The sequence below is a fragment of the Nitrosomonas sp. Nm84 genome, assembly GCF_003201565.1.
Taxonomy (GTDB): Bacteria; Pseudomonadota; Gammaproteobacteria; order Burkholderiales; family Nitrosomonadaceae; genus Nitrosomonas.
The window spans coordinates 1-57,671 of record NZ_QJJP01000007.1 but is presented as its reverse complement, the minus strand read 5'-3'; the positions used below and the strand labels follow the sequence as shown (position 1 = coordinate 57,671).

The window sequence follows — 57,671 nt, the reverse complement described above, 5'->3', positions numbered from 1 at the left end:
TTCTCCCAGTGTATTCTGCCGATCCGATCATTCTCGTCCACAACATCGATTTCCCATAGGGGTGCAAACGTATCGAAAAGCTGATCCAACTCGACATTGGTTGGCAATGGCATTCCGAGCGGATCAAGCGAACGTTGCAAAATCTCACTAATCGCTTGCCTATCCAGCAGTTTACCTGCTAGTGCGGCATTTGCGCTGGTACCGGACATCGGCACCCAGCGCACCAACTCACCTGTAACCGGCAGCGCTGCCAGCGGTGTGGCGAAGGTATCATGCGTTCTGCTATGCCATGCAGATATTTCGGTAGCAACAAAAGGAGCAGTGATTGGATAAAGACCCAATATCTGCCACCAGGTAACATAATCATCCGGGATATGGATAACATTGCGCAACTGGGTGCGGAGCGCCGTGCCTGGTTTCATAAGATCAACCATGATCAATAGATCGCGGCAACTGTTAAGTTGATCAAGCACAGCATCTTTTTGTCGCCCTATGATTATGAAAGGTAAATTGCGCAATTCGTCTGCGCGTGCCTGAGCATCCAGATCAGCCATGTGGCCAACCCATGCTTTCCAGTGTGGCAAATCATCGTTTAATTCATGACGGAATGAAGCCAGCAAGCGTGTCGTGCGAAGGTAGGGAAAGCCTTGCACCTGTGACGCACCATAATCGCGCACGCCCGCATTGTCGATCGCAATATCAACTTCTTCATATAGGGCACGACAGGTTTTCGAGGTGATATCTGTCGGTGCCGCTATTCTTGTTTCTATGGTAATGCAGGCTGTCAGGAGTAGCATGCTGGTAATGAGGATGATTTTTATCATAACCGTCATCATGCATTTTAAATGATCGGAATTATCCATATGGTTTTCCTATTGAGGTTACTGCCCGTTGTTTCTATAACCCATGGATGTTGAAGAAAAACATGCACAGCACCCAATTAAAACGTAATCTTGGCACTGGAATCAAAAAGCTTTCATTACCGGAAAGAATACGTTAAGCTTTTTTAAGTATGTCATGTAAATTTAATAATTAACAACCAAGTGAAGTCGATCTCAGCGCAAATTAATAGTGGCCAATCGGATTTGCGTGCCGGATGCGTGCTTTTCACAACACGGAGAAAAAGAAAATGTCATTCCACATCTTCCATATCAATGAAGTATATTCCAATGCTGATGGCAGTATTCAGTTCATAGAGTTTGTTGGTGATAGCGATCATGAAAGTTCTTGGGCCGGGCACTCGATAGTTTCCACTAATGGCGTTGATAAGAATACCTATCTTATTCCAACTGATCTTCCCAATCAGGCGACTGACGGCAAGTCGGTGCTGGTCGCGACGCAGGGGTTCGCTGACTTGGGAATTGTCGCGCCCGATTACATCATTCCCAATGGATTTCTGTTTATCACCAACGGCTCCGTAACTTTCCCCGATATGAATGGAGGCCAAATCAGTTATTCGGCATTACCAACTGATGGAACGCTATCGCTCAATCGTGATGGCTCAACCGGAACCAATACCCCCACAGACTTTGCTGGCAACACCGGAACTGTACAGTTACCGAGCAATATAATCTCGGGAACAAATGGTCCGGATGCCCTCACAGGTACGGTCAATGATGACGTTATCCAAGCCGCTGGCGGCCAGGATACATTGAATGGTGAAGCGGGCGATGACACATTAGACGGCGGCTTAGGTGTTGATACTGCTTTCTACAACAATGATTATACAAGCTACTCAACGCTTGCAATAGGCGCCGATTTTATCGTTTCCGGATCGCCGGATGATACCGATACCCTTTCCAACATCGAGCGTCTGCAGTTTACAGACAAACGTGTCGCGATCGATCTTGATATCGGGCAAGCGGCCGGCAACAGCATCCGGATCATCGGCGCAGCGTTCGGCGCACCGACTATCCAGGAGCACCCGGACTATGTCGGCGTCGGGTTAAGTTTGTTTGATGCGGGTCAAAGTATGACCGACGTATCGCAACTTGCGGTTGACGCGATGGGCAATCTTTCTAATGATGCTTTTGTCGATACAGTGTACCAAAATGTGATCGGTACCCCTCCCCCAACTACCGACCATGATTATTATGTCGGATTGCTGGAGAGTGGGTCATTTACCCAGGCACAGTTGTTGGAAATTGCGGCCAACACTGAAATCAATGCGACGAGTATAGATCTGATAGGGTTTCAGCAGAGTGGTGTGGAGTTTGTGCAATGATTCCGTCAATTTACATTACATATCACAGAACTTAGTTATTTTAATTTAATTTCTTTGAGTTCAATACCTCGTTTTGGAGATACCCTGCTTGGGCAGACAGTTTTTAGGTGATGAAGATACTCCGCATGTTCTCTCAATCTGCTGATTTTCAATCAGCGCTTCTCTACCGGAATTAACCCCGCGCACCATACTGATCATACCATCAGTCTGTATTGGTTTCTGTCGGCTTGCACGGGGTCTGCGCGTGCTCCTGCGAGTCATGACTCCAAGCCAGCTTGCGGTAGTCGAAGCCGTTTTTAATGGCTGGCTTGATGATATCGAAGTAGGGCGATATATCGAAATCGCGTGGTGTATACAAGCTAACATTACGGATATGGTAGAGTTCCGCATAACAATCCGCATGCATCGGATTATCTGACCAGGTGCGCTGAATCTCGGGCAATATCGGATAAGATATCGACTGGAATGCCTGTGCGATCAGTGTAGAGCAGATTGCCCGAGTCGGGTCTCCGCTACCGAGCGCCAGCAAACGTCGGCGGAATCTCGTTGGAATAGGTGCAGTGGGCAGGAGATACCGTACCAGATCGAAAATGTGTTTGAGATCATACTGATGACCTATGCGTGCAATGGCATAATCCACCACCCGCTTACGATCTTCATCGCTCAAACCCACCGGACGGCAAATGCGAGTGTGCATTTGCGCATAGTGTGCCAGTGTCACCGCACGCACGCCTTCCTTCAGATCTGCTTCAACCAGCACTTGAGGTAACTGCCACGGTGTACTGGAAGGTAATGCATCGCCAACATACAACGCTGCATGCGACCAGGTTGATTGTGTGAGATATTTGATGGCGACACTGACACGCGTATTTCCTTCAACCAGAAGAACATCTGCAGGTTGCAAATTCGTCAAGAGTTGTTCTTGGCTGATCGTTGCAACCTGCGTACTTTGCCGCACCTGTTTGGTGAGAAACTTTGCCAGTCCACGACCTACCAGCTCAGTTACCGATCCCATAAATTCTTCCTTACATCTGGACAAATTGGCATGAATATAAAAATAGCGATGAGTACATGGTCGGCGTCTTTCAAATTTCTGGCGATACAGCGGTTATGAACGCATCCGCTATCGAAATCCAACTCCAACCAAAAAAGAATAAACAAGGTAATGATTGGATAACGCTGTTGATCAGCTGCAAAAACATTTCGCTTCAGCACTGCATTTATTCTTCAGTATTTTTTCGTTCCAGGTTTTTGATTTTCTCAAAGATCGCTTCTCTTTCGCTTTCCAATTCCCGGTAGCGCGTATAAAGACGATCCAGATCTGTAGTGTACTGCTCCATTCGATCATTCTTTTCCTGTTTGCGTTTCATGAGATCTTCATAGCTTGGAATAGGTACACTTTCCCCTGTCAGGTTCGGCGGTGGCGTAGCGGGCTCCAGCATTTCATTCCGGCGCAATTCCTGAGTCATCAGAAACTGTTGATACGTAGCTTGTGATTCTTGCGAAATACGCGCCATGTTTTTTTCCAGTTGACTGATTTCTGCATCTTTAGTTACAGCCGGTTCGGATAAAGACTCAGCCAAAACAGCCATTGAAACAATGAATAGTAGCAATATAATTAAATAGCGCATGATGTTGGTTGGGTTTATTGGGAAATAGTAACCATACGCACCTGTATACGCTTGTCAAGTGCATAGGCAATGACAAACAACTGTCAGATGCGGATTAACAGCCTGTTAAAGTCGTTCAAATACCGCTGCAATACCCTGGCCGCCGCCGATACACATGGTTACCAGCGCATAACGCCCGCCGCAGCGGTGCAGTTCGTAAATGGCCTTGATCGTTAGAATGCTACCGGTTGCACCAATCGGATGGCCTAATGCAACAGCACCGCCGTTAGGATTAGTTTTTTCCGGATCAAAATGCAATTCTTTAGCAACCGCACAGGCTTGCACGGCAAAAGCTTCATTGGATTCGATAACATCCAAATCCGTCACCTTAAGGTTTGCACGTTGTAACGCATGATGTACAGCGGGTATGGGCCCGATACCCATCAGTTTTGGATCAACACCGGCATGGCCATAGGAAACCAATCGTGCCAGCGGCTTCAGGCTACGCCTCTCCGCCACCTGACTTTCCATCAACACCAATGCAGCAGCACTATCATTGATGCCAGAAGCGTTGCCTGCGGTAACAGTCCCATTTTTCTGAAAAACCGGTCGTAATTTGGCCAGACTTTCCGCACTGGTGCTTGCACGAGGATGTTCATCGGTATCAAAAATAATTGTCTCTTTACCGGTAGTTATCTCGATAGGCAATATTTGCGTTTTAAAGTAGCCATTTTTGATCGCATTCAACGCACGACGGTGACTTTCTGCCGCAAACCCATCCTGTTCTTCGCGACTGATCTGCCATTTGGCGGCAATATTTTCAGCGGTGATTCCCATGTGGACATGATCAAACGGATCGGTTAATGCACCAACCATCATATCCACGGCACCGCCGTCATTCATGCGTTGTCCCCAGCGCAGTGCCGGTAACAAATAGCCACCACGGCTCATGGATTCCGCACCGCCCGCTACCGCCACATCGGTATCGTTAAGTAAGATATTCTGACTGGCCGAAATAATGGCCTGCAAACCGCTGCCACACAAACGGTTAACGGTCAATGCTGAAGCATGTTGCGGCAACCCGCCATTGATACAGGCAACACGTGCAAAGTACATATCGCGTGCTTCGCCATGTATGACATTGCCAAAAACCACATGCCCCACATCATGAGAGTCAATGTTGGCACGCAATACCGCTTCACGAACGACTTTTGCCGCCAAATCCGCTGGCGCATACTGTTTAAGCGCGCCGCCGTAATCGCCAATCGCTGTGCGTACACCACTTAAAATGACAACATCCCTCATGTTTGCTCCTTTATTGATAGGTATGGAGGTCTCCATGCAAGACAAATCAATCATTTCTGCACATCATATTCCACCAATATTTCTTCCAGCGCGATGGTCACCTGCAGGGATTCGTGCTGGAATTTAGCCAGTAGCTTAGCAGCCTCATCGACTTGATTGTTGTCTCCAAAATCTTCCAATTTCTGGCAAATATCAGTAAGAGTTTCTGCGCCAATGTTAGCGTTACTGGATTTAAAAGTATGCGCGGCTCTTCTCAGCAGATGGCTATCTTTGGTGTGTATGGCGTTTTCAATTTGGGATAAAAACGCTGGAGCAGATTTCAGATAAATTGCGATAAGCTTTTTTAAAACACTAACCCCATTGATGGGGTTCAGTTGGCGCAATACATTCAGTTGATTCAAATTGAGAACTGGATTGCTCATTGCGGTACTTTCATTTCAGAATAGTGAAGGTTAGGGACGTGTGTCTGAGGTATCCCCAAGCCGATGCGTCATTACGCTCAGTGTGCTTGTAAAACAAATTATATTACATCCAAAATGAGTCATACCAGTTTCCATTGAGTCGTCGAATCGATCAATCGCAACAAAATCGTTCATGAATTACTTAGCCGTCACAACACCCAATCGTTCTTTGAGTGTTGGAGAATTTTGCCCGTGATTCAAAACCTTGGCATAGTACATGGAATTTTTTAAAACCTTTTTGACATAGTCCCGGGTTTCATTAAAGGGAATCGTTTCAGCATAAATAGCCCCTTCCAATGGTACCGTGTTGTCACGCCAGCGTTTGGCTCGCCCCGGTCCGGCATTATAGGCGGCTGAAGCCAGCAATGGTTGATTATCCAATGTACTGAGCACATGCTTGAGATAATAAGTGCCTAGGCGTAAATTGGTATTCACATCAATCACAAGATGCTGGCGGAAATTCTGCATGCCCAGTTGCTTGGCAACCCATTCCGCCGTCGTCGGCATCAGTTGCATCAAACCGGTCGCACCCGCGTGTGATTTGATGTCTGCGATAAAACGGCTCTCTTGCCGGATCAGGCCGTACACCCAAGCTTCATCCAAGGCATGTTGTTGCGATACCTTTTTCAGAGTCTCGCGGTGCGGCGACAAAAAACGCAGATTAAAATCATGCTGCGACACCGTTCTGTTTGCCGTGTTTATCGCACGGTCATACAGCCCATGACGGCGGGCAACTTCTGCTGCGGCCAGCAACTCTGCATCGCTGAAATTCCGGATTGTCCAACTCCATTCACGTAACGCTTCTGTGCGCAAATTCATGCGAGAAAAAGCCAATGCGCGCTGTACCCCGAGGTTTTTCTCCATCGCAGATACTTCACTATTGCTCGCACGATAAGCCTTATCCACGATGCTGAGTATTGTTCCGAGTTCCTCTTTGGCTAACTGCCCATAAAAACTGTGCTCATTACTCAACGGAATAAAAATGTTATTCGCATCCAGTACATAACCGTTTGCTTTTAATGCACGCGCTTTCCAATAACGCCAGGTATCTACTTGTTGCTCGGTTAGTGACATCCGATCGATAGTCTGCAGCACCTCGCCCCAATTGGCAGCACGCAATGCCGCACGTACCTGCCAGGCAAGTATGGTGTCCGACGAAGGGTATGGCTGCGTGGTATTTTGCGCTTCCCTGAACCAGCCCAATGCACGCGAATCATGCCGCATGGCTGCACGGTGACCTAATCGTGCTAGAAAATACGAACGATCCAATGCAGTCAGCTGCCCTTTTATTTTGAGCCACTGTGCATAGGCTTGATCGGTATCGTTACGCAACAAACGCAACAGTGCAAACAAGGCAATTTCGCGGTCACTGCGCGTCTTGAAGGTATTTTTCTGTGCTTCCAGGTAACGCAGCGGATTCTTGGCGGCGTTATTCAAATCGCCGGTGTTCAGTGCTTCGTTTCCGGAAATATAGCGGTTGACATGGATCGCCACGCCGGTTTGATTTTCTTCCAATGCCAACCGGATGCGCATCCAGATATCTTCCCGCGAAATTTGTCCACTATAAATTAACGTTTGAAAAACGGGCGTGCAACTATCCGGCAAGCTGCTGGGAGTCAACCACAATGACCGCGTATCCGCCCACACTGTGTTATCGTTGGTCTCAAGACGACGCTGATGGTAATAGCACATCAATTCGGTATCTTTATTAACCAGTAATGGATATTCGGCTTCAAACAGTTGCCATTGCTGATTTTTACCCAACATCTTGAGCCAATCGCCGCGTAATCGATCCGCAACCAATCGGCCTTCATGACGCGTAAGAAAACTTCTGATCACTGCGATGTCAGTCGTTCGCAACTCCATGCGCAACTGAAAGTATTCCGCATACGGCCATAGCACATGGCGATTCAGTCGTTTGGCATACTCATCCAAACGTTTGACGTTACCAGTCTGAAATGCCTCCCGGGCGGCAATAAAGTCACTATCCTGACTGGCTGGTAGCGTTCCAACGTAGGCTAGAAGGATTAATCCCAGAAGGTAATTTCTCATAGCTATCGACAGTGCAAACTCAAAGGGTAAATAAGAACGTACTACAAAAGAAAAAAAACAGCATCTTACAATCGATCTGAGCTCTTACAGCATTGCTGCGAACAGCCTATGTCTACCACATACAAATTCAAATGCCGGTAAAATACGCCCAATCAAACCGGCCATAACAATCAAATAACACCCTGCCCCAGCATCGCATCGGCCACTTTGACAAAACCGGCGATATTCGCGCCGTTCACATAGTTTACGCTGCCATCAGGATTTGTACCGTATTTCAGACAGGATTTGTGAATGGCTTGCATAATTTCCTGCAGGCGCGCATCAACCTCTTCTCGCGTCCAGGACATACGCATCGCATTCTGACTCATTTCCAGACCTGAAGTGGCAACACCACCGGCATTACTGGCTTTACCCGGCGCATACAACACCTTGTTATGTATGAAGCATTCAATCGCTTCGGCCGTCGACGGCATATTTGCGCCTTCGGCAACACAAATAACGCCATTCTTAACCAAGGTTTGCGCATCAGCGCCGGTGATTTCATTTTGTGTCGCGCACGGCAATGCCACTTGTACCGGTACATGCCAGGGTTTTTCGCCTGGCAGGAAAGTGACATCGACACGTTTGGCATATTCATCCAAGCGCGCATACAAGTGATTTTTCACTTCGGCCAAGATCGCCAGTTTCTCGAGAGTAAAGCCATTCTCGTCCACGATTGTACCGCTGGAATCGGATACGGTAATCACTTTGGCACCCTGTGCCATGGCTTTTTCCACGGCAAATTGCGCCACATTACCCGAACCGGAAACAGAAACTCGCATGCCTTCCAAATAGCGTCCTGCATGCCGCAATACTTCCTGAGCAAAATAGACCGTACCGTACCCGGTTGCTTCCGGGCGTATCAGTGACCCGCCAAAACTCAGTCCTTTTCCGGTAAACACACAGTCAGCGCGATTGGACAATTTTTTCATCATCCCCGCCATGAATCCGACTTCACGGCCACCGACACCAATGTCGCCGGCAGGCACGTCGGTATTCGAACCGATGTGACGGAATAATTCGCTCATAAAGGCCTGACAGAAGCGCATGATCTCGCCCGGACTTTTGCCTTTCGGATCAAAATCGGAACCACCCTTACCGCCACCCATCGGCAACGTCGTCAAAGCATTCTTGAAAGTCTGCTCGAACGCCAGAAATTTAAGAATAGACAGATTCACCGAAGGATGAAAGCGGACACCGCCTTTATAAGGGCCGATGGAAGAGCTGTGCTGTATGCGATAGCCACGATTGACTTTGACTTCGCCATGATCATCGACCCAGGACACGCGAAATATAATCACTCGCTCCGGTTCGACCAATCGATCTAACAGGCCATGTTCCGCATAACGAGGATGCTCCATAATGAAAGGCCACAAGCTCTCCACGACTTCAGTAACCGCTTGCATGTATTCTGGTTGATTAGGATTACGCTCAGTCACATACGCGCTGAACTCCTGAAGACTCTTATATTTCATTTTCAATTTCCCCGGTTGATGAAAGGTTATTCTCAAATATCCCAATTCTGCCAAATTAATTCATAGGCTGCACTGTATTTTTGTTAAAAGATAGGATTACTACAAAAAAGTTTCCAAACTTCGTCCGTAGCTCATTGTAATGCTTAACGATGTCAGTCGGCATGAAAAACTTTTTCCAATGGCCTGCCAGGCAAACCACACTTTAAAGACACAATTTTTTAATTAATTATCTTCAGCTTGATTTATTGCCAGATCGCCTACTTTTACGATGGACGGCACCCTATTCTTTGGTAACCATGCCCGTTGTAAACCACAACCAGAACCTAAAGAAATGGCTTATGCTAGGTGAAAGATCAAGCGCACGATGCGCTTGATGGCAATGAAGAAAAATCGTAACGGAAGCGGTACTGATATAAGTAAGTATCAGAACGACTATCCCATATCCCCGCCACGGTAAATCAGCAATGCCTAAAAATTAGTTCTTACTAGATGATTCGTAGAAGGAAAAATTATGGCTATTACACTTAATCACACCATTGTGCCTTGCTTTGATAATGTTGAATCTGCAAAATTTTATTGCAGATTATTTGGGTTTCAATATATCGGCGAGTTTTCACGTTTTATCGTAGTACGTGTAAATGACACGTTATGTCTGGACTTTGACAATAGAGACAGGCTTGAATCGAATCACTATGCATTCAAGGTTTCCGAGCAGGAATTTGATGAAATATTCGAACGCTTACGAACCGAGACTATTAAATATGGCAGCGGTCCCGGTGAAGCTGACAATATGACTATCAATCATAACTATGGCGGACGTGGTGTTTATTTTCGTGACCCGAATGGGCACTTGCTGGAGTTACTGACAGTCGATTATGTGATCCCCGCCCATTAACCATAATCAGCATTTAACAAGCTGTCTCAGAAACGTTTTTCAACGGCCTGCCACGACGGTCGCCTCAAACGAGGCGATGACGAAATTTCATAGTGGTGCAACGCTCCCATGCCCCTATTGGCGATTACGTACCTTGATGAGATTTAACCCAGCGCATTGTTGATATTTTCTAGAACACAGTTATATGTACGGTTACGTACAGATCGACGTAAAGATTAGGAGGATTATTAAAGTCCTAAGTTTATTCCTAGGAAATCCCAGGAGCTTGAAATTCCATGGGATGAAAATGACCTTTGTCATGATTCAAGCTAAAAAACCTCAATGTAGCAACAAACATGAAAGAAAATTATTAACTAGCGTTGACAGGATCGTCCAATAACGGAATAAGTTTTGGAAACCGCTTCACTGTACTAAACAACCGAATATTTTTTATTCGATCGTCATTGATTCTTAAAAAAATAAGGAGAAAACACATGATTAGCTGGGCAGTTACATTTCTGATCATCGCTATTATTGCGGGTGTTCTAGGTTTTTCAGGTATTGCGGGTACGGCAACCCAAATAGCCTGGATAGCGTTTGTGATCGGTATTATTATGGCCATATTTTTCTTTCTAACGGGAAGGCGGCCTCCTCCATCTTGAGATAGAAATTTATGCACCCTCACAAGAATTTTATTTTTTTATTAGACCCCACATTAACCTTACTGATTGCTTAAATTTCTATTACCCAATGTCTGCATGTAACACTTTGAGTGGCGTGGGGAAGGATGCTCAGAAGGGCGGCAAAGCAATTAAGCAATCAGCAAACTAGTTATGGAGGAAAACGGTGATCAGCGGCGCGCTGCCAACATGAGCGCCGCTAACGCCGTTGCCATTGAGCGTGCTCCGGGGGTTGGGTTGACTAAGGAGAATTAATCATGGGCATTGAAGTTGGCGGTATTTCTGGTCTTATTTTGTTAGTCCTGAATGTATGGGCGATTATAAAGGTTTCCCAAAGTTCAGCAGCCACAGGACACAAGGTATTGTGGATAGTACTCATTTTGATTCTGCCTTTAGTCGGTCTGATCCTATGGTTTTTTTTGGGACCTAAAGGGAATAGTTGAGGATTACTGATAAGCCTCGTCAGAGGCTGTTGAAAAATTATCTGCGTTGCCGCTGACTAGAAATCACGCAGAATTGATTCTACCCTTTGCTCTATTAGATAATTTGATATTAATTAATTAATTATTTATATCCAAGTACGCGACAGAAACTTACTGTTATGGGTAGTTAGTTGTTTCATAACAAATCAAAAGATGAAATTCACATGAACAGAGCTCAACTTGACGAAACGAAAGATAAATTAAGCCGACTTGCTTGGCTAATGGATAGCTCTTTTCGTATTCCAGGCACACAAATACGTTTTGGTTTTGATGGCCTGATCGGATTGATCCCGGGAATAGGCGATGCTTTAGGCGCAATAATCTCAAGCCACATTCTGACACAAGCAGCTCATATGGGAGCACCAAACTCGATTCTTCTGAAAATGGCTTTTAATATTGGATTTGATGCAATCCTGGGCATACTTCCGGTTTTAGGAGACGTCTCCGATTTCGTCTGGAAAGCCAATCAACGCAATGTAAAATTGCTAAATGACTATCTCGAACAGCCAGAAAGAACTGTAACGCATAGTCGTGTTTTTGTTGGGATTTTAGGCTTCTCAGCATTTGGCGTAGTGGTCTTGATTGGTATGCTGGGCTTTCTGCTGATGCGTTGGCTTTGGCTGTCAGTCCAAGGAAGCTGAATTTACAAAATCATGGCGCCACCTCTTGGCTTATCTCAGTCAATCACCTAAATATCATCTTGCCAGCTAGATGTTGCGTAATCAATGAGCATCTTGAGTGTGTTTGACTATACATGAGGGTTTACGTATATTGAATCCAGCAGAAAAGTGTTTATTTTTTCAGGCGACAGCAAGGAGTATTTATGAACACTTGGGATAATGGGTTTAGGGGCAAACCGGGGCAGGGCATGTCGCACACCCTGAGTTTCGGGGGTGCAGCCAGTTTTTTTCGCGTGCCTTATCAGACAGATATGACAGGGGTTGATGTGGCTGTAACCGGTGTGCCGTTGGATATTGCCACCACTAACCGACCCGGCGCACGATTGGGACCTCGCGCCATTCGTAATGCGTCGCTATCGCTGGCATGGGAACGTCCATGGCCTTGGCATACGGATCCGATGGCTGCGTTACGCGTGATTGATTACGGTGATTGCGAACCTGCTGACGGAGATTTGTTGAGCGTGTCGCATATCGAGAAGCATATCGCCAGTATTGTGGATGCTGGTGCAGCAGCTCTGGTGCTCGGCGGAGATCATTTTATCGCTTACCCCAGTTTACGAGCACACGCCGCCGCGTATGGCCCACTTAGTTTGATTCACTTTGATGCCCATACCGATACCTGGCCTTCCTCTGGCAATGGTATCAATCACGGCACCATGTTTTACCAGGCAGCGCTGGAAAAGATTGTCAACCCTGCAACCTCCACCCAAATCGGCATTCGCACCACCAATGACGACACGCTGGGCTTTCATATTGTTTCCGCCGCAGATGCGCATCAGATACCTGGTCGCGACATCGCCAAACAAATACGCGAGCGGGTGGGAAATTCTCCGGTTTACATCACCTTTGACATCGATTGTCTGGATCCGGCTTTTGCACCAGGCACCGGCACGCCGGTTCCAGGGGGATTATCAACCTTTCAGGCGTTGAACATTATTCGTGAACTCAAGGGCATCAATCTGGTGGGTATGGATGTTGTCGAAGTGGCCCCCGCTTATGATCATGCGGAAATTACTGCACTGGCGGCCGCGCAGATCGCTATTGAGTTGTTATGCCTGTACGCTGAAAATCACCAACAGCGACGTTGAGAAAATAACCGATGACAAGTAATGTAGTAGCACAGCACGACTGGTCCTGCGCCGATTCACAGGCACTATATGCCATGGAAAAGTGGGGAGACGGCTTTTATTCGGTAAACGAACGCGGTCATGTCTCGGTTTGCCCGATCGACGGCCAGGAACTGCACATAGATGTCATGGACGTGATTCGCGCGGCTCACGCTGAGGGTGCTGCTCTGCCAATGCTGATTCGTTTTCAGGACGTGATCAGTTCGCGCGTACGACGCCTGAATCAGAGATTTCAGATGGCGATTCAGGACAGCGGCTATGAAGGAACCTACCGCAGCATTTATCCCATTAAAGTCAATCAGTTGCAAGAAGTGGTGGCGGAAATCCTGGAGGCCGGTCGGGAATTCAATATCGGACTGGAATGCGGTTCCAAAGCGGAGTTGTTGGCCGTGCTGCCGCTGATTGCCGATGAGACACTGCTGCTTTGCAACGGCGTCAAGGATCGTACGATGCTATCCCTCATGCTGAATGCACAACAGATTGGACAGCAAGTGGTACCGATCATTGAGAAATACTCGGAGTTTGAGCAACTGATGAATTTGGCCGAAGCGCGCCAGATGAAACCCCGATTGGGTGTGCGGTTGAAACTCAACACCAAGGGGGCGGGGCGATGGTTTGAGTCCGGCGGCGCCAGTTCCAAGTTTGGATTGACCATTCCGGAGCTGCTAAAACTGATACAGACACTGGAAAGCCGGGAGATGGCCGGGCAGTTGGAGCTGTTGCATTTTCATTTGGGAAGTCAAATTACGGATATTCAGGTGCTGCGCAGCGCGGTCAAAGAGATCATGCAGATTTATGCGGATCTGATGTTACGGGGCCTGCAGATCAAGTATCTGGATGTCGGCGGCGGGCTCGGAGTAAATTACGGTGGTGATTACGACAACCCGGAATCATCCATTAATTACGGACTGCGTGAATATGCCAATGTGGTCGTGTATACGATCAAAGAAATTTGTGATGAGCGACAGGTTCCCATGCCGAATCTTCTGTCAGAAAGCGGTCGCGCCCTCACTGCGCATCATTCCGTACTGGTGGTTCCTGTGCTGGGCGTACACAGGCCGGACAGCCCGCCCATGTCTGATTTGCCGGCTCACATGCCTGCCGTGGTGTTACGCATGGCATCGGTATACAACGATGCACAATCCGCACAGAAAAGTGGCGTGTTGCTGGAATGTTATCACGACGCGCAGGAAATCCGTCAGGAGACCGAGCAGATGGCGCGTTTGGGTTATTTGTCTGTTGAACATATGGCGCACTCGGACAGCTTGTACTGGAGTATTTGTCGTGAAGTGTTGCGCAAGCTAGCGGCCGCTGAGTTGAGTCCGGTCTCGGCCGAGCAAGTGGAGCTGGAAAAGCAGCTCACGGACATGTATCTGGGAGATTTCTCAGTTTTTCATTCGATCATCGATCACTGGGCCATCGGCCAGATATTCCCGGTGATGCCGCTGCATCGATTGCAGGAAAAACCCGAGCGACGTGGACAGTTGGTTGATCTGACTTGTGATTCGGATGGTAAGGTGAGCCAGTATGTATCATCGTCCGGTACCAGTGATTGCCTGCTTCTACATGATTTTCGTCAGGATGAATCGTATTATCTGGGTATTTTTCTTGTCGGGGCTTATCAGGAGATACTGGGAGACGCCCACAATCTGTTCGGCCGTGTCGATGAGGTGCATGTTTATGCGAAAGCGGAGGAAGAAAACGGTTTTTGGATAGAAGAATTGCTGAAGGGAATCAGTGTCAGGGAAATGCTGAGCCAGGTGCAATATTTTCCCAATGACCTAGGGCGACGCATGTCGGAATTCATCCGTCGACAGATCAACGCGGGGCGTATCAAGCCTGCGGAGGGGACACGGATTCTTAATAATTATACCCAGCGCCTGGGAGACACCACTTATTGTGATGTCAGCGCCAATGAACGGTCATAGCATGAACGATGACCAGGGTCACTACAGCTAATTAACATAAATCTCCGAAATATTTTCCATTCTTCCATTCATTACTTCCCCGACCATCTGACTCACGCTCGCATTGGGCAAGCGTTTGATGAGCACTTTGTCTCCCATACTACCGGACTCCTTTAATTGCAAGCGATGAGCATATTGTTCTTGCATTGGAATCGCTACTGACGACTGTAGCAGGACCGCCTCACGCTGCCCAGGCAATACAATATTCCCTATATTTTCGAATGGGATTTTATTATCCAAATCCGCTATGTAGACATTGCGTTTCGAGAGGTCACCGAGAATATAGTATTTCCAGAAAGCTTGATTGGTTGTGAATCGAATATAAAACTTCCGTGCGGCTGCATCCGGTTTTTCTGAACACAATCCTTGTTCATCGGCGGTAACCAACATTTGCAAAATAAAAGCAGGCTTCACAAAATAATCTTTTTGATCCAGCATCTCCCGCAGGAGACCTTCAGTCATATCCATCCATGCACGTTCAGTCACATTTGGATCAGAATGCAACATTTGTTTGCCCTCTGCATCTTGTGTTATACGCTGATTATTGAAAAAAAGAATCGCGCTATCAGGCGGTGCACCAGGGTTTGTATAGCAAAAAAAACTGCTGTCTCTGGAAAAGACCTTAAAATCTAAAGTTAATTCATCTTCTGCGTGAAGGCGCAGGATATCGATCTTTTCTTCATCATAATAAACTGCAATGCCACTTTCCGACGATTTAAGCAGCAAACCTACTTTCCTTAGTAACTTAGCGCAAGATCCTGTGGGAATAAATTCGAGCGCCTCGCAGTTCTTCCCTGAGAAATAAGCATGTTCAACAGTAACACTCAATAGCAAACGATAAGCACCCATGTTCTGATCAATCCTTGATTTTTCTCTGAATCAACACCTCGAAAATACAATCATCATGTCATCACTTTATCAAGCACCCTGGCGCAGCCTATCGTACCGTGGATTTAGGTTCACTCACAACAGGGATACGCCCCACGATATCTTCGGTATCGAAAGCAACCACACGTACGCGATACAGTATTGAAGGCAGATATTCCCCATCCAAAGAACCCCATAAATCACTCAGATCCTGAATCGAAAGATTTCCGATATCCAGAAAACTGCGTTCAGCGTTAACTTGGATATCGGTCGGCGGCGTGCCATGATGCACGCGTCGCGAACAGGTCGCGATGCCGAGCCAGCAACGCCTTGCGCTCCTGCTCGAGCGTAAGGCTCTCACGTCCGCGTTGTACCTGCGCGGCCGATATCCTCTCGGCCTCGCGCCGCGTCGCGGCATCGCCGTGGCGGGCGACCACGGCGAGAAAGTATTGCAGGCGCAGGCCGATTTCGATCGAACCCGCACCGTCACGGCCGATAGGGGCGAAGGCGTCGGTGATCCATTTGGCCTCGTCGATCGGCACCACACTCAGGTGCGTGTGCTTCGGAGCAAGCAAGCCCTTTTGCGCGCGCAGACGCTGCGTCTGCACCAGCAAACGTGTCAGCACCGCCATCACCTGGATCGCGGTGCCAGGATCATTGACGGCCGGAGAAAGCGCGCGTTGCGCCACCTCGCTCAGCACCAGCAGACCAAAGCGCGAGTCCTGGTCGAAGGTGCGTTCGGGGCCGATCACGAACGCATTGAGGATCCGCGCAGCTTGCCCGTCGTCGCAGGCACCTTCACCTTCCATCACGGCAAGGCACGTCTCGGGGTCCACGTAGTGGCCGGGGCGCACGCGCACGTGCACGCGATGGCCCAGCTCGGCGGCCGTGGTCTCGAGCGATCCCAGGTCAATGTGCGTGAGGTAACCGATCTTGTGCGCGAGCACCGGGGTACCGAATGGCGGCGTCGGCGGGCCCTCGACCGCGCCCATGAAAGGCTGCAACGCCTGCAGCTCGAGCGCGCGCCCGGCGGCGGCCTCCAAGCGAGCCAGGGTGTCGGGCAGCCGACCGAGTGTCGACAGCGTACGCACCCACAGCACGAGACGCACCACTAGGTACGTAAGCATGGCAAGCGTGGCCAGCAACAGCACAAAGCGGCCTTGCGCGCCGTAGTAGCCCAGGCCGAGTGCGATCTTCGCCACCACCGCATAGATGAACGCGGCGATGAAGGCACCGATCGCACGCCTTGTGCCGTCGTCGCCCATCACCAGTTCGGTCGCGCGCGGCGTGGCCCCGCCGGCCACTGATGCATAGGCCGACACGAGGATGCCGAGCGAGAAGATTGTCACGGCGAGCATGCTTGATGCCACGACCGACAGCAGATCGTCGATCATCTCCGCCTCGATCGACGGCACGTGCGCTTCGTTTATGAAATGCGTCGCCACCTTCGCCAGTAACGCGAGTGCCACCGCCAGCAACATCGACACAGCCGAACTCACCCAGATGCGGTTGCGGCGGTCTCTCAGCAGGATCCAGAACTTGTACATCATCGCCCGAATCGTCCGGCGTCCTCGTTGTTCAGTCGCATCGACATCAGATTGACCATGCGGTTGCAAAGCGGGCGAGTTCTTTGCGCATAAAAACTGCTCTCGGAAACATTAAATACACGACACATGAGTGCAACCGAATGGCTTTGTCGCAGAGATTTAATCGAACCGTATCTCACCGCGACTCCTTCGCGAAATACGTCGCACACTTTTTTATAAAGTTACGCTCCATCTTCACTTCCGCTACTTCTCCCTGTTTGTCAGCATAAACTCAGTTTTTTGGCGTCCCCTTGGGTGGCGACAGTCGTTTTGCTGCTTCGACCAGTGTCAATCCACTCTCTTTTAAAAACTTAATTGATTGCTCCCTAAATTCCTGACTATATTGAGTAAGCGATAATTCCATTTCCATCCTCCATTTCATCCCTTCATTTTATGAAACTTCGGACTCCTTGAAAATCAGCATACTTCAGTTTTTAACACCCCAGCGGCGACGCAGACCGTTCTTCAAGCTCTGCTAGAGCCAACCCTGCGATCGGTACCAGGCAATGGCATCCCGCGCGGCTTCACGTATCGGACGAGGATGCAATCCGAGTTCTTTCGAGCTGACAGAGGAATCAAACATCATATGACGGCGGGTTAGACGTACCCCGGTTACCGTGGCGATCGGAATTTTTCCACTCACATAATCTGCCCACAGTTCACTAAACCATGCCACAAGCAAAGCCAGTGGATAAGGAACTTTCCAACGCGGCAAGGGCTGATGAGTCTCTTCACTCAGAATACTTAACCAATCCGAAAGCCGGAGATTCTCTCCGCCCAGTAGATAACGAATCCCCGTTCTTCCCTTCTGCATCGCCAGAATCATTCCCGTCGCTACATCCCTGGCATCAATGAGATTGAAATTGCATTCCAAATAGCCAGGTAATTCGCCTCTACAAAAAGCGAGCGACAAGCGAGTGGGGGGCGTCTGTAATCGGTCCCCGGGCCCTACGGGCAAAGTGGGGCTGACTACAATAATGGGAGCACCTTCTTCAACCATGCGGAAAACTTCTTTTTCCGCATGAAACTTGCTGAGGCAGTATGGGCCCACCATATCACTGGCGTTGAGGTGCAGCTTTTCAACGAAACGTTCTTCCGGATTATGAGATGACAGGATGCTTTCAGTACTGGTGTACAAAATCCGCTTAGCTCCGCTGTCAAGCGCGGCACGCATCACATGGACGGTACCAAGATGATTAATCTTATCGAATTCCCGACGATCGCGGCACCAAAGGTTTGGATCGGCTGCAAGATGATAGACATATTCGCAATCACGCGTGGCTTTCCGCACAGCTGGTTCATCTCGAATGTCAGCACTCACTAGTTCAATTCGATCCAGCGGCAAATGATCGACGGAAGCTCCCGGCCGTTCCAGTACACGAACAGATTCGTTCGCATCCAACAACTGTGTCACCAAATGCGAACCTAGGAAACCAGCACCTCCAGTGACCAAAATCAAGATAGAATTCCTTCCGGCAAATGATCTGCCAAATCCTGCAAATGTTGATATTGGGGCTTCAAACCCTCAGAGGTTATTTTCTGAATGAGCGCAAACGTAGCATGATTCAAAGGACAAGAAAACTTTCCAGCAAGCCGAATAAGATGACCGGTATAAGCATCGATTTCTGTGCGAGCATGCTCGGCGTGAATATCAGGTGCCATGGAACAGTATGTCCCGCGTAATGATGGACGGAAAAATATAGCCATCAGTGCCGGTAACCAAGGTGTACGTAGAATCAGGGATACTGTATCGGGATGAAACGGCCCGATACGCGCAAGAGGAATTCCAGCTTGTTGGAGAATCGCATAATTTTCGAGCAGCAATGCAAAAAAAAGCGCTTTAGCCAATTGACCGGTCAATAATTCCCCATTGTCCACACCTGCCATCGCCGCCAGTGGTGAGATGGCGGCATTGTACATCAGCTTGGTCGCTTTATAAGGCCGAACATCCGGAACCAGTTCGACGGGAAACAATTTGGCTTTTCCCACGGCAGTAGCCAGTGACATTATTTCACCCTGCTCATCGGCTGTGATAGATCGACGTGCCCCGATATGCAGGCTACCCGGTCGCGTGATTCGTGTTACGGGGCGATCGCGCTGACATTCCGATACAAAAGAGGCTATACCTTCACACGCATGATTACGCCGCTCCAGCTCTGGATCAAAACCATTTTGAACCGGCACCAAGAAGGCATCGTCAGACAAACGGGCTAGTACTGCTGGATTATCATAGGTTTTAGTACAAAGCAGAATAAAACCTTCATCCGGTGGAATCCAGTCATCAAAAGCCACGACGGGTATTTTTTGCGTTCCCAATCCAACTACCGTTATGCCGTCCTTTCCACTTTCTGCAATTTTGCCGGGATGATTGTCGATCAGGATTACAGAATAGCCCGCTTGAGCCAAAGCCCACCCAAGCACTGCGCCAATACCGCCTATGCCTACAATATGAATTGGTTTATTGAGTAATCTGGGCATCTATGAATCCTGAAAAGATTGAGTTAAACAGTATCTGTGGATTCCATAGGATGGATCCCAATGTACAGAATCAATCCACCACTATCCAGGATCAGTATACCTGAATGTATTAACTTCAATAAGCGTCGTATGTACGATAACGCACGCAAAATGATTCTGGTGTGCTATACAGCAGCATCGAAATGCTTTTAAGTAGCCATTTTACCGGTGTTAACAAATGAACATGGGAACAATCACGTTATATGCCATACCAGTGTTTTAACTATGATTCTTTTCTCACTCAGTGCTTTTGCAACAGAAGGTCATCTAAATCAAGATGATTCAGCATGTGGAAGAAGCTGTGATTCACCTGATGCCAATATGCTGGACGTACGCCGTGAAGAAGTTACGGAAACTGCCGGAAAATTGCAGCAGGCAGAAATGACTCAATATAGCCAGAAGCATATCACGGTGTTAGATCGAAAGAGACTGGAGGCGCGGGTCCGTGAATGCTACCAGGTAGTCCGAAAGGAATTCGATCGCATACTTTTCATATTTGATTCCATATCAGCATAACCCATTGGTACCGATCAGTTTTATCCTAATCTGGATGAGCTTAAGGAAAAATACCAATCATGGCGCTCTAGTAAACCTCACGTTTCAGAGGACTACAGTTTCGATCTTAGCTTACCAGTGGTTCCTCGCTACCATACTGCTGAAGCTAAATTGAAATACGTGCACTACCGTACAGACAGCAGTAATCTTCTACAGTAATTTGACCGTCTGAATCTTAGCGAGCACACCCATGTCATTTGTTCCAGTAGTTATTGGTACTAATCATCTGCTGGCTACCTTACCTCACAATGATTATAAGCAGTTACTTGCAAGTTGTGAAGAGACTGAACTGATCGTTGCAGAGACACTGTATCGGGCGGGTGATTTGATTTCACATGTTTATTTTCCGACCACGGGTTTTATTTCCCTGGTAAGGCCCATTGATAACAACCACAATCTAGAAGTAGGGCTAATCGGTCATGAAGGAATGTTCGGCCTTCCCTTGATACTGGCGGTTGATATTGCGCCATTTGACGCATTGGTTCAGGGAGCAGGCCAAGCACTATGCCTATCGAAATCAGTATTTCTCCACGAACTTGAAAAAAGTACTGCATTGCAGTCGAAGCTAAAGCGCTATTTTTATGTCGTGATGAGTCAGATTGCGCAAACAGCTGGATGTAATCGTTTTCATGTCGTAGAGACCCGCTTAGCCCGCTGGCTATTGATGACGCATGACCGGGCGCAATCAGATCAATTCTACGTCACTCACGAGCTTCTGGCCTATATGCTGGGTGTACGACGTGTCGGCATCACCAAGGCAGCAAATTCGCTACAGAAAAAAGCGTTAATCAGCTACAGACGCGGGGATATTAAGATTCTCGACCGCGCCGGGTTGGAAGCCGTCTCTTGCGGATGTTATCAAACAGAGAAAGAGATTTACGAAAAAATTCTAGGTTCTGTATCCAATTAACGGTCAGAAACCAATCGGTTCACGACGTTCGACGCCATTCAGTTCATGGCGAATGCGAGAAGATGTTTCGTAAACCGCCTTACGCACGCGATTGATCCCTCCCAGTGGTTGATGATCAAGAACAGCGTGCCAGGGCGTGAAAGAAAGGTCTTCACAGAACTTAAGTTGCTCGGGTGTATTGAATTGTTGTGATGAAATGGTAATTTTCGCTACGGGGATAAAAGGCGAATCTTTCTCGCTCCATTCAACGGTGGGATCCTCAATGGGCATTTCTGCAGCGTGTTTGCGTAGCTGGACCATGAAATCAAAGCACGCATCACCATGGTCGAGATGCTTCTGCATATTTTCGCGCAGAAAATTGGGAGAAGTAGTCTCCGCAGATGGAGGCTTAACTGGTTTATCGCAAGCACGAGCGGAGAACTTCATGGCGGTATCGCCGAAGCGGTAAGGCGTCGCACTCCAGTATTGAATATCCAACGGATCATCAACCTTCCTACTTCGAATCGCGGTAGCAATCGCAAGCTCATGCAAACGAAAATTCAACGGATTGGCGCCCGGCAAAAAGAATTTGATAGGACTGTCTTCCACAATTGCCTTCTGAAATTCAACATAGTCCGCTGCATTTTTCACGAAAAATACCGGATGATTGACCATCACAAAATCTTGTGTGCCGGATTGGCTACGTTCAACGCCCATGAGCTTAATAGCCATGCCACGACCATCGCCGACCGAATCATTCTGCACTTTTCCGGACCCATTGGAATAACGGATCCAGGCAGGATATTCACGTGCTTCTGCGAAGATTCCGATGCTGATTTCTTTGGGCAACTGGAGAACGCGAAACTGCGCTTTCACGCAGCCGTGCGCTTTGAAGTGGGCATCCCGGTGAGCAGAGCCATTTTTGGCTTCGGTGCGAATATTTTCCTCAACGATCTGCGCGATCTGCTGAATCGCCACAGCCTCATTCGCAGGTACTAACTCGTTACTAAAGGTATAAGCCGGAAAGAAAACTATTAGACCCAGACTCAGAAGAAACCCTTTCTTTACCATTTCAATGTACCTCCGGAATACCCATAGCAACAACCATCCTTATGCGCGCATTTTCTTCACATGGAATGGTTCGAGCGTGGCTCTCTGTTCTATTTGAGCTGCATGCTATTTTTGACCGACTTTACACCAGTAACACCCTGCGCTACCTCGACTGCCTTGCTAATACCGGCAGAGGAACTTACAAAACCACTTAATTGCACGACGCCCTTAAAGGTTTCAACATTGATTTCAGCTGATTTTAACGTTGGTTCATTCAATATGGCTGCTTTAACCTTTGCGGTAATAACGGTATCGTCAAAATATTCACCAGTTCCTTCTTGCTTATGAGTTGATCCACACCCCATCGCTGTTAGCAATGTCAAGACCAAAAAAGAGGTGAAGAATAATTGCATAACATGTTTCATGATCGAATCTCCTATTAATTATTTAACCACCCATCTGATACCGCTCTCTTACGACGATTACATGCCTAGTGTCGGATATTTGCCATTTGTCGACATGTCTCGGCGCAATTTTTACATGCTTTGACACATTCGTCCATATCGCCGATTTTCTCGCAATCTGCTGCACAGGCTTCACAAATCTCGGCACAGATTCCGCAAAGAGCATGCTGAAAATGAGAACTGCTAAGCATAAAATTAGCTGAAGTCTGACAGATCTCGGCACAATTCATCAAAAGACGAAAGTGACTTGCTTCAACGTGTTTTCCACCCGCTTCAAGGCAATGGTTCATCCCAGTTTCCAGGCAGACCTGGTGACAACGACTGCTGGCATCTATACAGGCTTGCATGACATGTTTGGCGTTGGTCGTCTGATCCATGTGATTCTCCTAAAAAAAGCGTACCAAGGTAAATAAGCAAGCATGATTAATAAAATGTTAGGCGCATAACCACACAATTCCGATCCAGTTAAGCTCTGAGGAGAAACTGGAGCCACACTTGCACTTAAAGGATACTAACTGTGAAAGTAACTGAAGTCTGTTCGGTAGCATACATAAGTGCTTGGTCTGGCGAGTTGTCAACAAGGGGGATCTACTGAAAAAGCAGAACAGAAACTGAATTGTCTGATTGAAAAGGCTGAACAAAAGTGAGCAAATGACAAAGCAAGAAGAAAAGGATTTGATGACGCAAAAAAGTCTATCGCTGAGAAAACTGAAACAAGTGAGCAGTATATCGATGATTCGGTAATTACTATGAGAGACCTTTGCAAAATCACGTAACTTTCTTATTTCAATGTAACTCTGGGTTTCCCTGTAAGCGCGCATCATCAATGTTTCAGTTTCCGTGTTTATTCACCCTTGGCCTGGGGTAACTTCCAACCGCAAAGACAATCCCATCAAGCTCATGAAAATCGACTCGAAAGAGCGGGGCAAGTATGGCGACCCGATGGGCAAGAAAATCTGCGGCATTGAAACCGATACTATCCAATTACCGACACGCTTACACCAATGGCACATTCAAAAATGTGCAGTGAACACAAAACAGACTGAACGGCGAATCGCAAAGCGCCCGAGTGGGAGCGACCGCGAGGACGCATTTACGGCGCAGTCGCCTTGGAGTTCTGTTAATAACTGTACGAATTCTCAGACAATCAATGATCAGAAAATTAATATCCAACTATTATCAATAATAGAAAGAATCAAATAATGGGTATTAGCCTGCCAACACAAAGAATCAATGCATTAATGACCACTATGCAAACCTGCTTATATTCTATAGACTTTCAACTGGATATTTCCCTGCGCCTTTCAATAAGGTTGATTTAATAAAAGGTACGAAACGTCCAGGTGCAATACCTTTATGCTTCGTAAGCAACTGGTATCAGGACTTGAAACCACCCCTGCTTGTTGATTCATGAAAGCGAGCAAAATTTAGAAACTTTATTATTTGGAGATTCCAATGAAACAAAATTTGAGTAAGCAACCCTTAACTATTCTATATATTCTGTTATTCAGTATTGCAATCATGCTGTCTGGAAATGTGTTGGCCGTGGGAGAAAAAGCTACGGTAGAGCAATTAAATGCCGTGGTAACCAATCAGGCCACCATTGATGCCGGACAGAATGCAGCCATTGCTACCGTAGATTCAAAAATTAGTGGTATCACGCCACCCGTTCGCGCAATAGGCGACGTATTACCCGATGGCAGCATTGTGTTCTGGGTCGACGAAACGGGGCAGCACGGCATGGCAGCAAAGTCCTTTGACGGCCCCGCGAGTAACTGGTATGACGCAAAAGAAGTGGCTGAAAATAACGGCCCAGGTTGGCGATTACCCACAAAGCACGAATTATTTATCCTATTCGATCAGAGAGTCGTAGTGGGTGGTATGGACGGTATAACTTATTGGAGTTCTACCGAGGCGGACGCAATTTTCGCGTGGAGCATATTATTCAACCCCCCCACATCAACACCCGCCACAGTACTCAAGACTCACGTACAGAGTGTCCGCGCCATCCGACATTTCTAATATTCAAGCCAAACTAATTTAAATCATGCCGAATTAAACGATACCAGCTGGAATTATAATTTCGGCGCACTATTCTAAAACGCACACAGCAGAAATACAAACGCAGTAGATGTTGATGAATTATGGATGCCACATAAATTTTCGACACAGTATTATTCATTTTTCATCAACAAAAACACATGCAGGCTTTAATTCTAGGAACAGGTCAGAAGCATACACCGCGCCTATAAAGCGACAACGCATAAAAAGAGCATTTAGCCCCGCACCATCGTCGCCAACGCTTAACGTACAGCCCCAGAACCAAAGCCATCTCTTCGGAGGTGGCTTTTTTGGTTTTCTGTTGCTCATAAAGCCGGATGATACGTTCAGCGTGTTTCTTAATTGTAATATTTGCTACATGTAATGGTTCTCTGGAAAAGTGATAGCCCAGAAAATCAAAGCCCTTCTCAATTCTTCCTATAAATGTTTTATCCGGATGTTGCTCGACTTTTAGCTGGCTAAAGCATTCATTCATTAATTTGATGGCCTTTCTGTTTTGCCATCGGGTCTTGGTCATAATGAGTATGTCATCCATATAACGGATGTAGTAGCCATTGAATTTTGTAAATAATTCATCTAACACCTTTAAGTATAAAGCGCCAAAGATCGGACTTAAAAAACAATCTCTTGAAATACCTTGCGTTATCTCGCGATAATTGCCGCCATACTCTACGGTTCTATGGATAATCTGATAAAGATAACGCCGAAGACCTTTATGCTCAATGCATGTATAAAGTTTTTCTACCAGCAATTGTTGATCGATCGATTCATAGAAGCTGTTAAAAAGAATTCATTACGCTGAGCATTAAAAAATCGCACCGAGTCACATTAGAAGTAAGTATTATAAAGTTCTTGCTAATTAGAAATGTCGGATCCATTGATAAAGCGTAGTTACAAAATGGTTACAATATCAACACCCCTTGGTATTACAAAATAGCAAGGAATAACAAAGCAATTGATCAATTGGCGCCCTGAACACGAATCGAACGTGCGACCTACCCCTTAGGAGGGGGTTGCTCTATCCACTGAGCTACCAGGGCACATTCGGTATTTTACGCTAATACACACCATGCATAAACCTGATCAGCCAAATCCCTTAAATCCAGTTGTTTCAAAAAAATTACCCAAAACGGTGGTTGTTCTTGGATTAGTCAGTTTCTTCAATGACTTTGCTTCGGATATTGTCGTACCGCTGATTCCGATATTATTAGCGACTGTGCTGGCGGCCGGGCCGATTGCGTTGGGATTGATCGAGGGGGTTGCGGATGCGTTGGCTTGTTTTCTGAAATTATGGTCGGGGCGGCATTCCGATGTGATGAGCGGACGACGAAAAGGCTTAGCGTTAACGGGTTATACGCTTTCCAATCTGGCACGACCACTGCTCGGACTGGCGGGTTCGTGGGTTACGGTATTATTACTGCGCAGTATTGATCGTGTCGGCAAGGGTTTACGCAGCGCACCGCGGGACGCGATGGTAGCCGATGCGACACCATCACATATGCGCGGTTATGCGTTTGGTTTTCATCGGGCTTTGGATAATGCAGGAGCGGTCGCAGGTGCATTGGCGGCAGCGGCTGTGCTGGCTTGGTCTGATTTAAGCTTAAGTGAAGTGATTTTATGGTCCGCGATTCCCGGTTTTGTCGCAGTAGCATTGTTGGGCGCAGGCGTCAAAGACGAGAAAAACAGTCAAACTCAATCTGTAGAATTACCGCGAGCGCTTCCGCCGCTGCGCTGGTCCGCATTGTCTGTGCCAATGCAGCATTACTTATGGGTATTGATGCTATTCACCTTTGCACGCGCTTCTGAAACTTTTATTTTGTTATTCGGTCATGAACTAGGTATTGGCGTTGTCGAGCTACTATTACTTTGGGCGGCGCTCAATCTTGCCAAAGCGATTACTTCCACGCAGGGAGGGCAGTTAGCGGATCATTTCGGGCGCGGTGCTTTGATTTTGATCGGCTGGTCGGCACTTGCGATAGCGTTTTTAATGTTAAGCCAAGTAACAACCGGCTTTGGGCTATGGATGGTGAGTATTTTTTATGGTTTGTTGATGGGCATGAGCGAAGGTGCGGAGCGTGCATTGATCAGCGACTATGCATCGCCCGATGAACATGGTACAGCGTTTGGCTGGTATCATTTGGTGAGCGGCATCGCCGCTATCCCGGCGGGATTGCTGTTTGGGGTGATATGGCATGTATACAGCGCGGCAGCAGCATTTTTATTTGCCAGCCTGTTAGCACTTCTGGCTACACTATTGTTGCGCTTGTGGGCTTGGCCGGTTCGACATCAATAGAACAAATAAGGACAGATAAATATCATGGAATGGTTTGCGATTATTTTATCGGTAGTTGCGTTGGGGTTCATGTTCTGGTTTTTTTCCAGAAACACACAATCACTGAAGCTGGGTCAGTCCGCTCCTGATTTTAAGCTGGCCGATCAGCACGGGAAAACACATGCACTGGCTGATTTTAAGGGAAAATGGCTGGCTTTATATTTTTATCCAAAAGACGATACACCCGGATGTACTAAGCAGGCCTGCGCCTTTCGTGATGGCCTCCAGGAGCTGGCGGATCTGGGTGCCGAGGTGATTGGCGTGAGTGTCGATGGTGCGAGCAGCCATGCCGATTTTGCTAAAAAATATCATCTGCAATTTCCATTGCTGGCGGATACTACAGCAGAAACAGCGGCGCGCTACCATTCCCTGACTAACCTGGGTATTGTTAAATTTGCCAGACGTAATACATTTCTGATTGATCCGCAGGGAAAAATTGCACGCATGTATTTGTCGGCCAGTGCGACACGTAACTCCACTGAGGTGGCGAACGATTTAAAACGTTTACAAGCAGCATAACGAGCGGGGAATTTCAAAGAATGATGTTTTTGATTTCCATCAGCAATTGAAACTTCGTTCCAGACAACATGCAGGGAACGATACTGAAAGGAGACAGGATGGCAAATTTTACCGAAGATCAACTGGTGCAGCTTAAAGCTGCATTACACAAGCGTTACCTGGATTTACAGCAAGAAGTGCGCAACGAACTGGCGCATACCAAGGGTATTCATGATTTTGAGCTGGCAGAATATTTGAATAATATACCGGATGATATCGATACGGCGCTGGTTGACCGGCAGATTAACGAGATGCGCGAATTGGAAATGTCGATGAAGTATCTGAGTGAACTGGAATTCGGCGATTGTATTGATTGCGGCAACGAAATTAGCTTTGAGCGGTTGCTTGTATATCCGTCAGCGCAGCGCTGCGTTCAATGTCAGGGTGCATACGAAAAAGCGTTTTTGAAGGAATCGAATCCTTCGTTATAAGTCAGAGAGCATTTCTTTTCCCGCATTTCAATTAACAGCCTGTTAGGTGTTGTCTCTAAGCAGAATCAGGATGGCACCGCCACCACCATCCTCAGGTTTGGCTTGACAAAAAGCCAGCACATCCGCACGCTGCATCAACCAATTCCCGACTCGGGCTTTCAAAACCGGCTCGCGGTTTTTTGATGTCAGTCCTTTGCCGTGAATGACACGAGCGCAGCGAAAGTTTTTGCGTACACATTCATCCAGGAAAACGCTTAACTCCTGCCGGGCTTCATCGCGCGTAAAACCATGTAAATCCAGATCATCCTGGATTCTCCAGTAACCGCGGCGTAACCGCCGTAATGTTTGATGCGGCATGCCGGGACGCACATAAGACCACGCATCGCCCGCTTCAATCTCGACAGTAATATGGTCTGAAAGCGCATCTGCGGATACGGCTTGTTCCTGATAGCTTGCCTTTCTGGGAATCGGCGGGATTTTTGAATTGCTGGAGATCACTTTATCTGAGACGGGTAACGGCGCTACATCACGCATTGCCGCGTGAAACAGCGCCATTTCGTCACTTTCCTTACCCCAATCTTTTTTCGACATCCCGTCACTACATTACTGATTCGTTTTAATTTATTTTAAGCCATCGAGGTATTTTTCCGCATCCAATGCCGCCATGCAACCACTGGCAGCACTGGTTACCGCCTGACGGTAGATGTGATCCTGTACATCACCTGCGGCAAATACACCGGGTATGCTAGTAGCTGTCGCATTGCCCTGACCGCCACTGCGAGTCACAATATAACCGTTCTCCATCTGCAGTTGCCCGTTAAAAATATCTGTATTGGGTTTATGGCCGATCGCGATAAAAACACCCTGCAACTCTATTGTTTGCATGGAATTATCTTGTATGCTTTTGATACGCATGCCGGTCACGCCGGATTGATCACCTAGCACTTCGTCCAAAACATGATTCAGTGCCAATTTGATATTGCCGTTGCGAACCTTATCCATCAATTTGTCGATCAGAATTTTTTCCGAGCGGAACTGATCACGCCGGTGAACTACCGTTACGCTACGTGCAATATTGGCAAGATAAAGCGCCTCTTCCACCGCAGTATTGCCGCCACCAATAACAGCAACATCCTGTCCTTTATAGAAAAAGCCGTCACAGGTTGCGCAACCCGACACACCGCGTCCCATAAATGCTTCTTCCGAAGGCAAGCCCAGATACTGCGCGGAAGCGCCAGTAGCAATAATCAGCGCATCACAGGTATAAGTCCCCTGATCGCCGATTAACGTGATCGGCTTCTCCGCCAGTTTCGCCGTATGGATATGATCAAAAATGATTTCGGTATCAAAACGCTCTGCATGTTTCTGAAACCGCTCCATCAATTCCGGCCCTTGTACGCCCATCGCATCAGCCGGCCAATTGTCCACGTCAGTCGTTGTCATCAACTGCCCACCCTGCGCTAATCCGGTAATCACGACCGGATTCAGATTAGCACGCGCCGCGTACACCGCAGCGGTATAACCCGCCGGCCCGGAGCCCAGGATAAGCAATGAACTGTGTTTGGTTGTCATAATTTATTTATGAAGTAAATCGAGAACAATATTGTACTCGTAAATAGGCAAATTGCCTTGCTGGTTTGCCTTCTTAGCGATCATGACCGACTGCTCCGCCGCGGATTTATTGCGCAACAATAAATCCGTCTTGTTGAGTGCTTCATTTGGAAAATACATTTGCGTTGTCAGTGCACGGTAACCTTGTTTGGAGATCTTAAAGTGAATATGTGGCGGTCTGATCCAGTTACTGCTGGCGGGATAAGCGCCGGGTATTACTGTTTTAAAGCGAAACAGGCCACTGCTATCACTTCTGATAACCGCCCAGCCCTGGAAGTTTTCATCCAGCTTTGCCGTGTTGGGATCACGCGGATGACGGTAACGGCCATTGGCATCCGCCTGCCAAATATCCAACAGTACCTTGTCAATTGGATTACCGGCGATATCCGTGACTTGACCGCTGACGATAATGTGCTGACCTTGAGCTATGCCCGTATGCCCATCAACTTGTGTCAAATCAGCATCTTTATCGCGCTGATCGTTTACCGGATAGAACGGCCCTTCCGTTTCACTGGGCGTCGACATGATCGCCAACACTTTACCGAAACTGCTGCTGAAACCAAACGCACCAGCCATGCTACCCAACATGCTTAATTTAACCATGCGCCTTCTGGAGATTGTTCTCATGTTAGTACTCATATGAAAATTGCTGTTTTATCACCAAACGGATACAAGAAATATTAGCATCGATAAGAAAGCTATAACCATTAAGCAAATTACGTTTGTTGGACATTATCCTTTTGAAAAGGTGTCACCCAGTGGTCGATAGGACAGTCGACGCGAGACAGGTATCGAACATAACTGATTACATTGAAATAAGAAATTTACGGGATTTCGCAAAGATAGTTATTCTTCGCAGAATCTTTTTTGTTTTGGGGTCATTGAGAGGAAGTGTATAAGGCAACAAAAAGCTCACCGTATTCCTAGGGTGAGCTTTGAATATATTATAAATAAGAACGAGTTGGGGGAAAATTTCCCCAAAAGGCAGCCAAATCATTATGTTTATGATTACGGTGCTGAAGTCTGCGAATACACGAAAGGATTAAATATTCACCAGCAGGAACCACACAAATTACGTTATTGCCAGTTGATCTACACTCGAAGCAAAATCTCTATCTTGAGCTTCGGTACTGTTAAGTTTAATTTGTAAGCGCAGCTCATTCATGGAATCAGCATTCCTAAGTGCATCTTCATAGCTGATTTTACCCGCTTCATAAAGCTCAAACAGCGCTGTATCAAATGTCTGCATCCCCATTTCACGAGATTTTTTCATGATTTCCTTAATTTCATGAACATTTCCTTTAAAAACCAAATCTGCAATCAACGGAGAATTAAGCAACACTTCAATAGCGGCTACACGGCCATTGCCACTTTTTGCTGGTACCAGTCGTTGTGCCACCAGTGCTTTTAAATTCAGTGACAAATCCATTAATAATTGCGTCCGGCGCTCTTCTGGAAAAAAATTGATAATACGATCCAACGCTTGATTTGCACTGTTCGCATGTAATGTTCCCATGCACAGATGCCCGGTTTCAGCAAATGCAATGGCGTGTTCCATCGTTTCGCGATCGCGAATTTCTCCGATCAAAATGACATCAGGTGCTTGCCGCAGTGTGTTTTTTAAGGCAGCTTCCCATGACTCGGTATCAACACCCACTTCGCGCTGAGTGATTACACAATGAATATGTTCATGCACATATTCCACCGGATCTTCAATGGTAATGATATGACCATAGCTATTTTGATTACGATGGCCGATTAATGCCGCCATTGATGTCGATTTTCCTGAGCCTGTGCCGCCTACAAAAATCACCAGGCCACGCTTACTCATTACAACTTCCTTAAGCACTTGCGGCAAACCCAGATCATCAAACTCGGGGATTTTGGTTGTGATAGTACGTAACACGATACCAACCCGTTGTTGTTGCACAAAGGCATTCACTCGGAAACGGCCGATCCCAGAAGGATTAATCGCAAAATTAGCCTCCTTGGTAGTTTCAAACTCAGCAGCCTGTTTGTCATTCATAATGGCTCTGGCGAGTATTTCAGTATGTTGTGCAGAGAGTGATTGCTGAGAAACCGGTGTCATTTTTCCATCAATTTTGAATGCGGGTGGAAAACCGGCTGTGATGAACAAATCTGAAGCCTTTTTGCTGAGCATCAGGCGTAGCAAATCAGACATGAATTTTGTTGCTTGCTCTTTATCCATAATATACCTCTGGAATTCTGATTAATCTAAACAACTTATCAAATCTTGAAATTGTCTTTATTCATCGCTTTGCCTCGTGCTTCAGCTACTGAAATCACATTGCGTTTCACCAAGTCTGTCAAATTCTGATCCAATGTCTGCATACCTACATTTTGCCCCGTTTGAATTGCCGAATACATCTGCGCAACCTTGCCCTCCCGTATCAGGTTACGGATAGCTGGCGTGCCGATCATTATTTCATGAGCTGCTACACGACCCTTTCCGTCTTTGGTTTTTAGTAGTGCCTGTGAAATAACAGCCCGTAATGATTCAGATAGCATTGAACGCATCATTTCTTTTTCTTCTGCAGGAAAGACATCGATAATACGATCAATAGTTTTCGCGGCAGAGCTAGTATGCAATGTACCAAAAACCAAATGTCCCGTTTCGGCCGCAGTCATTGCTAAGCGCATAGTTTCCAAGTCACGCATTTCACCTACCAGGATAATGTCAGGATCTTCGCGTAATGCCGAACGCAGTGCATTAGAAAAGCTTAATGTATCCCGCCCAACCTCACGCTGATTAATTAGGCATTTCTTGCTTTCATGCACGAATTCTATCGGATCTTCGAGAGTCAGGATATGACCATAATCATTCTCGTTAATGCTATTGATCATGGCCGCCAATGTGGTGGATTTTCCTGAGCCCGTCGGACCTGTGACCAATACAACCCCTCGCGGTTGCTTTGCAATCTCAGCGAATATTTTAGGTGCTTTAATATCTTCCAAACTCAAAACCTTTGATGGAATCGTGCGCATCACAGCTGCAGCACCGCGTTGTGTATTGAAAGCATTGACGCGAAAACGTGCAAGGTTTGGGACGGCAAAGGAGAAATCACATTCCAGGTATTCTTCATACGCTTTTCTCTGGCTATCATTCATAATGTCGTACACCATACTGTGCACTTCTTTATGATCCATTTCGGGCAAATTGATGCGTCGAATCTCACCATGCACACGAATCATCGGTGGCATACCTGCCGATAAATGTAAATCTGAAGCACTGTTTTTAACCACGAAAGCTAGCAATTCTAGTATATTCATTGCGATACCCTTTGGTGACAGTATTGAATGTACTGTTGAGTGTCTGAAAAGATTAATAAATCCCAAGCAAAAGTACCTGAGTTAATCCACTTGCTAACGGGAGATACAAACAAAAATTAAGGGAGTGCTGATATAGATAAAAGCGCGCTAATGAATATAGAAATTCACTTGGTACATTGAATTTTTACAAATCGCTATTAGAGTGATTCAGCTGGAAATACCGTTGGTATCGCGCTGATGATTAAACAAGGAGGGTTTCTCGGTATTGAAAAGGTAATATGTAGTAATTGAGTACCTTATGCTGAAAAGCTCATTTTGTGGCAATGAGTGATTCATATTTCGCTTGTAACTGCTCTTTGCTCTCAATTTTATCAGGATTAGTCACAATACAATCAACCGGACATACTTCTATACATTGCGGCTCATGATAGTGCCCAACACATTCCGTGCATAAGCTGGCATCGATCTGATAGATTTCTTCACCCTGTGAAATGGCGCCATTAGGGCATTCGGGTTCACACACGTCGCAATTGATACATTCATCTGTAATAATCAGTGCCATTTAATTTAATTCTCTCAAAACTATTTCGTTATTCTTGCTCGCAACTTTTGTGCTACCAAAGGATGTACAAATGCATCCGCATTACCGCCCAGAGACGCAATTTCGCGCACAATGGTTGCAGAAATAAACATATACTGCTCAGAAGGCGTCATAAATAAAGTTTCCACGTCAGGATACATACCACGGTTCATTCCCGCCATTTGAAACTCGTACTCAAAATCAGATGCAGCACGCAAGCCACGTAAAATAACTCGTGCATTTTGTTGTTGCAGAAAATTCATTAACAAACCCGAAAACGCCATGATCTTAACATTCGAGCAATCCGATAAAACCTTCTGCGCCATTTCCACCCTTTCCTCTAACGTAAAAAATGGTTTTTTGCTGCTGCTCACGGCTACCGCCACGACAACTTGATCGAATAAGCGTGAAGCGCGTCGAACAAGATCTTCATGTCCGCGTGTGATGGGATCAAAAGTGCCGGGATAAATGGCTTTATCCATTAAGTGCCAACTCCAAAAGTTGATAGTGTACCGTACCGGCTTTTGCACTACGTTTCACATGCCACTGGGTATCTGGAATCCAAGCGCTTCCGGTTTCGATATAGACCAGTCCGTCGTCTGCAAGATGCGGCGGCAGTAATGGCAACAACTCCGATAACAATTCAAGACGGTAAGGCGGATCAAGAAAGATGACATCAAATTTCCGCATATCGGAATGGATAAAATTCAATGCATTCATCATCACCAATTCAACCTGCATTGCCTGTAATTTTTGTTTGTTTTCATACAATGCCTTGTAAGCGCTAGCGTCTGTATCGACCATCACTACTTGTGCTGCACCCCGCGATGCAGCCTCGAAACCCAGCGCGCCACTCCCCGCAAATAAATCGAGACAGCATAAACCATCCAAATCTTGCCCTAACCAATTAAATACTGTTTCGCGTATTCTGCTTGACGTAGGTCGTAAATCTGGTCGATCCGGAAAAACTATCAGGCGACTACGCCAGCAACCGGCAATGATGCGGACTTTCCCTTGTGCTGCAGCCATGTGTCAAAAATTGTTCTATTCAACTGCACCCACAATAACAGCCACCATACCATCAGGCTGGATTCGCCGCTGGAATGCTTGCCGAATCTGTTCAGTTGTCACTGCTTCAACAGCAACCAAGTAATCTGCTAAGTAAGTGAGTGGCAAATTATAAAAACCAATCATGGCAAGATAACCGAGTATTTTGCTATTACTATCTATCCGCAGTGGAAATCCGCCAATAATATTTTGCTTGGCGGCTATCAATTCTTCTTCTGTCGGGCCTCCACTAACAAAATCTGTGAGTATTTTCTGAGTTAATGCAAATGCTTCCTCTGATTGTTCTTTTTTTGTCTGCAAGCCGATTTGAAATGGCCCTTGTTCTTTATAGGGAGAGAAGAAGCTATAAACGCTATAAGCCAAGCCACGCTGCTGACGAACTTCTTCCATCAAGCGCGAAACGAATCCGCCGCCGCCCAGTATGTGATTTCCGACCAAAAGGGGAAAGTAATCAGGATCATTTCGACGTAGCCCTGGATAGGCTAGTTGAATGTGACTTTGCGTTGCTGGGTGGGAAATTCTTTTTATACCTGCTGCGGGAATTTGCACTGCCGGCACTTCGGTTTTCTGCTGATTGGAAGACAAATTTTCCGTTAACGATTTCACAATCGCTTCCGCCTCAAGCCGACTAACATCGCCAATAATTGCGATCACTGCATTGCTGGCAACATAGTAAGATCGATAAAAAGCAAGTAAATCGTCTCGTTGCAATGAGTTGACGGTATTAATTTCACCTACATCATTCAGGCCGTAGGGATGATCGCCATACAGCATTTTCATCAATTCGCGCTCAGCAATATAATCAGGCTTAGAACTCGATTCTTTAATACTCAAAGTAATCCTGGCTTTTTCTCGAGCCAGTACATTCTGAGGGAATTCTGGATACTGGATAATGCGCGCCAATATACCTAACGCTTGTTTGCGTTCTCGCTCACTGCTTAAAGTACGTAACGCAATACCTGCACGGTCCCGATCAAAGTGACTATTCAACTGTGCACCAACATCCGCTAAAGCGGTTGTAATTTGATCTTCAGACAGACCGCCCGCTCCCATACTCAACAAGTGCCGAACCAGATTGGCACGACCCGACTTACTCGGTGTATCCATGCCACTGCCCGCAGCAAATTCCACGCTGATATCAAGCATCGGCAGATCATGATTCTCAACAAAATATACCCGTGTGCCGGAAGACGTTTGCCAGTATTGGATTGGCAGTGAAGCCAGCACCCATTGAGAATAGAAACTTAACAACATGACAAAAACAAATCGCTTTAACTGCACCTAAACCTCCTACGACATACTCATCAAGAGCAATGTTTTGTAAAAATACCGGTCAACCACTGTTGCGCAATCCTGCCGTCACGCCATTGATAGTCAGATGAATAGAGCGTTTGACTTCCTCGCTATCTTCACCGGATCGGTATCGACGCAGCAACTCCACCTGCAAATGATTGAGCGGGTCGATATAAGGCGTTCTATTGCGAATGCTGCGCGCTAACGTTGGATTGTCTTGCAATAACTCAGTATGTCCGGTCACGGCAAACAGCCATTTCTGACTTCTCGCCCGCTCTTCGCGGATACGACCAAAAATCTGCTCACGCAATACAACGTCATCGACTAATTCCGCGTACCGTGAGGCAATACCCATATCCGTCTTGGCCAACACCATGTCCATATTGGACAATAATGCTTGCATAAAAGGCCATTCCCGATACATCTCTTGCAATAATGCCAACCCCTTTCCAGCTTGATCATCACGATTCACAAAGGCTTCCACTGCATGGCCAAAACCATACCACCCTGGCAACATCATGCGACTTAAGCTCCAGCTAAATACCCAAGGAATGGCACGTAAATCTTCAATGGCATCCGAATTCTTGCGCGATGGCGGCCGGCTGCCAATGTGCAGTCCTGCCATTTCCCGGATAGGTGTAGACTCCAAAAAGAATTTTTTAAACCCTGGTGTTTCATATACCAACTCGCGATAAGCTGCAAAAGAAGCCGATGCAAGCCTTTCCATTGCTTGATAATACCGGTCTGCATTTGTGCCGATAGAATCATGGCTCAGCAATGTTGCCTCCATTGTTGCGGCCACCAGCGTTTCAAGATTCCGTCGACCTATTTCAGGTTCCGCATATTTACTACTGATGACTTCGCCTTGCTCTGTGACGCGTATCTGACCGTTAACACTGCCTGGCGGTTGCGCTAGAATACTTTGATAACTGGGGCCGCCACCTCGACCCACCGTGCCACCACGGCCATGAAACAAGCGCAATTCAACGCTGTGCTTGGCAAAAACTTTGGTGAGTTCAATCTCAGCCTTATAAATTTCCCAGTTCGACGTGATAAAACCACCATCTTTGTTACTGTCGGAATACCCCAGCATGACTTCTTGCACGTTGCCGCGTGAGTTCAAAAGCTTGCGATAATATGACAGTGAGAACAACTGATCCATGATAACGCTGCAACTGCGTAAATCTGCAATCGTTTCAAATAGTGGAATAATGTTCAGATGCAGTTGAGGATCTTCTCCAGCTTGCAGCAGGCCTACTTCCTGCAGCAGCAAGGCTACTTCCAGTACATTGATAACGCCGGTTGTCATGGAGATGATGTAATTGGGCATTGCCACACGCCCAAAACGGCGATGAATCTCTGCCGCGCACTGCAAAATGTACAACTCGGATTGTGCTATTTTGGAATAATCTGCATAGGAAGCAAGTACCCGACGTGACCGACTGATTTCTGCCAACAGCCATTCAATACGTTCTCGCTCATTCAATTCCAAATAATGCTTACCCTGTTCATGGTGTTCGAATAATTCGGCCACGACCTGCTCGTGTATCTTGCTATGCTGGCGCATATCCAGTGGCGCCAGGTGAAAACCGAATACATCAACTGCGCGACGTAAATTACGCAACGCACCACGTGCCACCCAATAGGATTTGTGCTGTTTCAACGAGTAAATAATCACATCGAGATCGCGCAAAAGCTCAGCGCTATCGGCGTAGGGTTTACCGGTATCAATCGGGTTATGTTGTGTAAGTTGATGTCCCAATTGTTGAGAAGTTGCGACTAGGCGTTCTCCGATACTGAGAAAAATCCGCCGATATGGTTCATCAGACCGGTTAGGGATATCTGGTGCCGCCACCGCCAATTCTTTTACCTCGTCACTGACTTTCACCAAATGCTCAGTGAGGCTCATTGAGCGGCCAATCTTATTTACCGCATCCAGATAAAAATCCAAAGCTAGTGCTGACTGACGCTCGACGGCACGCAACATCGCTTCATGTGTCACAAAAGGGTTGCCATCACGATCGCCGCCAATCCAGCTGCCGATGCGCAAAAACGAAGTGACATAAGGCGCATCCTTACCCAGATGGCGTTCAAGCAAGTCTTCTATTTTTGCATAGATATAGGGAATCTCGGTCAAAAAAGTATAGCTATAGTAGGCCAGGCCGTTTTCAATTTCGTCATAGACAGATAAACGAGTTGGACGCAACATGCGCGTTTGCCACAAGACTTGAATGGTGGCACGCAAGCCTTCTTCATTATGGCGCAACTCATTGGGTGTTAGCTCGGTACGCGCGCGTTCCTTCAGTAAGCGCTCAATGGCTAATTGGCAATCCAAGATACTTCTGCGTTGGACTTCGGTTGGATGTGCTGTCAGAACCGGTGAAATAACTGCCTTTCTAAAAAAATCGACCAACACTGCAGTATCTTTTTTGCTTTCCAGCACGCGTTCCAGTGCCAAAGTAACACTGCCGGCCTGCGGTGAGGATCCCGCACGAAGGTGTGCACGCCGCCGCCGGTTATGATGAACATCCTCGGCGATATTGGAAAGTAATGAAAAGTAACTGAATGCGCGAACAACTGGCAATGAGTCTTTATCACTCAACCGATTGAGAATTGCATCAAGTTCATATCGCGCTTTTGGGTCTTGATCCCGATGAAAGCGAATCGCAGTCTGGCGTATATTTTCGACCAGTTCAAAAGCATTATCTCCTTCCTGTTCACGTAACGTATCGCCCAGCATACGTCCTAAAAAACGAATATCTTCACGCAATGGCAGATCTTTGTCATCCGCCAGTACATTTTGGGCACCATTATTTTCAGAATCAGCAGCATTCATTGCATTACACGCTCACGATTAAAAATGAATCCGGCACATACTTGTAACAAGCAAAGTCAGTACCGACCATGCTAAAATGGTCACTATTAAGAATTTTTTGTAATTTTTTCATTTTATATTATTAATGCCCAATTCACTTTTATTTCCCCAGAAAATCGTTATTGCATCACGAGAAAGTTTGCTTGCGATGTGGCAAGCCAAGTTTATTCAAAAATGTTTAGGCGAATTATACCCGCAAACTGAAATCAGCATACTCGGCATGACAACACGTGGTGATCAAATACTTGATCAGTCTCTATCAAAAATTGGTGGGAAGGGACTATTCATCAAGGAACTGGAACAAGCCCTGGAAGATGGCCGAGCCGATATCGCAGTGCATTCTATGAAGGACATGCCCATGAATGTGCCCGAAGGATTCAGGCTTGCGGCCATCACTGAGCGCGAAGATCCACGCGATGCTTTTGTTTCCAATCAATATACCAGTCTGGATATATTGCCGGAAGGTAGCATCGTTGGTACATCCAGTTTGCGGCGTGAAAGTCAGTTGCGTGCACGCTTTCCCCAACTTCAGGTGCAACCATTGCGCGGCAATGTGCAAACCCGATTACGCAAACTCGATGAAGGAAAGTATGCCGCAATCATTCTGGCTGCAGCTGGCCTCAAGCGACTTGAATTGTCCGATCGCATCACAGCGTTGCTGGATCCGGGACAAAGTTTGCCTGCGGTAGGACAAGGTGCTTTGGGGATCGAATGTCGATCCGACCGAACAGACTTGATTGAGCTTTTGCAGCCGTTACACCACCAGGAAACTGCTTATTGTGTCGAAGCGGAGCGCGCCCTGAGTCGCGTGCTGGGAGGCAGTTGTCAGGTGCCGCTGGGGGCGTTTGCTGAAGTTATCAGTGGCACGCTTAAATTGCGTGGCTTCGTAGCGCAGCCTGACGGTAAACGCATGGTCAGCGGCTCATTAGATGGTCAACCAGAAACGGGCATTGCTATGGGACAACAATTAGCTCAAAAGTTAATTACACAAGGCGCCGATGAAATTCTGGCTGATTTAGTCTCTGCCGATGGTTGGAAATAGCGTTGCACGTAAGCAAACGACTCACAGGTATAAATATTCTGGTTACTCGTCCAGCGCATCAGTGCGCATTTCTTGCGGATGGCATCCGTGCTATGGGTGGTAACCCAATTTTGTTTCCGGTACTGGAAATAGCAGATGTAACAGATTTAACTCCCTTGATTGATTTAATTAACCGCCTGGATGAATTCGATTGGGCGATTTTTGTCAGCCCCAATGCGGTTAACAAGACCATGCAATTGATCAGAAAGCAGCGTGCATTGCCTTCTCATTTGAGAATTGCCGCTGTCGGAAAAGGCAGCGCAGATACTTTAAGACAGTATGATATCAACGAAGTACTTATTCCGACTGGACATTTTGATAGTGAAGCATTACTCAAGCAAGAGCAATTACAGAACATGACCGATCAACGCGTTGTTATCTTCCGTGGTAACGGTGGCAGGCAATTATTGGGCGACACACTTATGCAACGCGGCGCGTTTCTTGAGTATGCCGAATGTTATCAGCGCAAAAAGCCAGATATCGATATAGCACCATTATTGGCTGCTTGGTCACAAGGCGGGATACACGCTGTGATTATCACCAGTAGCGAAGGATTGCATAATTTATTTGACATAATAGGTAAGCTTGGCCAACAATTACTGAAATTGACCCCGATTTTTACAGCGCATGAACGTATTGCTCAAACCGCAAAAGATCTTGGGTTGGAAAGAATTGTGAAAACACCGCTTACTGGAGATAAGGGTTTGCTAGAAAGCCTGCAGATGTACTTTAATTCGTAATCAAAAGCAGTACAGCTTAAAGAAAAAGATATGGAAGAAAGCACTCAGAACAAAGCTAAATCAGGACATTCCATCACGTCGCTTTTATCCGCCATTATTGGCATTCATGTAATTTGTCATCCACGACTCAATACCAACAATTGTCGATTCTACCGTAACGAGGAGAACATATGAAACTGATACTCTGGCTATTGGCACTTTTTGCTGCTGCTGTAGCTGTAACACTTGCTGCCAAATACACTACAGGGCATGTTTTATTAGTAATGCCGCCTTATGAGCAAAAACTGTCACTTGATCACTTCATTATTGGGTTAATAGCAGTATTTTTTGCTTTTTATATGTTGGTTCGACTTTTGTTGGGGATCTTTGGATTCAGCCAACGACATCGTCATAAAAAAACAGATGTTATGTTAGTGACTGGACTCAAAGCCTACTTTGAAGGTGACTATGCCAGAGCTCAGAAAAATGCCGCTACTGCTTTAAAGTTAGCCGATGTACCTATAATGACAGCGATTAGTGCTGTTATTGCAGCGCGCTCAGCCAATGAGCTCGGTGAAACTAAAGCACGTGATCAATATCTCGTCACAGCAATTAATAAAGCACCTAGTGAGAAATCATTGTGCCTTATCGCTAAAACTGATTTTTTATTGAATGATGGTCTTCATAAAGAAGCACTGGAGACGCTGCAATCATTGTATGCAAAGGGCGGATTACAACCATCTTCCGCGCTTCAGCTTGAGCTGAAAGCTCAGCAACAAGCTAAAAACTGGGACGCGGTTTTAGAATTAACTGATGTACTCGCAAAGCGTCAATCAACCAATAAAATTTTAGTGAAAAAATTAAGACATGATGCGCAAATGGAAAATATCAGAAGTAAAGCTTCTGATTTGCAGTCGCTGGACCAGTATTGGCAGCACATGTCTCCTCTGGAGAAAATGGACAGCAAGCTCGCTGTTGCAGCCACACGCGCATACATTGCTTTGGGTAACTGCGCTACAGCGCATCGAATTATTGAGCAGAATGTTCCAATTACATGGGATAACGAACTGATCGAACTTTATGCAGAGTGCCTGGATTATCACGTTAATAGGCAAATTGAGTGTGCTGAAGTTTGGCTCAGGTCGCATCCCAATAATGCACAATTGCTACTCACATTGGGCAAACTATGCACATATTGCGAGCTGTGGGGTAAGGCACAGAACTATCTAGAAGCAAGTTTGTCTGTTGAACCTGGGCAAAAGGCTCATTTTGCACTAGCTCAATTAAATGAAAAATTAGGTAAGCGTGAATTAGCGATGGATCATTATATAAAGGGCTTGAATTGACGCTTAAACAATTAAGCTAAAATAATCCTTAGGATTCTTGTGTGACTTCGGGATTACTGGTTGACGGCGTAAACACATCAGAGAAAAAAGCATCTTTAGGTAAACTACATTGATTGGTGAAGTCATGATAGGCGGCTTTTACCATGACAGGGGCACCGCAAGCATATATCTGATGTGTTTTTAAACTATGGAAGTCCTGCATTACGGCTTGATGCACTAAACCTGTTCTCCCCGTCCAGTTGTCAATTGGCAATGGTTCAGACAAGACAGGAATAAAAGTAAAATTATCATGTTCTTTCTGCCACTTTTCTGCTAACTCAATCAAATATAAATCAGCTTTTGTACGAGTGCCCCAGTAAAGAATCATTTTTCTTTTATTGTTTCGACTACTTTCCTGAAAAAAGATATGCTCAAGAATACTTTTGACAGGTGCAAACCCCGTACCACTCGCTAAAAAGATGATCGGAGTCTCTTCAGGCGCCTCACGTAAAAAGAACGAACCTAAAGGTCCGGTGAAACGAAGCATATCCTTAACTTTCATGCTCGTAAACACATGCTCAGTAAATGCTCCCCCAGGATAGTTACGCGCATGCAATTGCAGAAATTCATCATCATGGGGGGCATTCGCCAGAGAAAAACTGCGGCGTTTTCCATCTTTGAGCAGAATGTCGATATATTGTCCGGCAAGAAACTGTAATCGCTGATTAGTCGGAAGTTTCAAAGAAATAATCATCACATCGGGGGCAACCAGTTCAAGCTTATGCACACGACACGGCAATGTTTTAATTTCAATATCTTTAGTAGCGCCAATTTCATGACATTCAATGACAAGATCGGATAATGGAGAAGCGCAACAGAATAACGCCATACCGGCTTGTTTTTCTTCTTCAGTCAAGGTTTCTGCGTTATAACGCCCGTAATCCACCGTGCCTTGTATGATTTTGCCTTTGCAAATGCCACAGGAGCCATTGCGACAGCCATAGGGCAGTGAGAAACCTTCGCGCAAAGCTGCTTCAAGGATGGTTTCACCGGATTCGACTTTTAAAACATGCCCACTGGGCTGAATAATGATTTGATGCAACATTGAGTGGCGGGCAAATAAAAAATACAATAATTAGAAACAAATAGCTTATATGAAAAAAACACTGTTAATTGTCGGTTGTGGTGATATTGCCCTACGTGTAGCGCCTTTATTACAAAAACATTACCGAATTTTCGGCTTATATCGTAGCTTAGATAGCTCTGACCGTTTGCGATCACATGGCATGATTCCAATTTACGGAAATTTAGATTGCCCGAAGAGTCTTGAGAGACTCGCTGGAATTGCACAACTGGTAGTACACTTGGCTCCTCCGCCCAACCAAGGGCTATACGACCGCAGGACTGCACATTTACTGTCTGCACTCTCCAAACGAACAAAAACACATGTGGCGATTTTACCACAACGCCTTATCTATATCAGTACCAGCGGGGTTTATGGAAATTGTGATGGCGCGCTTATTGATGAAGCACGTCCTGTTCGTCCAGAAAATGATCGTGCGATACGGCGCGTTGATGCCGAGAGACAAATTCGCCATTGGGGAAAGCGAAATCGGATTTCTGTTTCCATTTTACGTGTGCCTGGCATTTATGCAGCAAACAGACTGCCATTAACACGCTTGCGCGAAGGCCACCCTGCATTATTAGATGACGAAGACAGTTACACCAATCATATCCATGCTGATGATCTTGCTCGGATAATTTGTGCAGCGTTGCGATATGCAAAACCATGTAGAATTTATCACACGACTGATGATTCCCATCTAAAAATGGGAGAATATTTTGATCTGGTTGCAGATCATTTCGGTTTTTCTCACCCGTTGCGCATTACCCGCAATGAAGCCAAAGAACGTATATCACCTGGCATGTTCTCTTTCATGAAAGAATCCAGGCAACTTAATAATTCACGCATGAAAAAAGAATTGCATGTTCGCCTGGTATATTCAACCGTTTTGGAAGGCATCAAGGCGGCCAAGCTGGAAATCAAAAAGATTTGAAATTCAGTTCCATGCGTATACCAATTTTCGATAATGCACGCTCAGAATTTATAAAACTGTGCCGTTAAGCTCCGCACAACTTCAGAATAATTTTTTAAGCTTCACTATTAATTACCATAGTAAGTTTGAATTTTTACAATATTCTGATTCTTCATGAGTATTCTGAATCTCTAAGGAGCTGATCTATTATGGCCACAGTAACAGCACATACAGAAAAAAAATTAAAAGAAACTAATTACTCGTGGGAAGGAAAGGATAAAGCCGGCAAACAAGTAAAAGGTGAAATGCGCGCAGCCGGAACGGTTATTGTTACTTCCACACTCCGTCGCCAAGGTATTAAAGTAACCAAAATAAAGAAAGTTCAGTCCAGCGGCAAAATTACGAATAAGGATATAACGCTATTTACACGTCAGTTGGCTACCATGATGAAATCCGGTGTACCACTACTACAAGCTTTCGACATAGTTGGCAAGGGCCACAGCAATCGTGCCGTGGGCAAATTACTGATGGATATTAAAGCAGATGTGGAAACTGGGAGTAATTTGGCCGATGCATTTCGCAAATATCCACTTTACTTTGATGCTTTATTCTGCAACCTGGTTGGAGCAGGAGAAGCTGCGGGTATTTTAGACAGCCTATTAGACCGTTTAGCAACTTACAAAGAAAAAATTCAGGCCATTAAGGGGAAAATCAAATCTGCACTTTTTTACCCTATCTCAATTATTGTGGTTGCTTTTATCATTACCGCAGTCATCATGATTTTTGTAATCCCTGCTTTTAAAGATCTTTTTGAAGGATTTGGCGCTGAGCTACCCGCCCCAACATTGTTGGTAATGACTATTTCGGATTTCTTCGTGGCTTATTGGTGGGCCATTTTAGGTATTCTGGGCGGTGGGATTTATGCTTTCTTCTATACATGGAAACGTTCCATTGCAATGCAGCGCATTATGGATCGGCTGGTACTCAAGCTGCCGGTCTTCGGAGAAGTCATTCGTAAGGCCACGATTGCACGTTGGTCACGCACACTGTCAACTATGTTTGCTGCAGGCGTCCCTCTGGTTGAATCATTGGATTCCGTTGCTGGTGCAGCGGGGAATTATATCTATTACGAAGCAACCAAAAGTATTCAGATTGAAGTTAGTACAGGTAATAGCTTGATGTCTGCTATGGCCAACGCCAATGTATTTCCCAGCATGGTAGTCCAAATGGTTGCTATCGGGGAGGAGTCCGGTTCCCTTGATTCCATGTTAAGCAAGATTGCTGATTTCTATGAAGCAGAAGTAGATGATGCCGTTGCTGCACTTGCAAGCCTGATGGAACCGGTGATAATGGTCGTACTGGGAACACTAATCGGTGGCATGGTCGTTGCAATGTATTTGCCGATCTTTAAAATGGGTATGGTTGTTGGTTAAACTCAATCTTCGAGAATTCATCTTTTACTGAAACAGTTCACCATGTCATTCATATCTGTCTTGCAAGATACACCTTCGTTTTTTGTTTCATTCGCTACTATCATCGGATTGATGATCGGTAGTTTTTTGAATGTCGTGATATTCCGCCTGCCAGAAATGATGCAAAGAAACTGGCTACAGCAATGTGCCGAGTTACGTGGTGAGTCCATTGAATCACAACCCACATTTAACCTCATTACTCCCCGTTCAGCATGCATCCATTGTGGACATAAAATAACCGCATTGGAAAATATTCCGATTATTAGCTATCTTGCTTTGCGAGGACGCTGTTCTAAATGCCATACACATATTTCTCTGCGTTATCCTGCCATAGAAGCAGTAACAGCTTTTATGAGTGGTTTTGTTGCCTGGTATTTTGGTTTTGGTTTTATCACGATCGCAGCGTTAATTTTTGTATGGGCATTAATTGCATTGGCTGCCATTGATATCAATACACAGCTGCTGCCTGATGATATAACACTGCCCTTGTTATGGATGGGCTTACTCATCAATATGGATAATGGCTTTACTGACATCCATTCTGCGATTATTGGCGCTATGGCAGGCTATCTTTCCTTGTGGACGATTTATTGGGGTTTTAAACTGATCACAGGAAAAGAAGGTATGGGATATGGTGATTTCAAGTTGCTAGCCGCTATCGGTGCATGGCTGGGGTGGACCATGCTGCCACTTGTCATTCTTTTTTCATCACTGATTGGTGCTATCGTTGGTATTGGATTGATTATTGCCGCTAAGCTCAAAAAAAACATCCCCATCCCATTTGGCCCCTATCTGGTTGGAGGAGCCCTGGTTGCTTTATTCTGGGGTGATAAGCTCAACCACGTATATTTAGGATTGTTTTAATTAATGACTTTTATCGTTGGACTCACCGGAGGAATCGGCTGCGGAAAATCAAGTGCCAGTAAACTTTTCTCTGATTTAGGTATTGACGTTATTGATACCGATGTAATTGCTCGACAACTAACCGAATCGGGCGGATCAGCCATTCACATGATACAAGAAGCCTTTGGAAATAGTTTCATTACCCCTGATAATGCTCTGAATAGAAACAAAATGCGCGACCTGATTTTTTCAAATAGCGCTGCACGGCTCAAGCTCGAAAAAATCCTTCATCCGCATATTCTTAAAGAGACGGCACTACAAATTGAACAGGTTCATTCTTCCTACGCTATCATCGTTGTGCCATTATTGTTTGAAACAAATGACTACAGCAATATCATCCAACGAACTCTGGTCATCGATTGTGATGAACAGCAACAACTCTCACGTACTATGGCACGTAGTCATTTGCCGCAACAAAAGGTAAGAACCATCATGGCAACACAGATCTCACGAAAAATTCGCTTACAGAGAGCGGATGACATTATCATCAATAACCAAGATATTGATTGTTTAAGAATACAAGTACTTCATCTGCACCACCAATATCTTTCTCTTGCAAAGAATTAGCCTGATACATAGAGAAAGCAATAAATGATTGCTTTGAAAAATTAAACTTTTATTTGTGAAATGAGTCTGCTTCGGGCAAGATTCGAGTCTTCTAATCTTCCTTGTGATGCATCTTTATTGTGATTTGTTACGAACACCCACTGAATGAGCGTATCCGTACTCTGTTACGGTTAGAAGATTTATTTAATAAAATCGATTTCTTTTCAAATAAAGACTCAGCCATTGAACATCATGCTTCACTGATTGCATTGTTTGAGATTCTTGAAATTACCAGTCGTGCAGATATCAAGTCAGATTTATTGCAAGAACTTGAGAGACAGAAACAAATACTTGAGATGTTACGCAAGAATCCAAATGTCTCAGAAACAGCACTTAATGAAGTGCTGGATAGTATTAAAATAACTTTTAGAGAAATGCTCGATCTGCCTGGAAAGGTTGGCGAACATTTGCGCGAAAATGAATGGTTAATGGCAATCAAACAACGAGTCGGAATTCCGGGTGGTTGCTGTGCATTTGACTTACCTTTCTATCATTATTGGTTGAATTTAGATCCTACTCATCGCCACGAGGACTTTAATGGTTGGCTGACGCCATTTCAACCTGTACGTAATGCTTTTGGAATCGTGCTTTATTTATTAAGAAAAAGTGGTAGAACCTCAAGAGTCACCGCGAATCAAGGGGTTTTTCAGCTAACTGGATCAGAATATGCAGCGCATATGCTAAGACTTACCATAAATGATGATCTACCTTGTGTGCCTGAAATCAGCGCGAATAAATACGCGCTAAATATCCGCTTTACCCCTTCTCAATCAAGCCAAAGAAGCAAAGCATATGAAGGTGATGTATCATTTGAAATCACTTTTTGTAATCTGTAACGATATCCCAAGTCATCTCAGCAACACCCGAACCCCAATAATTATATTTATATATCAATGGCATATTCACATCCTCGAGAATTTTTCTGTTGAATCGCTCCGGCATTTCTGGAGACATGTTTTCTTGAGTTAAACCGCATCAGCTGACTCTTCCTGTTGGCGATAATACGCCTTTTCAAATTCTGCCGATGAGACATATCCGATTGCATCCAGCAGCCTTCAATTGTTGAATCAATCCATCCACTCCAATCGATCACGCGCATGGCCGCTTGGGCATCTGCTTCATCGTCCCGGTCTTCGCGGCCGTTAATCACTTCATAGGACGGCTTGTTCTTAGGCTTGCGGACTGTGTGTGATGCTCGCATCCACATGACATCCCTGGGTTACCATGACGCCGTACGTTTGTATCTGCTTATGATTATCGCCAGCAATCCATCCCATGCGCCAGCTGCGGTCAGTCGGGTTCTGAAACGCGATAATACCGAATGATCCGGCACGTCGTCTTCCAGATACAAACCCAAAAAGCGCATGACGTGCAGATTCGAGTTAGCCATGTCTTCTAACGCTTCATCGCTCAGACCACCATGCCAGATTCCTGCTAATAGCATTTTGAATAGCAGTAATCCCGGATAGGCCGGACGGCCTACGGCATCTGATGCAGGTGCATAATGCCGGGCGATTGCTTTTTCTATCGGTGCCCAATCGATCAGTTGATCGATTTGATTGAGAAAGTTTCCTTTACGAGTGCGGCGGATGACATCAAGTTCTGAAAAATTCATATTCATTAACTCAACAATATGATTATAAACATTATCATATCATCAATCGCACCTGAAACTGACTCTGACCGTGCAAAGGTCTCAGATAGTTATTCTTCGCAGAATCCTTCTTGCTTTGGGGCCATTGAGGGGAGTGATAAGGCAACAAAAAAGCTCACCGTATTTCTACGGTAAGCTTTGAATATATTATAAGTAAGAGAGGCTTGGGTGAAAATCCCCTCAAGAGACAGCCTAATCATTATGCTTATGTCACCAGAGTCTAAAATTATCTATCGGTGGCTTTTCTAACTCTATCGGCATCATCTTCCATTCTATCAGCCTTATCTTCAGCAGCTTTTCTTAATTGTTTAGCTTCTTCTTCCTTTTGATCGGCTATTGCTTCGCCAGCTTTCTCAGTTGCTTTTCTATTTTCTTTGTCCTCTTTTCGAATTTGATCTGCTCTATCTTCCAGTCGATCAGCTTCCTTTTCAGCCCTATCGCTAGCAGAACAAGCTACACCTGCAAATATAATTAATACACTAGCGATTGTTGCTACAGAAATTTTCTTTAATTTATTCATTTTATATATGCTCACTTTGTAAAATTAATGATATTAAAACTTATCAAAAAGATTTCATTTTTTATCTTCATGAAGATCTTTGTAAGTAATCATATATGAAAGAAAATTGTCGTCTGTTCGGAAGGGTACATTCTTAAGAATTAATTTATCCCACTATATTCCAACGGAGACATCAATTCAATTATTCCTGTTACTGTTTTGTTACTAAATTCATGCGTTTTCCTTTCCATGAGTTCAGATAATTTTGCGACGCCGCTCTTGCTAAAGAGCGCTATGTTCGCAAACGTACCGACGAGATTATATTTTTTCGCCATTATTCAAACATGTCAGCATTTAGATAAAGTTAGTTTAATAATGTCTGACTATTTTCATTAATTTATAAATTTTGAAAGGAAAACTCATTATGAATTGGGATCAAATCAAAGGTAACTGGACACAAATCAAGGGTCAGGCACAGCAACAATGGGGCAAATTGACTAATGATGATTTAGATATAATAGAAGGAAAACGTGAGGAATTAGTTGGCAGGATCCAAGAAAGATATGGAATAGCAAAAGAAGAAGCTGAGAAGCAAGTTGACGATTTCTCTGGTAAATGGAAATAATAACTCAGTGAGTAAGCCCCCGGCTTTGTCGGGGACTTCCAGAGATTTGACTTATACGATGGTCATTGAGAGTCTTCTGCTTAGCTGTAGCAAATCATTTAATCTCTTCGAAATTGATTTATGGTCGTTTTAAATTCTTTTGTATACTGCTTCTTGTTACCATTTCTTGCTTCACAGCATGGTACCTGTGCCAGTTGCGTCAAGTGTGACATTGACAAGCATACTCACTAAATCGCATCCAGTATTTCCTGTCAGTGTTATTTGCCAAGCTCCAGATAAATTAGATTTTGTTATTGTACCTATAGATAGAAGCAAAACTTGGCTTCACCAAGAAAAAACTCGCGGCGAATAGGAGCATGACAAGAAGTAGCAGCATTCTCAGTTGAGAATGATTTTTCATGGATTTTTCCCTTTCAAAAATGTTGTATTAGATTCCATTCTGCGTTCAAGGAGCTGGATAGCTCAATTGATAGTTAACCTAATACACAATAGAACAAATGCAGCTCCTCTCAGAGCAGAACAGGCTCTGTAATCTAACAAATCAAAGCTCATTACGCCATCTTTTCCGAGACATATAACACTGGATGGACTTTTGCAAAACGCTATTTTTTAGAATTCGGATTAAAAATACTGAGTCCTCTACACGGTTACAATTCCGGGGCAATATCCCGATGCTGCGGTTACTTTTTAAAAAACGGTATTGAAATGTTGCGCATGAATTTCTCTGAATTTGATGTCACCCACCGCACAAGCAAAGAAAACTTCCTCAGTCCGAATCGATCAACTGATCGACCTTACACGCCATGGTCTACAATCCAAACTGAAGGCGCTTCAGATAAAATCATGTGTCCTGCAATGTCTCTGCTGATATAAATTTTAAGAACGCTGCCTTTATATTCGCTGTGAGAAAAGGTGCATCCAATGATGTTGTACTCGTATACATTGATTGACGTGCTAATTGCGCTCCGGCATGATGCGGAAAGAAAAAGAAGCTAGGTTCTTTTTTGCAGGGTCTCCCGTTACTGTTTTCTACCCCTTAACCTTAATCATTTCATGACCATCACCCCCAATCGGCAGTGGGCCTTGATCGCCGGCCCTCTGCTTGCAATCGCAATTGCATATGGCATGAACCAATCCAGTTGGGAAATGCAAGCTTGCTGGACCGCTGCCGTAGCGATTCTATGTGTTGTATGGTGGATATTTGAGCCTATCCCGATTCCTGCCACGGCCATCATTCCATTAACGATTCTTCCGCTTGTCGGTGTTTTACCGCAGGAAAAAATAGCGGCAGCTTATGGCAACGAAATGATTCTATTGATGCTCGGCGGATTCATCCTCTCCGCGGCGATGGAACGTTCCGGTGCACATCACCGTATCGCATTGGGGATGATCAATCTGGTAGGGGGAACCAGCAGCCGCCGCATCGTGCTGAGTTTTATGATTGCGACTGTGGCACTCAGCATGTGGATATCCAATACCGCGACGACATTGATGATGCTACCGATTGCGTTGGCAGTGATTGCACAAAGCCCTGATAAGAAATTAGCCGTTCCACTGTTATTAGCAATCGCTTATAGCAGCAGTATTGGCGGTTTGGGCACGCCCATTGGATCGCCGCCTAATCTAGTATTCATGCAGCAGTATGAAAAATTTACCGGCACAACAATCAGTTTTACGCAGTGGATGAGTTGGGGATTGCCGGTCGTTTTCCTTTTTATACCACTCGCCGGACTGTGGCTGACACGCAAGCTGAATTATCGCGGGGAGCTGGTAATCCCACCGGTAGGTGATTGGCGACCGGAAGAACAACGCGTGTTGATCATCTTCGGCATAACCGCATTAGCCTGGATTACACGCCAGGAACCTTTCGGTGGCTGGAGCACCTGGTTTGATCTCAAAGGGGCCAACGATGCGATCGTGGCATTGATCGCTGTCGTGGCGATGTTTTTGGTCCCTAACGGCTGCGGCGGTAAGCTGCTCGATTGGAAAACCGCTGAAAAAATACCCTGGGGTATTCTGATTTTATTTGCTGCAGGAATTGCCATCGCACAAGCTTTCGTCGAATCCGGCCTTTCTAGCTTCATCGGCAAGCAATTGGCTGTTCTTGCCGGCTTACACCCGCTGATTATTATCGCGCTGATTACGTTGATGGTAACTTTCTTGACTGAGACTACCAGTAATACTGCAACAACCATTTTATTGATGCCGATACTGGCACCCGCAGCGCTTGCAGCAGACATCGAGCCCAGCTTGCTGATGGTACCCGCCGCGATGAGTGCCAGTTGCGCATTTATGCTGCCTGTCGCAACAGCACCCAACGCCATCGTTTTCGGCAGCGGTCATGTCACCATCGCCCACATGGCACGAGAAGGATTAACACTGAATTTTATCGGCGTTGCAGTGATTACGCTGGTTTGTTATTTTTGGGTGGTATAACTGGTTAACGAGATTACGCAATGGTGCGGATACCCTATTACAATTCTGACATTTTTCGTAACTTCTCTCCTTCCTCCTGGAAAATAAATGAATAATCTAATCCATAAACTCGGCTGGTTACTAGTTTCTCTCTCCGGCGCATCCGCTTTTGCCGTGATCGCACTTAATCGCGGTGAATCCATCGGTGCGATCTGGATCGTCATCGCAGCGGTATGCGTGTATATCATCGCTTTTCGCTTTTACAGTCTGTTTATTGCAAACCGCGTGCTAAAACTGGATGCCACGCGTATGACGCCGGCTTACAAGCATAATGATGGTCTGGATCATGTGCCGACCAACAAATATGTGTTGTTTGGTCATCATTTTGCGGCGATTGCCGGAGCGGGGCCGTTGGTAGGGCCGATCCTGGCGGCGCAGATGGGTTACATGCCTGGCATGTTGTGGCTGTTGGCCGGCGTGGTATTTGCCGGGGCGGTGCAGGATTTCATTGTATTGTTTGTGTCGACCCGGCGCGATGGCCGCTCGCTGGGTGACTTGATCAAGTCGGAGCTTGGACAGGTACCCGGCATGATTGCGATGTTTGGTGCATTTTTTATCATGCTGATCTTGCTCGCGGTGTTGGCTTTGATCGTGGTCAAAGCGCTGGCCGAATCCCCGTGGGGAACCTTTACGGTGGCTGCTACCATCCCCATCGCTTTGTTTATGGGGGTTTATGTGCGCTATCTTCGTCCATGCGCGATTGGTGAAGTTTCACTTATCGGCTTTGTTTTATTGATGCTGTCGATTGTTGCCGGACAATACGTACAGGAAGATCCTGCGCTGGCCGCGATTTTTACGCTGACAGGCGAGCAATTGACGTGGGCGCTGATTGCCTACGGGTTTATTGCTTCCGTCTTGCCGGTCTGGCTATTACTGGCGCCGCGCGATTATTTATCCACTTTCCTGAAGATCGGCACCATTGTTGGGTTAGCGATTGGTGTCATCGTTATTTCACCGCAACTGAAAATGCCAGCTTTTACGCAATTTGTCGATGGTTCCGGCCCGGTGTGGTCGGGTAGCCTTTTTCCTTTTCTGTTTATCACGATCGCTTGTGGTGCGATATCCGGTTTTCATTCATTGATCGCTTCCGGTACCACGCCGAAGATGATTCAGACGGAAACCGATGCGCGTTTTATCGGCTATGGCGCGATGCTGATGGAGTCGTTTGTCGCCATCATGGCCTTGGTTGCTGCAGCAACGTTGGAGCCGGGAATCTACTTTGCGATGAATAGTCCAGCGGCAATCATCGGCACTACGGCGGAATCGGCTGCACAAACCATCGCGCAGTGGGGGTTTTATGTCACGCCCGAGATGATTACTCAAACCGCACAGAATGTCGGCGAACATAATATCATTTCACGAACCGGTGGCGCCCCGACGCTGGCCGTTGGTATGGCGCAGATTTTGTCGGAAGTTGTCGGCGGTACCGCGATGATGGCTTTCTGGTATCACTTTGCGATTCTGTTTGAGGCACTGTTTATCCTGACTGCCGTGGATGCCGGAACCCGCGCCGGACGTTTTATGTTGCAGGATTTGCTGGGCTCGTTCATCCCTGCGATGAAGCGTACCGATTCGTTGGTTGCCAGCCTGATCGCCACCGGCATCTGCGTCGCCGGCTGGGGGTATTTTCTCTACCAGGGTGTCGTTGATCCATTAGGCGGTATTAATACGCTGTGGCCGTTGTTCGGCATTTCCAATCAGATGTTGGCGGGTATTGCGCTGATTTTGTGTACCTGCGTGCTGTTTAAAATGAAGCTTGATCGTTTTGCCTGGGTAACTATTATCCCGGTGACGTGGGTTTGTGTGTGCACATTGACCGCCGCGTGGCAAAAGATTTTTGACGCTAATCCGCGCATCGGTTTTCTGGCGCATGCCGATAAATACCGGGATTCAGTCGCGGAAGGTATCGTGCTGGCGCCCGCCAAATCGATCGAGCAAATGCAGCAGGTTATTTTCAATGATTATGTAAACGCATCACTGGCTGGCCTTTTTATGGCGGTGCTCATCAGTATGCTGTTTTTTGGAATCAAAACTGTGTTGCAAGCGCGTGTCGCCAACCACCCAACTACCAAAGAAGCGCCCTTTGAATTATCACCTGTTTATGCAACTACTGAGAAATAAACACTGGAGAAACGAATGATGATCAACAAAATTACTCGAACCCTGCGTCAACTCTCACAAAGCATGCGATTGATGGTCGGCGTGCCGGAATACAGCACTTATGTCGCGCACATGAGAAATGCACATCCTGATCGCCCCGTGATGTCTCATGAGGAATTTTTCCGCGAGCGTCAGGAAGCGCGGTATGGCGGCAATGGGAAAATCAGCCGTTGTTGTTAGGAAGTCTCACATCGAAGCGCGCAGTAAAAAACAGTGAGAGAGCTTGATTCTCATCTTTAGCTGCGGTTTTTTCTCCACTAACTGGTTATAAGCATATTACCTAATATTATTTAAAATTTTTCTCAAGTTTAGTTATATTGCCGTACGTTTTTAAATAAAAAAATAGCCCTATGAAAATTCGCAATCTTGACCTGACTCCCAATCCGGTCAATGAAGAACATCAGCAATTAGGATTGCCGCCTATTGAAGACACAGTATCACATCTGGATGCGCATCCTTTTTTACGAGCTGCTGTCTGGTTTGCGGTTATTGTTTTAATTCTACTCATTGCATTTTTGATCGGCCGTTTTTTTCTTGCACAGGAATGGAGCGATAGCTGGCAGATTATCAATAGTACGCTCGATAGCAGAATTTTCTGGAGTGCCGTTGCCGTCGGTTTTCTCGCACAGGTAATCGACGGTGCTCTAGGCATGGCCTATGGCGTCACTGCGACCACATTTTTACTGGCATCCGGCGCAAGTCCTGCCGCAGCCAGTGCCAGTGTACATATTGCTGAAATTTTCACTACCGGCGTTTCAGGCATTGCTCATGCTAAATTCGGTAACGTCAATAAACAATTATTTACCCGTCTGCTGGTACCCGGAATGCTTGGAGGCATATTAGGCGCACTATTAATCACTCACATCGATAGCGCATTGTTCAAACCCTTTATATCCGGTTATCTGATATTGCTTGGTCTTTACATCCTTAGCAAAGCCTTCCGTCAGCTAAGTATTCGCAAAGAGGCCCCTAAGCATGTAGGCAAACTGGCATGTTTTGGGGGATTCATGGATGCAGCGGGTGGTGGCGGCTGGGGTCCCATTGTTACAACCACTTTAGTCGGTACAGGTACTGATCCACGTACCACGATTGGTTCAGTCAATTTTGCAGAATTCTTTCTGACATTAACCAGTGCGGCTGTTTTTGCTTTATTAATGGAAACGGACACCTGGCCATTGATTGTGGGTTTGGTATTCGGCGGGCTATTTGCAGCACCTTTTGCAGCTTATTTATGCAAGAAATTTCACGCACGCACCTTATTGATACTTGTGGGCGTTTTAATTACCACAATAAGCCTTTATAACCTTTATAAGGCTCTCATTACGCTGTAAATTAAAAGCTTTCCGGCAACAAATCCGCAAAATATTCCTTTTTAATACGCTCCGGTTATGGGCTGCACTTGGCCAGAACAGCGCAATTATTGATCATTCCGATTTCTCTTCTCTGTCGCAGGATAACAACAATAGTGGAAACTTCACATAGCCGCATTCACGGTGCTTTTGCGCACTGGACTATCTTTTCCTATCGATATGCTTTATGGGTTCTGTTAGTGGCATTACTCATTGCTATCGTCAGCGGCACCTATATTTCGCGCAACCTGGGTATGAATACCGATACCACCGATATGCTCTCCGAGCAGTTGCCATTTCGCGTCAACCTGAAGCACTACAACAAAACGTTCTCGCAGGACATCGAAACGCTGCTCATCGTACTGGATGCGCCTACACCCGAACAGGTTCGCCTGACAACGGAGCGCTTGGCTAAGCGACTAAAAGAGGACGCCGAAAATTTTCACGATGTTTATTTACCCAGAGTAGATGATTTTTTTGCACGCAACGGCTTGTTCTACCAAAGTATCCCGGAACTTGAACGCATTACTGACAGTTTCGCAGCGGCACAGCCTTTGATCACTCGCATCACCCGGGATCCTACCTTGACTGCCTTTGCTGACGTGCTCACCGATGCAGTAGAAGAATTGAATAAAGGGCGCAACCTCGAACTTCGGCCCGTGCTGAATGGAGTCAATGCAACGCTGGATGCTCGGTTTAACGGTTCGCCTAGAGCATTGTCATGGCAAACCATGTTCAATGGTGAATCGCAGAAGAAAAAATACCAGGAGTTGATCGTAATCAAACCAAGACTTGATTATTCTCAATTATTTCCAGCTGAGCAATCTATCGCAGCCCTGCATGCAGCGGCAGAAAGCGTCGGTGTGACAGAGGATGGTCCGATCCGGCTACGAATTACCGGCGAGGTGGCGTTGGCTGATGAAGAATTCAACAGCTCACTGCGCGGCATGGAATATGCCGGGATAATCACGTTCATTATGGTAGGCATCGTACTTTTTTTGCGATGCGTGCCGGCGGACTCATACTGAACGTACTGGTTTGCCTGATGATGGTGCTACTCTAACCGCGGCATTTGCCACTGCTGTGGTCGGTCACCTCAATGTGATCTCTATCGCGTTTGCGGTATTGTATATTGGCTTGGGAGCAGACTTCGCTATCCATTTTCTATTGCGGTATCGTGAGGTTCTGGAGAACCGCCTCCCACCTACCGATGCCATCCATATATCCGGTGGCGATGCCGGGGCGGCATTGACTGCGTGTACGATCACCAACGCGATTGGTTTTTATGCATTCATACCGACTGATTATAGTGGAGTGGCAGAGCTAGGAATCATTTCCGGCACAGGTATGATCGTCAGTCTGCTGGTTACACTTACCATTGGTCCCGCATTACTACGTTATCTGCCGAAACGGAAACCAACGAAATCGGTTGCAAAGCGTTCTGTGGGTAAAGTACTCGAGTTCTCTTTGAGGTGGCACAAATTAACCTATGCTGCCGCTTTGGTAGCTACGGTCGCAGCCCTAAGACTCCTGCACAACCTCCCCTGTCAGTGCAATAACCGACTAAAATAAAGGTAATAGACTAGACGGTTGGGGCAAAAGATGCAGATGAGTTTTGGAACACTGGAACTGGCACAGCGATTGAAGCGAGACAGTGTACTGATGAAAATTGATGTCTTGATTGAATGGGAGAAATTACGTCCGCAGCTCACTAATTTGTACAAACGGGAGTTATCGCATGGTGGAGGACAGGAGCCGTTTGA

General features: G+C 46.0%; 60 protein-coding genes, 1 tRNA gene and 1 pseudogene (1 of these 62 running past the window's edge). 28 read left to right on the top strand and 34 right to left on the bottom strand.

The features are described 5' to 3' along the window. Positions 1-863, bottom strand: partial view of a hypothetical protein gene (locus C8R34_RS05465; RefSeq protein ID WP_110338604.1) — the 5' portion only. 667 nt of this gene lie to the left of the window's left edge; only the first 863 of its 1,530 coding nucleotides appear in the window; it begins with the start codon at positions 861-863; its stop codon lies off the left edge, out of view. Positions 864-1,129: 266 nt separating this feature from the next. Between C8R34_RS05465 and C8R34_RS05460 the strand changes: the two genes are divergently transcribed. Continuing rightward, positions 1,130-2,224, top strand: a complete 1,095-nt coding sequence (locus C8R34_RS05460; protein ID WP_110338602.1) for a DUF4214 domain-containing protein — start codon at positions 1,130-1,132, stop codon at positions 2,222-2,224. A 202-nt stretch (positions 2,225-2,426) separates the two neighbouring features. Here the strand turns inward: C8R34_RS05460 and C8R34_RS05455 are convergent, their stop codons facing one another. The 7 genes and pseudogenes from C8R34_RS05455 to C8R34_RS16890 form a co-directional block, all read right to left on the bottom strand. Further along, positions 2,427-3,239 (bottom strand): YiiX/YebB-like N1pC/P60 family cysteine hydrolase, encoded by an 813-nt coding sequence (locus tag C8R34_RS05455; protein WP_110338600.1) that lies wholly within the window; start codon positions 3,237-3,239, stop codon positions 2,427-2,429. 205 nt (positions 3,240-3,444) lie between these two features. After that, a complete protein-coding gene (locus C8R34_RS05450; protein WP_110338598.1) occupies positions 3,445-3,855 on the bottom strand; it encodes a hypothetical protein in 411 nt (136 codons plus the stop codon). Between the two features lie 105 nt (positions 3,856-3,960). Then, a complete protein-coding gene (locus tag C8R34_RS05445; protein WP_110338709.1) occupies positions 3,961-5,139 on the bottom strand; it encodes an acetyl-CoA C-acyltransferase family protein in 1,179 nt (392 codons plus the stop codon). Between the two features lie 50 nt (positions 5,140-5,189). Further along, a complete protein-coding gene (locus C8R34_RS05440) occupies positions 5,190-5,561 on the bottom strand; it encodes an Hpt domain-containing protein (protein ID WP_110338596.1) in 372 nt (123 codons plus the stop codon). 177 nt (positions 5,562-5,738) lie between these two features. After that, a complete protein-coding gene (locus C8R34_RS05435; protein WP_110338594.1) occupies positions 5,739-7,652 on the bottom strand; it encodes a lytic transglycosylase domain-containing protein in 1,914 nt (637 codons plus the stop codon). A gap of 170 nt (positions 7,653-7,822) precedes the next feature. Further along, positions 7,823-9,166, bottom strand: coding sequence for an NADP-specific glutamate dehydrogenase (gene gdhA / locus C8R34_RS05430; protein WP_110338592.1), 1,344 nt, complete (start codon positions 9,164-9,166; stop codon positions 7,823-7,825). Between the two features lie 283 nt (positions 9,167-9,449). Continuing rightward, a pseudogene (locus tag C8R34_RS16890) lies at positions 9,450-9,632 on the bottom strand (acyl-CoA desaturase); the annotation flags it as partial. 45 nt (positions 9,633-9,677) lie between these two features. Here C8R34_RS16890 and C8R34_RS05420 point away from each other — a divergent pair. From C8R34_RS05420 to speA, 6 genes are all read left to right on the top strand, one after another. Beyond that, the gene (locus C8R34_RS05420) at positions 9,678-10,061 is read left to right on the top strand and encodes a VOC family protein (RefSeq protein ID WP_110338590.1); all 384 of its coding nucleotides are present in this window, start codon (positions 9,678-9,680) and stop codon (positions 10,059-10,061) included. 473 nt (positions 10,062-10,534) lie between these two features. Next, positions 10,535-10,702, top strand: coding sequence for a DUF1328 domain-containing protein (locus tag C8R34_RS05410; RefSeq protein WP_110338586.1), 168 nt, complete (start codon positions 10,535-10,537; stop codon positions 10,700-10,702). A 275-nt stretch (positions 10,703-10,977) separates the two neighbouring features. Beyond that, complete coding sequence (locus C8R34_RS05400) at positions 10,978-11,163, top strand: PLDc N-terminal domain-containing protein (RefSeq protein ID WP_110338582.1); 186 nt, start codon at positions 10,978-10,980, stop codon at positions 11,161-11,163. Positions 11,164-11,333: 170 nt separating this feature from the next. Beyond that, complete coding sequence (locus tag C8R34_RS05395) at positions 11,334-11,843, top strand: DUF4112 domain-containing protein (protein WP_258364369.1); 510 nt, start codon at positions 11,334-11,336, stop codon at positions 11,841-11,843. Between the two features lie 182 nt (positions 11,844-12,025). Then, the gene (speB, locus tag C8R34_RS05390; RefSeq protein WP_110338578.1) at positions 12,026-12,970 is read left to right on the top strand and encodes an agmatinase; all 945 of its coding nucleotides are present in this window, start codon (positions 12,026-12,028) and stop codon (positions 12,968-12,970) included. 11 nt (positions 12,971-12,981) lie between these two features. Further along, positions 12,982-14,937, top strand: coding sequence for a biosynthetic arginine decarboxylase (gene speA, locus C8R34_RS05385; RefSeq protein ID WP_110338576.1), 1,956 nt, complete (start codon positions 12,982-12,984; stop codon positions 14,935-14,937). A gap of 27 nt (positions 14,938-14,964) precedes the next feature. Here the strand turns inward: speA and C8R34_RS05380 are convergent, their stop codons facing one another. The 7 genes from C8R34_RS05380 to C8R34_RS05360 form a co-directional block, all read right to left on the bottom strand. Next, positions 14,965-15,825, bottom strand: coding sequence for a hypothetical protein (locus C8R34_RS05380; RefSeq protein WP_110338574.1), 861 nt, complete (start codon positions 15,823-15,825; stop codon positions 14,965-14,967). 88 nt (positions 15,826-15,913) lie between these two features. Continuing rightward, on the bottom strand, positions 15,914-16,135 hold the full coding sequence (locus C8R34_RS16420) for a Pvc16 family protein (protein ID WP_165872530.1): 222 nt from the start codon (positions 16,133-16,135) through the stop codon (positions 15,914-15,916). Then, positions 16,098-17,393 carry a DUF2254 domain-containing protein gene (locus tag C8R34_RS05370; protein ID WP_132467073.1) on the bottom strand — a complete coding sequence of 432 codons (1,296 nt, stop codon included), beginning with the start codon at positions 17,391-17,393 and terminating at the stop codon, positions 16,098-16,100. The genes C8R34_RS16420 and C8R34_RS05370 overlap by 38 nt, the downstream gene beginning before the upstream one ends. Beyond that, complete coding sequence (locus C8R34_RS16640; RefSeq protein WP_132467072.1) at positions 17,390-17,569, bottom strand: hypothetical protein; 180 nt, start codon at positions 17,567-17,569, stop codon at positions 17,390-17,392. Before C8R34_RS16640 ends, C8R34_RS05370 begins: the two co-directional genes overlap by 4 nt. Positions 17,570-17,661: 92 nt before the next feature. After that, positions 17,662-17,793, bottom strand: coding sequence for a hypothetical protein (locus C8R34_RS16885; RefSeq protein ID WP_258364368.1), 132 nt, complete (start codon positions 17,791-17,793; stop codon positions 17,662-17,664). 111 nt (positions 17,794-17,904) lie between these two features. After that, entirely contained in the window at positions 17,905-18,888 is a 984-nt protein-coding gene (locus C8R34_RS05365; protein ID WP_110338568.1) for an SDR family oxidoreductase, read from the bottom strand. Then, complete coding sequence (locus C8R34_RS05360; protein WP_110338566.1) at positions 18,885-19,907, bottom strand: ketopantoate reductase family protein; 1,023 nt, start codon at positions 19,905-19,907, stop codon at positions 18,885-18,887. Before C8R34_RS05360 ends, C8R34_RS05365 begins: the two co-directional genes overlap by 4 nt. 264 nt (positions 19,908-20,171) lie before the next feature. Between C8R34_RS05360 and C8R34_RS17340 the strand changes: the two genes are divergently transcribed. Together C8R34_RS17340 and C8R34_RS05350 are read left to right on the top strand one after the other, a co-directional pair. Next, the gene (locus tag C8R34_RS17340) at positions 20,172-20,462 is read left to right on the top strand and encodes a helix-turn-helix domain-containing protein (protein ID WP_207896445.1); all 291 of its coding nucleotides are present in this window, start codon (positions 20,172-20,174) and stop codon (positions 20,460-20,462) included. 229 nt (positions 20,463-20,691) lie between these two features. Further along, complete coding sequence (locus tag C8R34_RS05350) at positions 20,692-21,411, top strand: Crp/Fnr family transcriptional regulator (protein WP_110338564.1); 720 nt, start codon at positions 20,692-20,694, stop codon at positions 21,409-21,411. Between the two features lie 3 nt (positions 21,412-21,414). Here the strand turns inward: C8R34_RS05350 and C8R34_RS05345 are convergent, their stop codons facing one another. From C8R34_RS05345 to C8R34_RS05335, 3 genes are all read right to left on the bottom strand, one after another. Beyond that, entirely contained in the window at positions 21,415-22,461 is a 1,047-nt protein-coding gene (locus C8R34_RS05345) for a catalase family protein (RefSeq protein WP_110338562.1), read from the bottom strand. An 89-nt stretch (positions 22,462-22,550) separates the two neighbouring features. After that, positions 22,551-22,853 carry a BON domain-containing protein gene (locus tag C8R34_RS05340; RefSeq protein WP_375342117.1) on the bottom strand — a complete coding sequence of 101 codons (303 nt, stop codon included), beginning with the start codon at positions 22,851-22,853 and terminating at the stop codon, positions 22,551-22,553. A 77-nt stretch (positions 22,854-22,930) separates the two neighbouring features. Beyond that, positions 22,931-23,281 carry a four-helix bundle copper-binding protein gene (locus C8R34_RS05335; protein WP_110338558.1) on the bottom strand — a complete coding sequence of 117 codons (351 nt, stop codon included), beginning with the start codon at positions 23,279-23,281 and terminating at the stop codon, positions 22,931-22,933. A gap of 1,078 nt (positions 23,282-24,359) precedes the next feature. On the opposite strand from C8R34_RS05335, the gene C8R34_RS05325 reads away from it, so the two are divergent. Next, positions 24,360-24,926, top strand: coding sequence for a DUF1566 domain-containing protein (locus tag C8R34_RS05325; RefSeq protein ID WP_110338556.1), 567 nt, complete (start codon positions 24,360-24,362; stop codon positions 24,924-24,926). Between the two features lie 205 nt (positions 24,927-25,131). Here the strand turns inward: C8R34_RS05325 and C8R34_RS05320 are convergent, their stop codons facing one another. After that, the gene (locus C8R34_RS05320; RefSeq protein WP_110338554.1) at positions 25,132-25,755 is read right to left on the bottom strand and encodes a reverse transcriptase domain-containing protein; all 624 of its coding nucleotides are present in this window, start codon (positions 25,753-25,755) and stop codon (positions 25,132-25,134) included. Positions 25,756-25,929: 174 nt separating this feature from the next. Next, positions 25,930-26,005, bottom strand: a tRNA-Arg gene (locus tag C8R34_RS05315). A 29-nt stretch (positions 26,006-26,034) separates the two neighbouring features. On the opposite strand from C8R34_RS05315, the gene C8R34_RS05310 reads away from it, so the two are divergent. The 3 genes from C8R34_RS05310 to C8R34_RS05300 all read left to right on the top strand — a co-directional run bounded on the left by C8R34_RS05310 (position 26,035) and on the right by C8R34_RS05300 (position 28,286). Further along, a complete protein-coding gene (locus C8R34_RS05310) occupies positions 26,035-27,258 on the top strand; it encodes an MFS transporter (RefSeq protein WP_110338552.1) in 1,224 nt (407 codons plus the stop codon). 24 nt (positions 27,259-27,282) lie between these two features. After that, the gene (locus C8R34_RS05305) at positions 27,283-27,816 is read left to right on the top strand and encodes a peroxiredoxin (RefSeq protein ID WP_110338550.1); all 534 of its coding nucleotides are present in this window, start codon (positions 27,283-27,285) and stop codon (positions 27,814-27,816) included. A 98-nt stretch (positions 27,817-27,914) separates the two neighbouring features. Further along, positions 27,915-28,286 (top strand): TraR/DksA C4-type zinc finger protein, encoded by a 372-nt coding sequence (locus tag C8R34_RS05300; protein ID WP_110338548.1) that lies wholly within the window; start codon positions 27,915-27,917, stop codon positions 28,284-28,286. Between the two features lie 42 nt (positions 28,287-28,328). Here the strand turns inward: C8R34_RS05300 and C8R34_RS05295 are convergent, their stop codons facing one another. The 10 genes from C8R34_RS05295 to ppc form a co-directional block, all read right to left on the bottom strand. Continuing rightward, on the bottom strand, positions 28,329-28,877 hold the full coding sequence (locus C8R34_RS05295; protein WP_110338546.1) for a Smr/MutS family protein: 549 nt from the start codon (positions 28,875-28,877) through the stop codon (positions 28,329-28,331). Positions 28,878-28,907: 30 nt separating this feature from the next. Next, positions 28,908-29,858 carry a thioredoxin-disulfide reductase gene (trxB, locus tag C8R34_RS05290; protein WP_110338544.1) on the bottom strand — a complete coding sequence of 317 codons (951 nt, stop codon included), beginning with the start codon at positions 29,856-29,858 and terminating at the stop codon, positions 28,908-28,910. A 3-nt stretch (positions 29,859-29,861) separates the two neighbouring features. Further along, on the bottom strand, positions 29,862-30,524 hold the full coding sequence (locus C8R34_RS05285) for a protocatechuate 3,4-dioxygenase (RefSeq protein WP_110338542.1): 663 nt from the start codon (positions 30,522-30,524) through the stop codon (positions 29,862-29,864). A gap of 445 nt (positions 30,525-30,969) precedes the next feature. Then, complete coding sequence (locus C8R34_RS05280; protein WP_110338540.1) at positions 30,970-32,106, bottom strand: PilT/PilU family type 4a pilus ATPase; 1,137 nt, start codon at positions 32,104-32,106, stop codon at positions 30,970-30,972. Between the two features lie 38 nt (positions 32,107-32,144). Continuing rightward, positions 32,145-33,188 carry a type IV pilus twitching motility protein PilT gene (locus C8R34_RS05275; RefSeq protein ID WP_110338538.1) on the bottom strand — a complete coding sequence of 348 codons (1,044 nt, stop codon included), beginning with the start codon at positions 33,186-33,188 and terminating at the stop codon, positions 32,145-32,147. A gap of 310 nt (positions 33,189-33,498) precedes the next feature. Further along, on the bottom strand, positions 33,499-33,750 hold the full coding sequence (locus tag C8R34_RS05270; RefSeq protein ID WP_110338536.1) for a YfhL family 4Fe-4S dicluster ferredoxin: 252 nt from the start codon (positions 33,748-33,750) through the stop codon (positions 33,499-33,501). 20 nt (positions 33,751-33,770) lie between these two features. Further along, complete coding sequence (coaD, locus tag C8R34_RS05265; RefSeq protein WP_110338534.1) at positions 33,771-34,250, bottom strand: pantetheine-phosphate adenylyltransferase; 480 nt, start codon at positions 34,248-34,250, stop codon at positions 33,771-33,773. Further along, positions 34,243-34,797: a 16S rRNA (guanine(966)-N(2))-methyltransferase RsmD gene (rsmD, locus tag C8R34_RS05260; protein ID WP_110338532.1), complete on the bottom strand. Its 555-nt coding sequence runs from the start codon at positions 34,795-34,797 to the stop codon at positions 34,243-34,245. Before rsmD ends, coaD begins: the two co-directional genes overlap by 8 nt. A gap of 15 nt (positions 34,798-34,812) precedes the next feature. Further along, entirely contained in the window at positions 34,813-36,117 is a 1,305-nt protein-coding gene (locus tag C8R34_RS05255; protein ID WP_181415477.1) for a pitrilysin family protein, read from the bottom strand. Positions 36,118-36,169: 52 nt separating this feature from the next. After that, positions 36,170-38,965 (bottom strand): phosphoenolpyruvate carboxylase, encoded by a 2,796-nt coding sequence (gene ppc / locus C8R34_RS05250; RefSeq protein ID WP_110338530.1) that lies wholly within the window; start codon positions 38,963-38,965, stop codon positions 36,170-36,172. Positions 38,966-39,089: 124 nt separating this feature from the next. Here ppc and hemC point away from each other — a divergent pair, with 124 nt between their 5' ends. From hemC to C8R34_RS05235, 3 genes are all read left to right on the top strand, one after another. Next, entirely contained in the window at positions 39,090-40,046 is a 957-nt protein-coding gene (gene hemC, locus C8R34_RS05245) for a hydroxymethylbilane synthase (protein ID WP_110338528.1), read from the top strand. Between the two features lie 2 nt (positions 40,047-40,048). Continuing rightward, positions 40,049-40,825 (top strand): uroporphyrinogen-III synthase, encoded by a 777-nt coding sequence (locus tag C8R34_RS05240; protein WP_110338526.1) that lies wholly within the window; start codon positions 40,049-40,051, stop codon positions 40,823-40,825. Between the two features lie 170 nt (positions 40,826-40,995). Next, entirely contained in the window at positions 40,996-42,150 is a 1,155-nt protein-coding gene (locus C8R34_RS05235) for a heme biosynthesis HemY N-terminal domain-containing protein (RefSeq protein WP_110338524.1), read from the top strand. Positions 42,151-42,178: 28 nt separating this feature from the next. On the opposite strand, the gene C8R34_RS05230 is transcribed toward C8R34_RS05235, so the two are convergent. After that, the gene (locus C8R34_RS05230) at positions 42,179-43,234 is read right to left on the bottom strand and encodes a CDP-6-deoxy-delta-3,4-glucoseen reductase (RefSeq protein ID WP_110338522.1); all 1,056 of its coding nucleotides are present in this window, start codon (positions 43,232-43,234) and stop codon (positions 42,179-42,181) included. Positions 43,235-43,283: 49 nt separating this feature from the next. Here C8R34_RS05230 and C8R34_RS05225 point away from each other — a divergent pair, with 49 nt between their 5' ends. The 5 genes from C8R34_RS05225 (at position 43,284) to zapD (ending at position 47,982) form a co-directional block, all read left to right on the top strand. Beyond that, a complete protein-coding gene (locus C8R34_RS05225) occupies positions 43,284-44,186 on the top strand; it encodes an SDR family oxidoreductase (protein WP_110338520.1) in 903 nt (300 codons plus the stop codon). Between the two features lie 188 nt (positions 44,187-44,374). After that, entirely contained in the window at positions 44,375-45,598 is a 1,224-nt protein-coding gene (locus tag C8R34_RS05220; RefSeq protein WP_110338518.1) for a type II secretion system F family protein, read from the top strand. A 42-nt stretch (positions 45,599-45,640) separates the two neighbouring features. Then, on the top strand, positions 45,641-46,501 hold the full coding sequence (locus tag C8R34_RS05215) for an A24 family peptidase (protein ID WP_110338516.1): 861 nt from the start codon (positions 45,641-45,643) through the stop codon (positions 46,499-46,501). A gap of 3 nt (positions 46,502-46,504) precedes the next feature. Beyond that, positions 46,505-47,107 (top strand): dephospho-CoA kinase, encoded by a 603-nt coding sequence (coaE, locus tag C8R34_RS05210; protein ID WP_110338514.1) that lies wholly within the window; start codon positions 46,505-46,507, stop codon positions 47,105-47,107. Positions 47,108-47,226: 119 nt separating this feature from the next. Further along, complete coding sequence (gene zapD / locus C8R34_RS05205; RefSeq protein ID WP_110338512.1) at positions 47,227-47,982, top strand: cell division protein ZapD; 756 nt, start codon at positions 47,227-47,229, stop codon at positions 47,980-47,982. Positions 47,983-48,029: 47 nt separating this feature from the next. Here the strand turns inward: zapD and C8R34_RS05200 are convergent, their stop codons facing one another. From C8R34_RS05200 to C8R34_RS05190, 3 genes are all read right to left on the bottom strand, one after another. Beyond that, complete coding sequence (locus C8R34_RS05200) at positions 48,030-48,347, bottom strand: hypothetical protein (protein ID WP_110338510.1); 318 nt, start codon at positions 48,345-48,347, stop codon at positions 48,030-48,032. A gap of 18 nt (positions 48,348-48,365) precedes the next feature. Further along, on the bottom strand, positions 48,366-48,761 hold the full coding sequence (locus C8R34_RS05195; protein ID WP_165872528.1) for a transposase: 396 nt from the start codon (positions 48,759-48,761) through the stop codon (positions 48,366-48,368). Positions 48,762-49,026: 265 nt separating this feature from the next. Continuing rightward, on the bottom strand, positions 49,027-49,320 hold the full coding sequence (locus tag C8R34_RS05190; protein ID WP_110338506.1) for a hypothetical protein: 294 nt from the start codon (positions 49,318-49,320) through the stop codon (positions 49,027-49,029). Positions 49,321-49,723: 403 nt separating this feature from the next. Between C8R34_RS05190 and C8R34_RS05185 the strand changes: the two genes are divergently transcribed. From C8R34_RS05185 to C8R34_RS16870, 7 genes are all read left to right on the top strand, one after another. Beyond that, a complete protein-coding gene (locus C8R34_RS05185; RefSeq protein ID WP_110338504.1) occupies positions 49,724-49,924 on the top strand; it encodes a CsbD family protein in 201 nt (66 codons plus the stop codon). Between the two features lie 1,053 nt (positions 49,925-50,977). Next, entirely contained in the window at positions 50,978-52,360 is a 1,383-nt protein-coding gene (locus C8R34_RS05180; RefSeq protein ID WP_110338502.1) for a DASS family sodium-coupled anion symporter, read from the top strand. 87 nt (positions 52,361-52,447) lie between these two features. Then, on the top strand, positions 52,448-54,520 hold the full coding sequence (locus tag C8R34_RS05175) for a carbon starvation CstA family protein (protein WP_110338500.1): 2,073 nt from the start codon (positions 52,448-52,450) through the stop codon (positions 54,518-54,520). 18 nt (positions 54,521-54,538) lie between these two features. Beyond that, positions 54,539-54,739, top strand: coding sequence for a YbdD/YjiX family protein (locus C8R34_RS05170; protein ID WP_110338705.1), 201 nt, complete (start codon positions 54,539-54,541; stop codon positions 54,737-54,739). A gap of 170 nt (positions 54,740-54,909) precedes the next feature. Then, entirely contained in the window at positions 54,910-55,890 is a 981-nt protein-coding gene (locus tag C8R34_RS05165; protein ID WP_110338498.1) for a sulfite exporter TauE/SafE family protein, read from the top strand. A 134-nt stretch (positions 55,891-56,024) separates the two neighbouring features. After that, positions 56,025-56,936, top strand: a complete 912-nt coding sequence (locus C8R34_RS16875; protein WP_258364367.1) for a hypothetical protein — start codon at positions 56,025-56,027, stop codon at positions 56,934-56,936. A 10-nt stretch (positions 56,937-56,946) separates the two neighbouring features. Next, the gene (locus C8R34_RS16870) at positions 56,947-57,480 is read left to right on the top strand and encodes an MMPL family transporter (RefSeq protein ID WP_258364366.1); all 534 of its coding nucleotides are present in this window, start codon (positions 56,947-56,949) and stop codon (positions 57,478-57,480) included. The last annotated feature ends 191 nt before the right edge of the window (positions 57,481-57,671 follow it).

What these genes read in the sequence shown, in the direction of transcription:
- C8R34_RS05165 (WP_110338498.1), top strand. Translation starts at nt 54,910, where the DNA reads ATGAAAATTCGCAATCTTGACCTGACTCCCAATCCGGTCAATGAAGAA.
- C8R34_RS05225 (WP_110338520.1), top strand. Translation starts at nt 43,284, where the DNA reads ATGAAAAAAACACTGTTAATTGTCGGTTGTGGTGATATTGCCCTACGT.
- coaE (WP_110338514.1), top strand. Translation starts at nt 46,505, where the DNA reads ATGACTTTTATCGTTGGACTCACCGGAGGAATCGGCTGCGGAAAATCA.
- C8R34_RS05275 (WP_110338538.1), bottom strand. Translation starts at nt 33,188, where the DNA reads ATGAATATACTAGAATTGCTAGCTTTCGTGGTTAAAAACAGTGCTTCA.
- C8R34_RS05300 (WP_110338548.1), top strand. Translation starts at nt 27,915, where the DNA reads ATGGCAAATTTTACCGAAGATCAACTGGTGCAGCTTAAAGCTGCATTA.
- C8R34_RS05410 (WP_110338586.1), top strand. Translation starts at nt 10,535, where the DNA reads ATGATTAGCTGGGCAGTTACATTTCTGATCATCGCTATTATTGCGGGT.
- C8R34_RS05175 (WP_110338500.1), top strand. Translation starts at nt 52,448, where the DNA reads ATGAATAATCTAATCCATAAACTCGGCTGGTTACTAGTTTCTCTCTCC.
- speB (WP_110338578.1), top strand. Translation starts at nt 12,026, where the DNA reads ATGAACACTTGGGATAATGGGTTTAGGGGCAAACCGGGGCAGGGCATG.
- C8R34_RS05345 (WP_110338562.1), bottom strand. Translation starts at nt 22,461, where the DNA reads ATGGTAAAGAAAGGGTTTCTTCTGAGTCTGGGTCTAATAGTTTTCTTT.
- C8R34_RS05325 (WP_110338556.1), top strand. Translation starts at nt 24,360, where the DNA reads ATGAAACAAAATTTGAGTAAGCAACCCTTAACTATTCTATATATTCTG.
- C8R34_RS05400 (WP_110338582.1), top strand. Translation starts at nt 10,978, where the DNA reads ATGGGCATTGAAGTTGGCGGTATTTCTGGTCTTATTTTGTTAGTCCTG.
- C8R34_RS05380 (WP_110338574.1), bottom strand. Translation starts at nt 15,825, where the DNA reads ATGGGTGCTTATCGTTTGCTATTGAGTGTTACTGTTGAACATGCTTAT.
- rsmD (WP_110338532.1), bottom strand. Translation starts at nt 34,797, where the DNA reads ATGGCTGCAGCACAAGGGAAAGTCCGCATCATTGCCGGTTGCTGGCGT.
- hemC (WP_110338528.1), top strand. Translation starts at nt 39,090, where the DNA reads ATGCCCAATTCACTTTTATTTCCCCAGAAAATCGTTATTGCATCACGA.
- C8R34_RS05195 (WP_165872528.1), bottom strand. Translation starts at nt 48,761, where the DNA reads ATGAATTTTTCAGAACTTGATGTCATCCGCCGCACTCGTAAAGGAAAC.
- coaD (WP_110338534.1), bottom strand. Translation starts at nt 34,250, where the DNA reads ATGGATAAAGCCATTTATCCCGGCACTTTTGATCCCATCACACGCGGA.
- C8R34_RS05280 (WP_110338540.1), bottom strand. Translation starts at nt 32,106, where the DNA reads ATGGATAAAGAGCAAGCAACAAAATTCATGTCTGATTTGCTACGCCTG.
- C8R34_RS05360 (WP_110338566.1), bottom strand. Translation starts at nt 19,907, where the DNA reads ATGCCCAGATTACTCAATAAACCAATTCATATTGTAGGCATAGGCGGT.
- gdhA (WP_110338592.1), bottom strand. Translation starts at nt 9,166, where the DNA reads ATGAAATATAAGAGTCTTCAGGAGTTCAGCGCGTATGTGACTGAGCGT.
- C8R34_RS05445 (WP_110338709.1), bottom strand. Translation starts at nt 5,139, where the DNA reads ATGAGGGATGTTGTCATTTTAAGTGGTGTACGCACAGCGATTGGCGAT.
- C8R34_RS05285 (WP_110338542.1), bottom strand. Translation starts at nt 30,524, where the DNA reads ATGAGAACAATCTCCAGAAGGCGCATGGTTAAATTAAGCATGTTGGGT.
- C8R34_RS05220 (WP_110338518.1), top strand. Translation starts at nt 44,375, where the DNA reads ATGGCCACAGTAACAGCACATACAGAAAAAAAATTAAAAGAAACTAAT.
- C8R34_RS05190 (WP_110338506.1), bottom strand. Translation starts at nt 49,320, where the DNA reads ATGAATAAATTAAAGAAAATTTCTGTAGCAACAATCGCTAGTGTATTA.
- C8R34_RS05230 (WP_110338522.1), bottom strand. Translation starts at nt 43,234, where the DNA reads ATGTTGCATCAAATCATTATTCAGCCCAGTGGGCATGTTTTAAAAGTC.
- C8R34_RS05170 (WP_110338705.1), top strand. Translation starts at nt 54,539, where the DNA reads ATGATCAACAAAATTACTCGAACCCTGCGTCAACTCTCACAAAGCATG.
- C8R34_RS05310 (WP_110338552.1), top strand. Translation starts at nt 26,035, where the DNA reads ATGCATAAACCTGATCAGCCAAATCCCTTAAATCCAGTTGTTTCAAAA.
- C8R34_RS05435 (WP_110338594.1), bottom strand. Translation starts at nt 7,652, where the DNA reads ATGAGAAATTACCTTCTGGGATTAATCCTTCTAGCCTACGTTGGAACG.
- C8R34_RS17340 (WP_207896445.1), top strand. Translation starts at nt 20,172, where the DNA reads ATGATTCTTTTCTCACTCAGTGCTTTTGCAACAGAAGGTCATCTAAAT.
- C8R34_RS05450 (WP_110338598.1), bottom strand. Translation starts at nt 3,855, where the DNA reads ATGCGCTATTTAATTATATTGCTACTATTCATTGTTTCAATGGCTGTT.
- C8R34_RS05305 (WP_110338550.1), top strand. Translation starts at nt 27,283, where the DNA reads ATGGAATGGTTTGCGATTATTTTATCGGTAGTTGCGTTGGGGTTCATG.
- C8R34_RS05235 (WP_110338524.1), top strand. Translation starts at nt 40,996, where the DNA reads ATGAAACTGATACTCTGGCTATTGGCACTTTTTGCTGCTGCTGTAGCT.
- trxB (WP_110338544.1), bottom strand. Translation starts at nt 29,858, where the DNA reads ATGACAACCAAACACAGTTCATTGCTTATCCTGGGCTCCGGGCCGGCG.
- C8R34_RS05295 (WP_110338546.1), bottom strand. Translation starts at nt 28,877, where the DNA reads ATGTCGAAAAAAGATTGGGGTAAGGAAAGTGACGAAATGGCGCTGTTT.
- C8R34_RS05440 (WP_110338596.1), bottom strand. Translation starts at nt 5,561, where the DNA reads ATGAGCAATCCAGTTCTCAATTTGAATCAACTGAATGTATTGCGCCAA.
- C8R34_RS05335 (WP_110338558.1), bottom strand. Translation starts at nt 23,281, where the DNA reads ATGGATCAGACGACCAACGCCAAACATGTCATGCAAGCCTGTATAGAT.
- speA (WP_110338576.1), top strand. Translation starts at nt 12,982, where the DNA reads ATGACAAGTAATGTAGTAGCACAGCACGACTGGTCCTGCGCCGATTCA.
- C8R34_RS05180 (WP_110338502.1), top strand. Translation starts at nt 50,978, where the DNA reads ATGACCATCACCCCCAATCGGCAGTGGGCCTTGATCGCCGGCCCTCTG.
- C8R34_RS05340 (WP_375342117.1), bottom strand. Translation starts at nt 22,853, where the DNA reads ATGCAATTATTCTTCACCTCTTTTTTGGTCTTGACATTGCTAACAGCG.
- C8R34_RS05350 (WP_110338564.1), top strand. Translation starts at nt 20,692, where the DNA reads ATGTCATTTGTTCCAGTAGTTATTGGTACTAATCATCTGCTGGCTACC.
- C8R34_RS05200 (WP_110338510.1), bottom strand. Translation starts at nt 48,347, where the DNA reads ATGCGAGCATCACACACAGTCCGCAAGCCTAAGAACAAGCCGTCCTAT.
- C8R34_RS05270 (WP_110338536.1), bottom strand. Translation starts at nt 33,750, where the DNA reads ATGGCACTGATTATTACAGATGAATGTATCAATTGCGACGTGTGTGAA.
- C8R34_RS16885 (WP_258364368.1), bottom strand. Translation starts at nt 17,793, where the DNA reads ATGGAATTATCGCTTACTCAATATAGTCAGGAATTTAGGGAGCAATCA.
- C8R34_RS05420 (WP_110338590.1), top strand. Translation starts at nt 9,678, where the DNA reads ATGGCTATTACACTTAATCACACCATTGTGCCTTGCTTTGATAATGTT.
- C8R34_RS05215 (WP_110338516.1), top strand. Translation starts at nt 45,641, where the DNA reads ATGTCATTCATATCTGTCTTGCAAGATACACCTTCGTTTTTTGTTTCA.
- C8R34_RS05185 (WP_110338504.1), top strand. Translation starts at nt 49,724, where the DNA reads ATGAATTGGGATCAAATCAAAGGTAACTGGACACAAATCAAGGGTCAG.
- C8R34_RS05370 (WP_132467073.1), bottom strand. Translation starts at nt 17,393, where the DNA reads ATGATGTACAAGTTCTGGATCCTGCTGAGAGACCGCCGCAACCGCATC.
- ppc (WP_110338530.1), bottom strand. Translation starts at nt 38,965, where the DNA reads ATGAATGCTGCTGATTCTGAAAATAATGGTGCCCAAAATGTACTGGCG.
- C8R34_RS05460 (WP_110338602.1), top strand. Translation starts at nt 1,130, where the DNA reads ATGTCATTCCACATCTTCCATATCAATGAAGTATATTCCAATGCTGAT.
- C8R34_RS05455 (WP_110338600.1), bottom strand. Translation starts at nt 3,239, where the DNA reads ATGGGATCGGTAACTGAGCTGGTAGGTCGTGGACTGGCAAAGTTTCTC.